The organism is Bradyrhizobium sp. SZCCHNR1053, from assembly GCF_032381235.1.
Classification (GTDB): domain Bacteria; phylum Pseudomonadota; class Alphaproteobacteria; order Rhizobiales; family Xanthobacteraceae; genus Bradyrhizobium.
In genome coordinates, this window is the sequence record NZ_JAUHJM010000002.1 from 284,212 (window position 1) to 341,882 (window position 57,671).

Sequence of the window (57,671 nt, forward strand, 5' to 3'; positions counted from 1 at the left end):
GCAGGCGCTGAGGGGCGAGCGCGTCACGATCTATGATCGCAACGGCGAGGGCTGGGCCTGGGGCCAGCTCGCAGCCGACGGCTATGTCGGCTGGCTGCCGGAGTCGGCGCTGGCGGCGCCTGCGGCAGCATCGACGCACAAGATCAGTGTGCTGCGCAGTTTCGCGTTCCCCGGTCCGTCGATCAAGCTGCCGCCGGTCGAGACGCTGCTCATGGGATCGACCATCGCCGTGACGCGCGAGGAGGCCAGCTTCGTGGTGACGGCGGAGGGCTGGTTCGTCCCGCAACAGCACGTCACGTCGCTGGATGCGATCGAGCACGACTATGTTGCCGTCGCGGAGCGCTTCGTCGGTACGCCCTATTTGTGGGGCGGCAAGAGCAGCCTCGGCATCGACTGCTCCGGCCTGGTGCAGGTCGCGCTGAATGCTGCAGGCATGGAGTGCCCGCGCGACAGCGACATGCAGCTCGCAGCGCTCGGGCGCGTGCTCGATGACCAAGAACGTGCGCAGCTTCGTCGCGGCGATCTCATCTTCTGGAAGGGCCACGTTGCGATCGTGCGCGATGCCGACACGATCGTCCACGCCAACGCCTTCCATATGGCTACGCGGATCGAGCCGACGCGCGGCGCAATCGCGCGCATCCGGGCCGGCGGCAGCGACGTGCTCGCGATCAAGCGGCTCGATTGAAATCGTAGGGTGGGCAAAGGCGCGATCGGCGACGCGCCAGCGTCGCGGATCGTGACGTGCCCACCGTCATAGATACGAGCGCGTGGTTCGAACGGTGGGCACGGCGCCACGCAACAGATGCGCTTGGCGCAGCCAGCTCGCCATGCGCCTCTGCCCACCCTACGAACGACAAATATCGCGACTCGTTCGCTGCCCGTGGCGCATCGCGCACATGAGCACAGAGAGAGACAATCTCTCTCCTCCGTCATTGCGAGCGTAGCGAAGCGACCCTGGATCTCTCAGCGGCGGCAGCCTGGATTGCTTCGCCGCGCTCGCAATGACGACGTGCCATGATCAGGCAGCGAGCATCGGAGTATGCAGCGGCTCTCATCAGGCCGTGCATCAAGCCATCATCAAGCTTCACGTCTCAAACAGCATGAGGACGAGCATCCGCATTCTCGCGGCCTCATGGGCCCGAGCTTTGCGCAATCATCCGCCCTCGAAAACATGAGAGGGCGCAGGGAAGGCCGGGTGCCGACCGCACCCGTGGTTGCGTGCAACAAGCACGCGGTAGTCACCACAGGTACGGGCCGAACATCCGGCCTTCCCTGCGCGATGTTTTGCGACTTACTTCGTGATCTCCCCAGGGACCGGCTTTCTTGCCCCTGTCGGCCGCAGGCCTCATCGGCTCCCGCGACCTTGACGCCAGCATCGGGGCGCCAGGACCACACGACTTCGCCGTCCGCATGACACCGTTCGTCGGTGCGCGAATGCGCACTGCAACATCATCGCGGCCATCGCATCCCGCACCCGACGTCCGTGACGACGCGTACGTCCCTCTCGTGGGGCAGGACGGGGCGGAGTATGCACGATTTCCGAAAAAAAGAAAGATGAATATTTTTCGCGAGAGGACTGGACAGGCGTAAGCGGACCGCGCCCGTCGGCCAAATCACCCGCAATCGCGTGGGTTCTCGCCGCAGCCCAAGAGATCTGAGATTCTGACTGCCGGCGCTTTTGGTAATTCGCCCGATCTCGAGAGTATAGCGACAGATTCGTGCCCGGCAGACGATTGCCGCTTTTGTGAAGGGTTCGGATGCCGGCCGCATGATTGACGGCGCGGCATATTCGGGCGGCCGGCGTCCGAAAGCCTCCAAGGGAGGAAACCGCGCATGGGTGGGCAGGACTGGTGCGGAGGCGCATTCCACCTTGGCCGGTCGATGAGCGGCGGGCACGACGAACAGCTTTGCAGAATGGCGGTTGTGCGGTCATGAGGTGTCGATCCTGATGGCGCTGGTTGGCGCAGTCGGTTGATGGCGCGGCTGCCGTCGCCTCTGTTGATCTAGCGCAAGGCTGGAATTGAGAAGAACGGCCACATTGAAAAGAACGGCCACGTTGATGCGACAGAGGGGCGGATCATGGGGCGCGCAGGACGCTGGCGGGTTCAAGGAGCGGCCATCGTCGCCGCGATGATTCTGCTGGCGTCGCCGGCGCGGGCGGGCTGCAGTCCAGAAGACATCGCGGATGCCTTTATCGGGACGCTGTCCGCCGCATATGTGTGCAAGTCGGTCTATGAGAATGACGCAAGCCGCTACGCAGCGATTGCACTGACCGCAGCACTCAGCGGCGTCGCCTTGTCAGGGTCGGACACGGGGAAAGGGCAAGCCCTGGTCAATCAATTCTGCGCAGAGGCGCAGGGCAACGCCGACCAAGTCGTCAGCAAGCTGAACACGATCTTTGGCAACGCGATCGCAGAAAATGTTCTCGGCGATCTTTCCAAGGAGCTCGCAGCCGTTGGCGCGGCCGCAGACGTCGTGAAATGCGCCTGCAAGAGCGAGCAGAGCACCGTTGGATTGGGTTCCGAAGTCGGCTCATGTCTTCAGGAGGCGCTGTGCTGGGGGCAGGAAAAGCTTGGCATGCAGTCCTGCGGCGATTGCGAGGTCCTTCCGCCTGTTCAAGCCACATGCGCCGCGATCAACGCGACGTGCGAAAAAGTACATTACATGGAGTGGTGGAGGTACCCGGAATGTCAAGGCATCGGCGGTCCCGGCTCGATCTTCAGCCCTTCCGGCAAAGGCGTCTATCAGGATCAATACGATCGATATGGCGTGGGCATGGTGGAAACCGGCGACGGGACGCTGGTGGTCACGGATCCCGGCGCCTATGCCTGCCACACAGGGAGCAGTTACTGCACCTGTCCGAAACCGATGGTGCCGCACTGGCAACAGGTCCCCAACCCCGGATCCGGCGATAGCAAGTACGTGTTCTCGTGCGATTGCCCGAAGGACACCCATCCCGGCGCGTTGAAGTCGGACGGGCTCTCCGAGTGCCTGTGCGACGACACCAACCAGGTGGCGGTTTTCGGCTTTGCGCCCTACGGCATGTGTCCGCCCGCGGCCTGCCCGGCCGGACAGACAAGACTCGGCGGCGACAAGAACAGTCCCTGTGTCACGCCCTGCTCCGACAAGAGCCAGGGAATGGCCTTTGACGGGAGCTGCTGCAATCCCGCGCAGATGACCAATTGTGGAGAATGTTGCCCGCCGGACACCGTGCCCAACGTCAAGACCGGCTCCTGCGAGCCGCGGCCCAAGCAGCCGAAATGAGGCGGACCGACATGATCGAGCTTGGCCGACAGACGTCCTTGACAGCCGCCGTCCGTGCGATGCGGCGCCTCGCCTGGCTGCTGATCCTGCCTCTCGCACTCGGGGGGCCCGCGTCGGCGCAAACGCCGCCCGGCGTTTACACCCCCGGCGATGCTGCAGTCACCGGATTCTCCGGGGCTATTCGCCCGTTCGAGATCGAGCCCGGTCAGGATCCCGACGTTCGGACCATCATCGATCCTGGAGGGCCGTCGCTGCGCATCGTCGATCTAAGACGCATGGGCGGTCCGCCCCAGGCGCAATTGGTCGGTGCGCCGAAGCCGTTCACCGTCAGCGCGAAGTCGATCGGGCAGGTGTTTGGCGTCGCTCTGGACGACAGTTCCCCCGCCAACATTTACGTCGCGGCGACATCCGCCTATGGTCTCTCGATCGTCGCGCCGGGACCTGAAGGTCGACCGCAACATGTCAGGCTCGGGACTAGCGGCGCGACCTTCATGCCGGCACAATGGGGTCCGGGCGGCGGCCCGGGATCGATCTGGAAGATCAATGGCGCCACCGGCGCGGTGACGCTGTTCGCGAATGTCACCACGGGCGACAAGGCCAATTCGGGCGCGGCGCTCGGGGGATTGGCCTATGATCCGGCGACCAAGTCTCTGTTCGTCGCCGACCGTGAGACCGGGCTGATCCATCGCTTCGGCCAGAACGGCGTCGACCTCGGTGTCTATGATCACGGCGTCGCCGGCAACGCAGCCGCGGGACTTCCGACGACGCCGGCGCCGGCCGGGCCAGGCGTCGATATTACGAATCCTCAATTCGACAGCGCGCAGCCCGAGACCTGGGGCTACGCGGCACCGGATCGGCGAGTGTTCGGCCTCGCCATTCGCGACCGCCGGCTCTACTACGCGGTCGCCGAGGGCTTGCGGGTGTGGTCGGTCGGGCTCAACGCGAACGGCTCGTTCGGTGCGGACGCCAGAATCGAAGTCGTCGCGCCGTCCGCCGCCGGTCCCACCGAGATCTCCAGGATTACGTTCGACGATGAGGGACGGATGTTTTTGGCCGAGCGGCCGGCGCCGACCGGGGCGCAGGATTTCGAGGCCTTGTCCGCGCCGTCGATCGGCCGCGTGCTGCGCTATACGCTGATCGGTGTCACTGAGATCAAGCAGCCGATCTGGCAGCCCTTGCCGGACGAATATGCGGTGGGATTCCCCGAACGTTTCCGCAATGGCAATGGCGGCGTCGCGATCGGCTACAGCTACGACATGGGCGGTACCATGAATCCGGCCTCCTGCGGCGGCTTCGTCTGGACCACCGGCGAACAATTGCGCCACGCCACCGATCCCAAGCTCGTGGCTCAACTCGGCCAGAACGACGCGCTTGCGATCGACGGACTGCAGGGGAATCCGATCTGGCGCATCCGCCGCGGCGATGAGCCACCGCTGCTCAGTTACTTCATCGACTATGCCGACGCGCCGCCCGATCTATCAGCTCGCGGGCACATGGGAGATATCGCCATCTTGCGCGCGTGTACAAGGGAAGCCGCACAGATACGGCTTGCGCCGCGTCCAGCCGGCGCGCCGCCTCCCGCCGGCATGCCGAAGCCGCCGGGTCTGCAGACCTGCAAGACCCATGTCTGCGGTTCGGACGGATCGGTTTGTCCGCCCAATCAGATCTGGATCATCAAGACCAAGAGCTGCGCGTCGAGCTGCGCCCCGCCCAATGTTCTGGTCAATGGCCAATGCTGCTCGCCCAAAGACCTGCAGCCGAGGGGCATCTGTTCGAACAACAATCCGTCGACTGATATCGCCAAGCCGATGTGCGGCGTCAACCAGACGGCGATCGGCCCGAACAATGAATGCTGCGAGAACAGCCAGATCTATTCCGGCCCGATTGGCCAACAACTTTGCTGCGGGACGACCGTGGTGAACGGCGTGTGCGATCCGTTGAAGCCGAAAATTCCGGACTGGAAATGCCCCAGCTGCTGTGCGCCCGGCTATGTGAAGATCGCCGGCAAGTGCTGTCTCAAGAGCCAGGCGACGTCGAAGGGACAGTGCTGCCCGGCCGGCCAGATTGCGAGCCCCGACGGCACGCTATGCATACCGCTGCACTGGCTGCCGAGACTTTCACAGTGTTGCGCCTCGGGCTTCTTGCCGACTGCGAATGGCAAATGCTGCGCGCCCGCGAATCTGACGACGAGCGGCGAGTGCTGCGCGGCCCCGGTCGACCCAAAGGATCGAAGCCAGTGCTCCAAGAAGATCGAGAAGAAGTCCACCACGGTCGTCCCCGTGATTCCGAAGCTGCCGACGACGTGCCAACCTGGTGAGCGGCGCAATGCCGACGGCGTGTGCGTGGCACGCAAGCCGGGGGTGACGCGGGACCGGCGGGCGCCGGATGTCGGTCGCCCGATCGTCTGCCCCCCCGGTTGGATTCCGGGGCCGCTTGGCGCGCGCTGCCGGCCGACCGGCCGATTTGCGCCGCGCATGCCGGGGTTCAGACCGGTCCCCCCGCCCGGCATGATGATGCCGCGACGATGAAGGAAGCAGCGATGCTGCGAGGACACGAATTCGCAAATCATTACTACACGCCAACTGCGGAAGTCGGCAGCCATATGGAGGATGACCGATGACCAATTTGATCCGTAGCGTTGCCACGGCGGCTGCCGTCTTCACGCTGTCTTTGCTTTGCGTGCAGCCCGGCCGAGCGGAGAGTTCGCGCAGCGACATCGAGGCGATCGTCAAGGACTATATAGCGACCCATCCCGAAGAAATCGAGCAGGTCGTGAAGGACTACCTCGCCAAGCACCCCGAGGCCGTGCAACAGGCCATCTCCGACCTGATCAAGAAGCGGCAAGCCGCGACGCCGGCGGCGGCGCCCGGTTCCGACAAGACTGCACTGGTGAAGCAAAATGCGCCGGCCTTGTTCGCGTCAGCGCACCAGGTCACGCTCGGCAACCCGCTGGGTGATGTCACCCTGGTCGAGTTCTTCGATTACAGCTGCGGCTACTGCAAGCGTGCGCTCGGCGATATACTCGAATTGTTGAAGAGCGACCCCAAGCTCAAGATCGTGCTCAAGGAATTTCCGATCCTCGGCCCCGGTTCGCTGGAGGCGGCGCGCGTCGCGGTAGCGGTACGCATGCAAGACCCGACGGGCGCGAAATACCTCGACTTTCATCAGCGACTTCTCCAAAGCAGCGGACCCGCCGACAAGGCGCGCGCGTTGGCCATCGCGCAGACGATCGGTCTCGACGTTGCTCAGCTTGAAAAGGACATGGACAGCGTGGAGGTGCGCCAAAGCCTCGATGAGAGCGGCAATCTTGCGCAGAAATTGGGATTGAACGGGACGCCGAGCTATGTCATCGGCGGCAATGTCATCGTCGGCGCGGTCGGACTTGCCACGCTGAAGGCCAGAATTCAGCAGGCTCGCCAGTAGTACGCTCCGATAGCGAAGATATGCATCGACGCCCGAGGTCTCGATTTGTGCAGCGCGCGAGTCCGCTGCTGTGAAGGGCTTCGGATGCCGGCCGCATGATTGACGGCGCGGCACATTCGGGCGGCCGGCGTCCGAAAGCCTCCAAAGGAGGAAACCGCGCATGGTGGGCTGGACTGGTGCGGCAGGCTCTATGGGGACTTGAGCGCTGCAGGCGAGCCGGCTGATTGAGCTCGAAATGGTGCAGCGAGCTTCGCGACAATGGCGCGGCGGGTGAATGAGCGGTGGATGGCGTGGCAAGCGATCAATTGTCGGCGGATTGACGACGACAGATGGACGTTTGGGCGCATTCCACCGGGCCGGTCGATGAGCGGCGGGCACGACGAGCAGCTTTGCAGAATGGCGGTTGTGCGGTCATGAGGTGTCGATCCTGATGGCGCTGATTGGCGCAGTCGGTTGATGGCGCGGCGTTGCGCCTCGCGTGAAGTCGGTCTGCCTCGCGCTCCAGCAATCGGAGCGCTACGGCACCCCGCTCGGGCAATCGCTGACGACGCGTACGTCCCTCTCGTGGGGCAGGACGGGGCGGAGCATGCACGGTTTCCGAAAATAAGAAACAGAAATATTTTTTCAGGAGGGGCTGGACGGGCTTTCGCAGACACGGCCCGTCGGGAAATCATTTTCCATGCCACGGGGGCGAACGATAGGGTCCTCGTGGCCCGCAAACGCGCTGAGCTACACTGACGGAATCACGATGTGTTTGTGTCCTGCGCAAATCGCTCGACGAGGTCGGACCAAAACGGAATGTGCTTGACTTGCGGAGGCCAGGGTTTGCTGCTCCAGCCCGTGAACTCTCGTTCGAAATAGTCGTTCAGATTGGCACCATAGTAGATGGCGTCGACGCCGTAGATCGAAAAGACCGGGTTACCTGACTCATGCGGCTGCTCAGGCAAATATCGGTGAGCAATCAACGGAATTAGTTTTGGCGCCCGGGACACGATTTCCCGAAGCGCCTCTTCCCGGGCGCGTGCGGTCAAAGGTAGCCTTCCCCATTCCGACCACCACAATTGTCCGTTCTCGACAGAGTGACGAAGACTTTCAAACGGCCATTCAAGCGCTCGTCTTATCGCACGATCGTCCGTCCAGTCGTGTCCATTCGTCGGCCGCCTTCGTCTCAGAAGCGCCATCAAATCGGGAGGAAAGACCAACCCAAATCGACGTTGCGCCCTGTCGAGCTCGGATTGCGTATATCCCTTGGTCCAACGAACCGTGTCCCTGCCGGACATTCCTATTGCTTCCGTTTGCTTCGGCCTCTCTCGATCGCAGGATCGCGCCGATGCAGGTTGGAGACGCGCGAATGTATCAAATTCGTCTTGGCCCATTCCGGACCCATTGATCGGCTCCACGGTACGACCGATGACCTGAACTGACCAGAGGTGATCCCCCAGCAGCTTTGTCGACGTTCGCAAGTGCGTTTCCTAAGGCCGCTCGCTCTTTCCCGATGCGCTCAACTCGACGATGGCCTGCTGCACCAAACGACGCCATTTCGAGGGCAGCCTCGGATAGAGCCGGTGCACGGTCTCTCCGCTCTTGAGCGGGACGTGCCAGTAGGGGCCAAGGTTGCCTGCCGGCGACGGACCCATATCGACCCAGGCGCGATTCCAATCGAGATCAGCCCATTGTTCTTCGGTGACGCGATAGCCGTCACGCAGCCAATCCTTATGCGTGGTTCCAGAAATCCATTCTGGACGTCCTGGAGCATCAGTCACGGCACGCTCTCCGGATTCGCGCCATCAGTTGCAGCAGAGTGGCTGCCGACAAGCGACATCTAGCTCGTCGCCGTCCCATTCCCCGCCGTCTCGTTCCTGAACGCCGCCGCGAACAGCGCGAGGGTGTAGTCGGTCTTCGGCGCCTTGAACAGCTCGACCGCCGGCCCCTCCTCCACGACCTTGCCGTTGCGCATCACGATCAGATGGGAGGCGAGGGCGGCGACCACGCGCAGATCGTGCGAGATGAACATGTAGGTCAGCTCGCGCTTGCGCTGCAGATCGCGCAAGAGATCGACCATCTGCGACTGAAACAGCATGTCGAGCGCCGAGGTCGGCTCGTCCAGCACGACGAAGCTCGGCTCGAGCACGACCGCGCGGGCCACCGAGATGCGCTGGCGCTGGCCGCCGGAGAATTCGTGCGGATAGCGGAAGCGCGTCTCCGGATCGAGCCCGACCTCCTTGAGCGCCTTGACGACCTTGGCCTCGCGCTCCTCATCCGTCAGTTTCGGCTGATGCACGCTCAGTCCCTCGGCGATGATGTCGCCGACCGACATGCGCGGGCTCAAGGCGCCGAACGGATCCTGAAACACGATCTGCATGTCGCGGCGGAACGGGCGGACCTCCTTGAAGGACAGCCCCTGCAGCTCCTTGCCGAGGAAGACGATGAGGCCGTCGGAGGAAATCAGCCGCAGCAGCGCCAACCCGAGCGTGGTCTTGCCCGAGCCGGATTCCCCGACGACGCCGAGCGTCTCGCCCTTGCGCACGGCAAGGCTGACGCCGTCCACGGCCTTGATGTGACCGACGGTCGAGCGAAAAAAGCCGCGCTTGATCGGAAACCAGACCTTGAGATCCTTGGCCTGCATGACCACCGGCGAATCGGGTCGCGGCGGCGCCGGGTCCGGCTTCGGCTCGGCGGCGAGCAGCGCCTTGGTGTAGGGATGAGCCGGCGCGGTGAACACCTGCTCGACCGGGCCCTGCTCGACGATCTTGCCGCCGTTCATGACGCAGACCCGATCGGCGATGCGGCGGACGATGCCGAGATCGTGGGTGATGAACAGAAGGCTCATGCCGAGGCGTGCCCGGATATCGGCGAGCAGCGCCAGGATCTGCGCCTGCACGGTGACGTCGAGCGCGGTGGTCGGCTCGTCGGCGATCAGCAGAGCCGGCTCGTTGGCGAGCGCCATCGCGATCATCACGCGCTGGCGCTGGCCGCCGGAGAGCTGATGCGGATAGCTGCCGAGCCGCGTCTCCGGCTCGGGAATGCCGACCTGGGTCAAGAGCTCGAGCGTGCGCGTCCGCGCCGCACTGTTCGAGATCGGCCGATGCAGTTGCAGGATCTCGCCGATCTGCCGCTCGATCGTGTGCAGCGGATTGAGCGAGGTCATCGGCTCCTGGAAGATGATGGAGATGTCGCTGCCGCGGATCTCGCGCATCTCGCGTTCGGACAACGGCAGGAGATCGCGGCCCTTGAAGTGGATGCTGCCCGACGGATGCGAGGCGACCGGATAGGGCAGCAGCTTCAGCACCGACAGCGCGCTGACCGACTTGCCCGAGCCGGACTCGCCGACCAGGGCGACGCACTCGCCGCGCCTGATCTCGAACGAGACATGGTCGACGGCGGTCGACAGGCGGCCCTGCTGATGAAAGGCCACCGAGAGATCGCTGACCGAGAGCAGCGGCTGGCTGATCGCATCCATGTCGGTCACCTGAACGTCTTGCGCGGGTCGAACGCGTCGCGCACGGCCTCGCCGATGAAGATCAGCAGCGACAGCATGATCGCGACGGAGAAGAAGCCGGTGAGACCGAGCCACGGCGCCTGCACGTTGGACTTGGCCTGCGACAGCATCTCGCCCAGCGACGGCGATCCCGGCGGCAGGCCGAAGCCGAGGAAGTCGAGCGCGGTCAAGGTCATCACCGAGCTCGACACGATGAAGGGCAGGAACGTCATGGTCGCGACCATCGCGTTCGGCAGGAGATGGCGGACCATGATCACGGCATTGGAGACGCCGAGCGCGCGCGCCGCCTGGATGTACTCGAAATTGCGGCCGCGCAGGAATTCAGCCCGCACCAGGCCGACCAGCGAGACCCATGAGAACAGCAGCATGATCCCGAGCAGCGTGAAGAAGCCGGGCACCAGCACCGCGGACAGGATCAGGAGCAGATAGAGATAGGGAATGGCGTTCCAGATCTCGATGAAGCGCTGGAACAGAAGATCGACCCAGCCGCCGAAATAGCCCTGCACGCCGCCGGCGGCGATGCCGATGATCGAGGAGAAGAACGTCAGCGACAGGCCGAACAACACCGAGATGCGGAAGCCGTAGATCAGCCGTGCGACGACGTCGCGGCCCTGGTCGTCGGTGCCGAGCCAGTTGTATTCGAGATCCCGGCAGCTCTTCAGCCCTTTCTTCTCGACCACGGGTTTGCACTGTGCCTCCGTCAGCATCCAGGTCGGCGGCGATGGCGCCGGCGTCGGCAGATCGAGATTGTGCGTGGCGTAGGAGTAGCGGACCAGCGGCCAGACCACCGTGCCGCCCTTGTCCGCAATCAGCTTCTGCAAATACGGATCACGATAGTCCGCGGCGGTCTCGAAGTCGCCGCCGAATGCCGTTTCCGGATAGGTGACGAACGCCGGGAAATAAAGGTGGCCGTCGAACTTGATCAGGAACGGCCGGTCGTTGGCGATCAGCTCGGCGAACAGCGAGACGATGAACAGAAACAGAAACAGCCACAGCGACCAGTAGCCGCGGCGGTTGGCCTTGAAGTTCTGCCAGCGGCGCTGATTCAGCGGCGACGGCCGGAAACGATGCCGCGTCGGCGGCGCGGCCTCGCCGAGCGGAGCCTGCGCCGTGGTCTCGACCGGAGGGGGGGCCGTGATCGTCATCAGACCTCCCGCGCCTCGAAGTCGATCCGCGGATCGATCCACATGTAGGTCAGGTCCGAGACCAGGTTGATCGCGAGGCCGAGCAGCGAAAAGATGAAGAGATTGCCGAACACGACAGGATAATCACGATTGAGAATGCTCTCGAACGAGAGCAGGCCGAGCCCATCCAGCGAGAAGATCGTCTCGATCAGCAGCGAGCCGGAAAAGAACGCGTGGATGAAGGTGCCGGGAAAGCCGGCGATCACAATCAGCATGGCGTTACGGAAGACGTGGCCGTACAGGACCTGGTTCTCGCTGCAGCCCTTGGCGCGCGCAGTCATGACATATTGCTTGCGGATCTCGTCGAGGAAGGAGTTCTTGGTCAGCAGCGTCATGGTCGCGAAGGCGCCGAGCGCCATCGACACCAGCGGCAAAGTGAGATGCCAGAAATAGTCGATGATCTTCCAGTACCACGGGAAGTCCGACCAGCCATCCGAGGTCAGCCCGCGCAGCGGGAAGATGTTGAGGAACGAGCCGCCGGCGAACAGGATGATCAGAAGGATCGCGAACAGGAAGCCCGGAATGGCGTAGCCGACGATGATCACGGCGGAGGTCCAGACGTCGAAGCGCGAGCCGTCCTGGACCGCCTTGCGAATCCCCAGGGGAATCGAGATCAAATAGGTCAGCAAGGTCATCCAGAGGCCGAGCGACATCGACACCGGCAGCTTCTCCTTGATGAGCTGCAGCACGCTGGTGTCGCGGAAATAGCTCTTGCCGAAATCGAAGCGCGCGAAGTTCCAGACCATCAGCGCGAACCGCTCCGGCGCCGGCTTGTCGAAGCCGAACTGCTTTTCGAGCTGCTTGATGAAGGCGGGATCGAGCCCCTGCGCGCCGCGATATTTCGAGTTCAGCTCGCCGCCGGATCCGACCTGTCCCGGCGGACGCGCGCCGAAATCCGAACCGCTGCCGCCTGAAATGCGCGAGGTGCCGCCGGTGTCGGCGCCGGTCAATTGCGCGATGACGCGCTCCACCGGACCGCCCGGCGCGAACTGCACCACGACGAAGGAGATGAAGAGGATCCCGAGCAGGGTCGGGAGCATCAGCAAGATGCGACGGGCAATATAGGCGGCCATGAACTACTTCGCCTGCTCCAGCTTTGCGGCCTTGGCGGCATCGTACCACCAGATGTCGGGGGCGCCGACGCCCGAGGCGTATTTCGGCGGCTTCGGCGGGTGATTGAACTGATCCCAATAGGCGATCGGGTGGGTCTGGCGATACCATTGCGGTATCCAGTAGTGGCCGGCGCGGAACACGCGGTCGAGCGCCCGGCAGGCCAAGGTCAGCTCGATGCGGCTCTCGGCGGCAATCGCCTTCTCCACCAGCGCGTCGATCGCGGGATTGCTGATCCCGGCGAAATTGTAGGAGCCCTTGGTCTTGGCGGTGTCCGACGTGAAGTAAGCCCTGAGGCCGTCTCCGGGGGTCGGCGACATCGTCAGCCGCTGCACCGTGATGTCGAAATCGAAATCCTCGACGCGCGCCCGGTACTGGACCGCATCGACGACACGCAGATGGTCGGCATCGATGCCAAGAACCTGCAGGTTCTTGATGAGGGTGCCGTGATGCGGCTTGAACGAGACCTCGTCGATCAGGAATTCGATCGTGAACGGCTCGCCGTTGGGCAGCAGCCGCTTGCCGTCCTTTACCCGCAGGCCGGCCTGATCCAGCAATTGCGACGCCTTGCGCAGCAGCGCGCGATCCTGGCCCGAGCCGTCCGAGACCGGCGGCACAAACGGCTCGCCGAACACGTCGTCGGGCACCTGGCCGCGGAACGGCTCCAGGAGCTTCAGCTCCTCCGCCGACGGCGGCCCAACCGCGACGATCTCGGAGTTCTGGAACGGCGACACCGTGCGCGCATAGGCGCCGTACATGATGGTCTTGTTGGTCCACTCGAAATCGAACGCGTAGGTCAGCGCCTGGCGGACGCGCGGGTCCTTGAACTTGTCGCGGCGAGTGTTGATGAACCAGCCCTGCCCGCCCGCCGGCGTCTCGTCCGGCAGCAGCTCGCGCTTGACGCGGCCGTCCTTGATGGCCGGGAAGTCGTAGCGGGTCGCCCAGATGCGCGCGGTGAACTCCTCGCGGAACAGATAGCTCTTGGCCGTAAAACCCTCGAAGGCGACGTCGCGGTCGCGATAGAACTCGTAGCGCACGATGTCGAAATTGTAGAAGCCGCGGCTGACCGGCAGATCGGCAGCCCACCAGTCCTTGACCCGCTCGTACTCGACGTAGCGGTTGATCTCGTATTTGCCGACCTTGTACGGCCCCGAGCCGAGCGGCACGTCGAGCGGGCCCTCGTCGAAGGCGCGGTTGGCGTACCAGGCTTTGGAGAAGATCGGCAGGGTCACGACATAGAGCGGCACGTCGCGGGCGCGCTTCTCGACGAAGCTCACCACGACGGTCGCATCGTCGAGCGCCTCCGCCTTCACGAAGTCGCGCAGCTGCACGACGATCAGCGGGTGGCCCTTCTCCTTCAAGGTATTCAGCGAGAAGGCGACGTCGTGCGCCGTGATCTTGGACCCGTCGTGAAAGCGCGCCTCGGGACGCAGCGTGAAGCGATAGGTCAGCTTGTCCGCTGATATCGCGACGGACTTCGCGACCAGCCCGTACACCGCGTCCGGCTCGTCGCTGGCGCGCACCATCAGGGTCGCGAACGTCATGTCCATGCCCTGTGCGCCCTCACCTTTCAGGACGTAGGCATTGAACGAGTTGAAGGTCTGATAGGACTGGTTATAGGTGCGCACCGACGGGATCAGCGAGAACAGCCCGCCCTTCGGCGCCTCCGGATTGACGTAGTCGAAGTGGTGGAAGTCGGCGGGGTATTTCAGGTCTCCGAACGCCGACGTGCCGTGCGAGTCTGCGCCAAACTCCGAGGCCATGGCCGGCTTCAGGAGGGAGACGCTGAGCGCGCCGAGCCCAAGCCCGAGCACGCCACGGCGCGACAGATGCGGGAGCGTGCTCAAGAGCGCTTCACCTTGGCAGCCTTGTCGGCGTCGTACCACCACAGATTCGGCCAGCCGGACCGCGCATATTTCGGGAACGGCGTGAAATGGCTGAAGCGGTCCCAGCGCGCGCTACGCGCAAATGGATAGGTGAACTGGGGAACGACGTAGAAATTCCAAAGCAGCACCCGGTCGAGCGCATGCGTTGCCGCTTCGAGAGAGGCGCGATCCTTGGCGTAGATGATCTTCTCGATCAGCGCGTCGACAGCGGGGTTCTTGATGCCAATCGTGTTCTTCGAGCCGGACTCGTCGGCGGCCTTGGAGCCCCAGAAATCGCGCTGCTCGTTGCCGGGCGACAGCGACTGCCCCCAGACATCGATGATCATGTCGTAGTCGAAGGTGCGCACCCGGTTCTCATACTGGACGTTGTCGACCTGGCGTACCGTCACCGCGACGCCGAGGCGCTCCAGCGACGGCTTGTAGAACAGCACGATGCGCTCGGACGACGGGTCCTGGACCAGCAGCTCGACCGTGACCGGCTTGCCGGCGGGATCGACGAGCTTGCGGTCCTTGATCTCGAAGCCTGCGTCCTTCAGCAGCTTGGTGGCCTCGCGCAGATTGGCGCGAACGTTCTCGGGATTGCCGCCCACCGGGGCTTGGTAGACCGTGGTGAACACTTCCGGCGGCACCTTGTCGCGCAGGCCCTCGAGGATCTGCAGCTCCTGGCCCTGCGGCAGCCCGGAGCAGGCCAGATCCGTGCCTTCGAAGTAGCTGTTGATGCGCTTGTACTGGCCGTAGAACAGCTGCTTGTTCATCTCCTCGAAATCGAAGGCGTAGTTGAAGGCGCGCCGCAGCCGCGCATCCTGGAATTGCGGACGCCGCAGGTTGAAGGCGAAGCCCTGCATGCGGCCGGAGTCGCTGATCGGGAATTCGTCCTTGACCACGCGCTTGTCGTTGATGGCCGGGAAGTCGTAGGCCGTGGCCCACTGCTTGGCCGAGTTCTCGTTGATCCAGTCGGCCTGGTCGGCCTTGAAGGCTTCGAGGGCGACGATGTTGTCGCGGAAGTATTCGAACTGCAGCTCGTCGAAATTGTTCTGGCCGATCTGGACCGGCAGGTTGGCGCCCCAATAGTCCTTGACGCGCTCCATCTTGATCGAGCGTCCGGGCACGAACTCCTTGATGCGATACGGGCTCGACCCGAGCGGCGGCTCCAGGGTGGTCGCGGTGACGTCGCGCTTGCGGCCCTGCGCGTCGGTGCCTTCCCACCAGTGCTTCGGCAGCACCAGCAGCTCGCCGACGATGTGCGGCAGCTCGCGATTGCCCGGACCATCGAAGGTGAACTTGACCTCGAGATCGCCGGTCTTCTCGGCCTTCACCACATGACGATAGTAGGATGAGTAGTGCGGGCTGTTCTTCTTCAGGGCCTCGAGCGAGAAGATGACGTCCTCGGGCGTCACCGGCTTGCCGTCGTTCCAGCGCGCTTCCTTGCGCAGGCGGTAGATGACCCAGGAGTAGTCGTCCGGATAGGCCGCCGACTCGGCGAGCAGGCCGTATTCGGTCGACACCTCGTCCTGCGACCGCGTCATCAAGGTCTCGTAGACCAGCCCCGCCGCGGACGCGATGTTGCCCTTCACATACATCACGACGATGTTGAAATTGTCGAAGGTCCCGAGCGAGATCATCCGCGCGACGCCGCCTTTCGGCGCATCCGGATTCACGTAGTCGAAGCGCTTGAAGTCCGCCGGATACTTGATCTCGCCGAACAGCGACAGGCCGTGGCGCCAGACCAGCTGCTCGCCGGCCTGCGCCCGGGCGGTGTCGAGAGGGGCAAGGCTGGCCGCCGTGCCGAGCGCCGGGGTCATCGCAGCGAGCACGCTGCTCTGCAGGAGCTGTCGTCGGGTAATCGTCAAATGAGACTTCCTCTGAATAAGACCGCTTGAAGCAGGTGGTAGCCGTGGCCGCTGCTGCTCCCAGATCCAACGTCTGATCGTAACCCAATTCGCAAGGGCAGGTTTCGCCGGCCTCAGCGAGGTGCTCCGGCCCGCGAACCCGTTCCATTCAGGGGACCAATATACGGCAAGGTTTCGACCAATAACCTTGCTTTTTCCTCATGATACCGGGTTGTGAACGAGGTGGATGCGACCAAAGGTCCCAAATGCGGCGAAATTCGCCCCGCAAAGCAAAACGGCCGGGCTTGGGGCCCGGCCGTCGAAAACTGGTGGGTCAGCAGCCGATCACTTGGCTGCGGTGGGCAGCGGCGCCGGGCTGTCGGCCAGCGAGTTCAGATAGGCCAGCACGTCGGCCCGCTCTGAGTCCTTCTGGATGCCGGCGAAGCCCATCGCGGTGCCCGGGATGTAGCCCTTCGGATTGGCGATGAACTTGTTGAGGTCGTCGATCGTCCAGGTGCCGCCCTTGGCCTTCATCGCCGCCGAGAAGTTGAAGCCGCGGCCTTCGCCGATCTTGTCGCCGACGATGCCGTAGAGGTTGGGGCCGACGCCGTTCTTCTCGCCCTTCGCGAAGGTGTGGCAGGCCGCGCACTTCTTGGCGGCGGCGGCGCCCTTCTCGACCGAGGCGGTCTGCAGCAGCTTCTCGATCGGCTCGGCCGCGGCCGGCGCAGCGCCACCCTTGGCGGCGCCCTCGGCCTCCTTCACGGCGATCTCAAAACCCGGCTTCTCCGGCATTTTCGGCGCGAAGATCGCGCCAGCGGAGAAGCTCGTGACCAGCACGACCAGACAGGCGGCCAGCACGGCGCCGATGATTTTGTTCAGTTCGAAGGAGTCCATTTTGGAATCAGGCTCCGAGGGCGGATTTCATTGTTCTGTCGGAGGCCGCGAGGCCGCGACCGCGAATCGCCCCAGGACTCGAGATAAGGACTCGTCAAGGCATCGAGCGGAATCGAGCCGTCGCGCCTCCCCCTGCGGCAGAAGTGAGATATCGGTTTGCCCGTGCTCTGGCAACCCGTATAAGCGGGCGGCTTTCGCTGTCCCCATCCAGTCCGGCCCGCGCTGTTGCGACCGGCTCCGACCTGCCGTTCCCGGATGACCAAATCCCGAATTCTCGTGCTGATCCCCGCCCGCATGGCGTCGACCCGCCTGCCGGGCAAGCCGCTGCTCGACATCGCCGGCCAGCCGATGATCGTGCAGGTGCTCCGGCGCGCGCAGGAGGCCGCGATCGGCCGTGTGGCCGTCGCCACCGACACGCCCGAGATTGCTGCGGCCGTCACGGCCGCGGGCGGCGAGGTGGTCATGACCAAGCCGGATCATCCCTCCGGGTCAGACCGCATCTACGAGGCCATGTGCAAGCTCGACCCGGCCCGCGAGGCGGAGATCGTGGTCAATCTGCAGGGCGACTTCCCGACCATCGACCCGCAGAACATCAGCGACGTGCTGCCCCCGCTCGAGGATCCCGCCGTCGACATCGCGACCCTTGCCGCGCAGATCCACACCGAGGAGGAGAGCCTCAATCCGAACGTCGTCAAGGCGGTCGGCTCGCCCCTCGGCAGGCGGCGCATGCGCGCGCTGTACTTCACCCGGGCCACGGCGCCGCATGGCGACGGACCGCGCTACCATCATATCGGCCTCTACGCCTACCGCCGGGCGGCGCTGGAGCGCTTCGTCAGCCTGCCGCCGTCGCCGCTGGAGCAGCAGGAGAAGCTGGAACAGCTGCGGGCGCTGGAAGCCGGCATGCGCATCGACGTGATGGTCGTCGACGCCGTGCCCCGCGGCGTCGACACCCCGGCCGATCTCGAAACCGCACGCCGGCTGCTGTCCAAGTCTTAAGCTGCTGCTACAAGGCCCCACATGAGCAAGATCTTGAAAATCGCATTCCAGGGCGAGCCGGGAGCCAATTCCCACATCGCCATCTCCGAGGCCTATCCGACCGCCGAGGCCATGCCCTGCGCAACCTTCGAGGACGCGCTGAGCGCGATCTCCTCCGGCGAGGCCGATCTCGGCATGATCCCGATCGAGAATTCGGTCGCCGGCCGCGTCGCCGACATCCACCATCTGCTGCCGGCCTCGGGCCTCTACATCATCGGCGAGTGGTTCCTGCCGGTCCGCCACCAGTTGATGGCGCTGAAGGGCACCAAGCTCGCCGACATCAAGACCGTCGAAAGCCACGTCCACGCGCTCGGCCAGTGTCGCCGCATCATCCGCCAGCTCGGCGTCCGGCCGATCGTGGCCGGCGACACCGCGGGCAGCGCGCGGGACGTCTCCCAGCGCGGCGACAGGAGCGTGGCGGCGATCGCCTCGCGTCTCGCGGCCGAGATCTACGGCCTCGACATCCTCGCCGAGGACATCGAGGACGAGGCCCACAACACCACGCGCTTCGTGGTGCTGGCGCGCCAGGAGCAGTGGGCCGAGCAGAATTCCGGGCCGCTGGTCACGAGCTTCGTGTTCCGCGTGCGCAACCTGCCGGCTGCGCTCTACAAGGCGCTCGGCGGCTTCGCCACCAACGGCGTCAACATGACCAAGCTCGAAAGCTACATGGTCGACGGCAACTTCTTCGCCACGCAATTCTATGCCGATGTCGACGGCCACCCGAACGACAAGGGCCTCGCTTTCGCACTGGAGGAGCTGAAGTTCTTCTCCCGCGAGCTGCGCATCGTCGGCGTCTATCCGGCGCACCCGTTCCGCGCGACATTCAGCGAGCGGATGGAGTGATCGGACCGTCATCTCGCGGCTCCAGATAGGCCGCCAGCTCGGCCGGCGTTCCCATCGGGAACGCCTGCTTCAGATGGTCGAGAAAGGCGGAGACGCGCGCGCTCAACAGCCGCCGCGACGGATACAGCGCCCACAGCGCAACCGCTGGCGCCTCGAGATCCGCCCACTGCACGAGCCGGCCTGCAGCGAGGTCGTGGCTGGCGAGCGAGAGCGGCAGGCATGCGGCGCCGACCCCGGCACGGACCGCATCGCGCACCATGATCAGCGATGACAGCCGCAGGATCGGATCGATTGCGATGCGCGATCGTCCCTTTGCAGCCGTGACGTCCCACGCTGCGATCTGCTCGGTGCTGCGAACGACAGCAGGAACGCGCGCGCCGTCCGCCGGCCTCGTCAGGGCTGGGCTGGCCACGACCACCATCTGGTCGCGCAGGAAGATGCGCCCGACCAGCCTGTCATCGGGATCGGGATTGACCCGGATCACCAGATCATAGCCCTCCTCGACCATGTCGACGGCCCGGTCGTCGGTCGTCACGTCGAGCCGGACCTCGGGATATCGAAGCGCGAACGACGCGGCGAGCCTGCCCATCGCGGTTTGCGAGAACAGCAGCGGCGCGCTGATCCGCAGGCGGCCGCGCGGCGTGTCGCCGCCCGAGGAGATCGCAGCCACGGTCTCGTCGAGCTCGGTGAGCAGCGCGCCCGCCCGCTCGAACAGCGCCCGCCCCTCCTCGGTCAGCTTCAGCGCGCGCCCGCCGCGCTCGATCAGCCTGATGTCGAGGCTCGCCTCCAGCTCGGCGACCCGGCGCGACAGCGTCGCCTTGGGGCGACCGCTGGCGCGGGCGGCGCGGCCAAAGCCGCCGTGACGGGCGACCAGTGTGAAATCGGCGAGCGCCAGCAGATCCATCTGTTCCGCCAATGAGACGACCTGTCCATTTATAGCGTCTATTGGCTCGCATATGGATCGCTATTTTCGGAGTGTCTCAACAACCAACCCGGAGTGATCCCATGACCATCCTCGTCACCGGCGCCACTGGAACCGTCGGCCGTCACGTCGTCGACCAGCTCGTCAAGCGCGGCGCCGACGTCCGTGCCCTCGTCCGCGATCCTGCCAAGGCGAGGTTTCCGGCGGGCGTCGCGGTCGCGCAGGGCGACCTGCTCGACATCGATTCGCTGCGCTCTGCCTTTTCGGGCGTCTCGACCTTGTTCCTGCTGAACGCCGTCGCGCCCGATGAATTCACCCAGGCACTGATCGCACTCAACGTCGCCCGCGAGGCCGGCATCGCGCGGATCGTCTATCTCTCGGTGATCCACAGCGACGTCTACGTCAACGTGCCGCACTTCGCCGGCAAGTTCGCCGTCGAGCGGATGATCGAGCAGATGGGCCTGAACGCCACCATCCTCCGCCCGGCCTACTTCATGTCCAACGATCTCACGATCAAGGATGTCGTGCTCGGCTACGGCATCTACCCGATGCCGATCGGAGCCAAGGGCCTTGCCATGATCGACGTCAGCGACATCGGCGAGATCGCAGCGATCGAGCTGATCCGCCGCGAGCAGTCAGCCGTGCCGCTGCCGCTCGATCGCATCAACCTGGTCGGTCCGGACACGCTGACCGGCGCTGATGCCGCTGCGATCTGGTCTGACGTGCTGGGCCGCACGATCGCCTATGGCGGCGACAACGCCAGGCAGTTCGAGACCAACCTCCGGCAGATCATGCCGAGCTGGATGGCGTTCGACATGCGGCTGATGGCCGAGCGCTTCCTCACCGACGGCATGGTGCCTGAGGCCGGCGACGTCGCGCGCCTGACGGCGCTGCTGGGTCGTCCCCTGCGCTCCTATCGCGACTTCGTCGCTGACATCGCGACCGCCGCCTGACGGCAACAAGCCCTGATCATCCACCAAAGCCAAACTGTGGGGCGCCTCCGCGGACGCGTCCCATGCCAAGTCTCAGGAGGTCATCATGACTCATTCCACACGCGATAGCGCCAATGGCGCGAAGCCGAACATCCTGGTTCTCGGCGCGACCGGCGGCACCGGCCGGCTGATCGTGCGCGAGGCGCTGGCGCGCGGCGACAATGTCACCGCGCTGGTGCGCTCGCCGGAGAAGGCCGGCGATCTGCAAGGCGCGCATCTGATCGTCGGTGACGCCCGCGACGAAGCGACGTTGCGGAAGGCGCTGAAGGGTCAGGACGCCGTCATCAGTGCCTTGGGCACGCCGGCCGGTCCATTCCGGGAGGTGACGCTGCTCTCGACCGTGACGCGCTCGCTGCTCGACGCAATGCGGGCTGAGCGCGTCTCGCGGCTGGTTGCCATCACCGGAATTGGCGCCGGCGACAGCGCCGGGCACGGCGGCTTTCTGTTCGACCGGCTGATCTTTCCGCTGCTGCTGCGCAAGGTCTACGCCGATAAGAATCGGCAGGAGGCGATCATCGGCAATAGCGGGCTCGACTGGGTGGTCGTTCGTCCCTCGGTGCTGAACGACAAGCCGGGCGGACACACAGTGCGCGCGCTGACGGATCTCACCGACTTTCATGGCGGCACGATCGCGCGGGCCGACGTCGCGCGCTTCGTCCTGGATCAGGTGAGCGACGACAGCTTCCTGCATCGCTCGCCCCTGATCACGTGGTGAGACCAGCGACGCGCGGCGTCGATGCTCACGCCGCCGCCTTCCGCTCCAGGCCGAAGGCGTCGGCAAGCAGGCTGTAGGAGCGCTTGCGGGCGTCGTGGTCGAAGGTCGCCGTGATCACCATCAGCTCGTCGGCCTGGCTTGCCGCGATCATCGGATCGAGCTTGGCTCGCACCGTCGCCGGGCTACCCACGAACAGCCGCGACCGGTTGCGTGCGATCGAGGCGCGGTCCGCGTCTGTATACATGGTGGCCGCCGCCTCCTCGGGGCTCGGCAGCGGCAGGAACTGGCCGCGGTCGCGCCGCAGGCGGTTGAGGTCCATCGACGACGCCAGCCGCTCAGCCTCGGCGTCGGTCTCGGCCGTCACCACCGCGACCGCCAGGATCGCATGCGGCTGCGAGCGCCAGCGCGACGGCGTAAAATGCGCGCGGTAGGTTCGCATCGCGTCGACGGCATCGTGGCTGGCGAAATGATGCGCGAAGCCAAACCCCATGCCGAGTTGCGCCGACAGCTCGCTGGAATAGTCGCTGGAGCCGAGCAGCCAGATTGGCGGCAGCGGCGCATCGTCGGGCATGGCGATGACGTTGTTGTAGGGATGACCGGCAGGGAACTCGCGGGTCTCCCACAGCATCAGCTCATGCAGCCGCTCCAGGAAGTCGTCGCCCTCGCGGCGGTCGAGCCGGCTCCGCAGCGCATAGGCCGTGGTGCCGTCGGTGCCGGGCGCGCGTCCCAGACCGAGATCGATCCGGCCGGGAAACAGCGCCTCCAGCATCTTGAAGCGCTCGGCGACCACCAGCGGCGCGTGGTTGGGCAGCATCACGCCGCCGGAGCCGACGCGGATGTGCTGCGTCACCGCCGCGATCTGCCCGATCATGATGTCGGGCGACGGGCTCGCCACCGACGGCAGGCTGTGATGCTCGGCCAGCCAATAGCGGACGTAGCCGAGCTGATCGACATGGCGGGCCAGATCGATGCTGTTGCGCAACGCCACCGACGGCCTGGTGGCCGTGGTGGTGACGGAGAGGTCGAGGACGGAAAGCGGGATCATTGGCCCAACCTAATGCCTGCGCGTCGCGCCACAATGGGCTGACCGCGACCGTGACCTGCCGCGAATGCAGAGATCGACCGCAACGAAGTTGGGACATTCCGCCTGTATACAGGATGATATCTGGCATCTCCCACTGGATATTTCAGCGAGAGCCGTCCGGGACACACAGACACCCTTTGATATAACTCATGTTTCTTCGCCCACAATCAAGCCAGGCTCAGCGACAAAAACAGCAATATTCGCGGCCCGGTGGGCCAAATCCCATTTACGGTGGGCTGTCACTTGCGACGCACTTCCCTTATCTTGGCACATCACGAGGGGGACGCCCCTCTTGAGTTGAAATTTACGCCCCATTCGGAACCTGCGTTGCCATGACCGACCTCGCCACCGCCATCGCCGACGGCCACACCGCGATTCCCAGGCCGAAGATCTCGTTCGAGTTCTTTCCGCCGAAGACCGAGGAGATGGACCGGACGCTGTGGGCCTCGATCGAGCGCCTCGCGCCGCTGGAGCCGAGCTTCGTCTCGGTGACCTATGGTGCCGGCGGCTCGACCCGCGAGCGCACCCACGCCACCATCGCGCGCATCCTGAAAGAGACCGCGCTGCTGCCGGCGGCCCATCTCACCTGTGTCGGCGCCTCGCGCCGGGAGATCGACGAGGTCGTCGACCGCTATCATGAGGTCGGCGTCCGCCACATCGTAGCACTTCGCGGCGATCCGCCCGGCGGCATCGGCACGCCCTACTCCACCCGTGCCGACGGCTACCAGACCTCGCCCGAACTTATCGCCGGCATCAAGAAGCGCCACCCCGACATCGAGATCTCGGTCTCGGCTTATCCGGAGAAGCACCCCGAGAGCCGCGACTTCGACGCCGACATCGACATGCTCAAGGCCAAGGTCGACGCCGGCGCCACCCGCGCCATCACCCAGGTGTTCTTCGACAACGACCTCTACTTCCGCTACCTCGACCGTGTCCGCGCCCGCGGCATCGACATTCCGATCGTGCCAGGGATCATGCCGATGCACAATTTCAAGCAGGCGCGCGGCTTCGTCACCCGCGCCGGCACCACGGTGCCGCACTGGCTGGCCGAAAAATTCGACGGTCTCGACGACGATCCAGAGACCCGCAAGCTGGTCGCGGCGACCGTCGCCGCGGGCCAGGTGCAAAAGCTCGCCAAGCATGGCGTCGACACCTTCCATTTCTACACCATGAACCGCGCCGACCTCGTGTTCGCGATCAGCCATCTGCTCGGCATCCGTCCGAAGTCCGCCAACAAGGCTGCTGCCTGATGCCCGCCCCCGTATCCCCAGCGCGTACCGCCTTCCTTGCCGCTGCAGCCAAGCGCATCCTGATTCTCGACGGCGCCATGGGCACGATGATCCAGGCGCTGCAGCTCGACGAGGCCGCGTTCCGCAGCGAGCGGTTCAAGGACTTCCATCGCGACCTCCGCGGCAACAACGATCTCTTGATCCTCACCCAGCCCGAAGCGATCGAGGACATCCACGCGCAATATCTGCGCGCCGGGGCCGACATCGTCGCCACCAACACCTTCTCGGCGACATCGATCGCGCAGGCCGACTACGACCTGTCCGACATCATCTACGAGCTCAACCGCGAGGGCGCCCGGCTCGCCCGCAATGCGGCCACGCGTGTTGCGGCCGAGGACGGCAAACAGCGCTTCGTCGCCGGCGCGATGGGCCCGACCAACCGCACCGCCTCGATCTCGCCTGACGTGTCCAATCCCGGCTACCGCGCCGTGACCTTCGACGATCTCAGGCTTGCCTATGGCGAGCAGGCGCGCGGTCTCCTTGACGGCGGCGCCGACATCCTGCTGCTCGAAACCATCTTCGACACGCTCAACGCCAAGGCGGCGCTCTATGCCATCGCTGAGCTCGCCGAGGAGCGCGGCATCGACGTGCCCGTCATGATCTCCGGCACCATCACCGACAAGTCCGGCCGGCTGCTGTCCGGCCAGATGCCAGAGGCGTTCTGGAATTCGGTGCGTCACGCCAAGCCGCTGACGATCGGCTTCAACTGCGCGCTCGGCGCCGAGGATCTGCGCGCCCATGTCGCCGACATCGGCCGCGTCGCGGATACCTTGGTCTGCGCCTATCCCAATGCCGGCCTGCCCAACGAGTTCGGCCAGTATGACGAGACGCCGGCCTACATGGCGCGGCTGATCGGCGAGTTCGCGAGCGCCGGCCTCGTCAACATCGTCGGCGGCTGCTGCGGCACCACGCCGGACCATATCGCCGCGATCGCCGCCGCGGTCGCCCCGCACAAGCCGCGCGCGGTGCCGGAGATCGCGCCCCGGCTGCGGCTGTCGGGCCTGGAGCCGTTCGAGCTGACGCCCGCCATTCCGTTCGTCAATGTCGGCGAGCGCACCAACGTCACGGGCTCGGCGAAATTCCGTAAGCTGATCACCGCCGGCGATTACACCGCGGCGCTGCAGGTCGCGCGCGACCAGGTCGAGAACGGCGCCCAGGTCATCGACGTCAACATGGACGAGGGCCTGCTGGATTCGGAAGCCGCGATGCGGACCTTCCTCAACCTCGTCGCCGCCGAGCCGGACATCGCCCGCGTTCCCGTGATGGTCGATTCCTCGAAATTCCACGTCATCGAGGCTGGCCTGAAATGCGTGCAGGGCAAGCCGGTGGTGAACTCGATCTCGCTCAAGGAAGGCGAGGAGAAGTTCATTCACGAAGCGAAGATCGCGCGCCGGCATGGTGCCGCTGTCGTCGTGATGGCGTTCGACGAGACCGGCCAGGCCGACACCTACAAGCGCAAGACCGAGATCTGCGCCCGCGCCTACAAGATCCTGGTCGAGCAGATCGGCTTTCCGCCCGAGGACATCATCTTCGATCCCAACATCTTCGCCATCGCGACCGGACTTGAGGAACACAACAATTACGGCGTCGACTTCATCGAAGCGACACGTTGGATCCGGCAGAACCTGCCGCATGCCCACGTTTCCGGCGGCGTCTCGAATCTGTCGTTCTCGTTCCGCGGCAATGAGCCGGTGCGCGAGGCGATGCACTCGGTGTTCCTGTATCACGCCATCAAGGCGGGCATGGACATGGGCATCGTCAATGCCGGCCAGATGATCGTCTATGACGACATCGATCCCGAGCTGCGCCAGGTGTGCGAGGACGTGGTGCTGAACCGCGACCCCGGCGCGTCCGAGCGGCTGCTGGCGCTGGCCGAGAAATTCCGTGGCCAGGGCAAGCAGACCAAGGAGGCCGATCTCGCCTGGCGCGAATGGCCGGTCGGCAAGCGGCTGAGCCACGCGCTGGTGCATGGGATCACCGAGTTCATCGAGCAGGACACGGAAGAGGCGCGCGCCGCTTCGACGCGGCCGCTCGACGTCATCGAAGGCCCGCTGATGGCCGGCATGAACGTGGTCGGCGACCTCTTCGGCGACGGCAAGATGTTCCTGCCGCAGGTCGTGAAGTCCGCGCGCGTGATGAAGCAGGCGGTCGCCTATCTGATGCCGTTCATGGAGGCCGAGAAGGCCGCCAACAAGGGCCGCGCCAACGAGCGCTCCAACGCCGGCAAGATCGTGCTCGCCACCGTCAAGGGCGACGTCCACGACATCGGCAAGAACATCGTCGGCATCGTGCTCCAGTGCAACAATTTCGAGGTCATCGACCTCGGCGTCATGGTGCCCGCGGCCAAGATCATCGAGACGGCGAAGGCCGAGAACGCCGACATCGTCGGGCTATCCGGCCTGATCACGCCGTCGCTCGACGAGATGGCCTATCTCGCTGCCGAGATGGAGCGCCAGGGCCTGAACGTGCCGCTCCTGATCGGCGGCGCCACCACGAGCCGCGTCCATACCGCAGTCAAGATCGATCCGAACTACCAGAATGGCCCGGTCGTTCACGTCAACGACGCCAGCCGCGCCGTCGGCGTCGCCTCCTCGCTGCTGTCGCCGGAGCGCAAGGATACCTACGCCACGGAGATTCGCAGCGAGTATCAGAAGATCGCCGCTGCGCATCTGCGCGGCCAGGCCGACAAGAAGCGGCTGAAGCTCGCGGACGCCCGCGCCAACGCGCCGAAGATCGACTTCGCCAAGGCGAAGCCGGTGAAGCCGACCTTCCTCGGCGTCAAGACCTTCGTTGATTACGACCTCGCCGAGCTCGTGCCCTATATCGACTGGACGCCGTTCTTCCAGACCTGGGAGCTCGCGGGCCGCTTCCCGGCGATTCTCGACGACGCCAAGGTCGGCGAAGCCGCACGGGCGCTCTATGACGACGCGCTGAAGATGCTGAAGCGCATCGTCGCCGAGAAGTGGTTCACGGCGCGCGCCGCGATCGGCTTCTGGCCGGCGAATGCGGTCGGCGACGACATCGTGCTCTATGCCGACGACAGCCGCACCACGGCGGTCGCGACCCTGCACACCCTGCGCCAGCAGCTCGAGAAGCGCGAGGGTCGCTTCAACACCGCACTCTCCGACTTCATCGCGCCTGTGGGTTCCGGCGTGCCGGACTATGTCGGCGGCTTCGTCGTCACGACAGGCCTCGGCGAGGATGCCGTCGCCGACCGCTTCAAGAACGCCAATGACGACTACTCCTCGATCCTGGTGAAGGCGCTGGCCGACCGGCTCGCCGAGGCGTTCGCCGAGCGCCTGCATGCCCGCGTCCGCCGCGAGTTCTGGGCCTACGCCCCGGACGAGGCGCTCTCGCCGGACGATCTGATCCTGGAGAAGTATCACGGCATCCGTCCCGCGCCCGGCTATCCGGCGCAGCCCGACCACACCGAGAAGGCGACCTTGTTCGAGCTGCTCGACGCCGAGAAGAATGCCGGTGTGCGGCTGACCGAAAGCTTTGCGATGTGGCCGGGCTCGTCGGTGTCGGGCCTCTATTTCGCCTCGCCGGAGAGCTTCTATTTCGGCGTCGGCAAGATCGAGCGCGACCAGGTCGAGGACTACGCCGCGCGCAAGGGCATGACGGTGGCCGAGGTCGAGCGCTGGCTGGCGCCGATCCTGAACTACATTCCGGCAAGGAGTGGACAGCAGGCGGACGCGGCAGCGCGCGCCGTCGCTTCGCCCGCTCCGGCCAACGACGCCGCACCCGCCGAGCTCGCGAGCCATCCGGTGGGCTGCACCTGTGCCGTTCATCTCGCCTGGCGCAGGAAGGCGGTCGGCGCGAAGTAGCCGGTGCGCAGTCTCCCACCCCAAACTGTCGTCCCGGCCTCGCGCCGGGACCCATACCGCGTGATGCATCTGTCGGCCGCCGTGGTCGATACCGAGCGCAACGACACCTCCCTGTGGTTATGGATCCCGGCGTTCGCCGGGACGACACCAGTTATGGCGGACCGCCGTCGCCTCCCATATGCGTTCGCAGGGGCAGCACCGCATGTGACCCGTCCCCGTGTCCCCCGCGCCACGGCCGCCGCGAATGACAAAGCGCCACGGCCGCCGCGAATGACAAAGCGCCACAGCCGGCGCCATGCGATGCAGCGTGGACTTATCCCCGCTAACCGGCTGAAATGCCGCCGGGGCCTCCGGGTGGTTTTTCGTTCATGTCGTTGCAGTTCAGGCTTGCGTCCCGAAACCTGTTCCATGACAGGCTTCGTTTCATTGCCACCATCATCGGCATCATCTTCTCGATCGTGCTGGTGACCGTGCAGATGGGCCTCTATGTCGGCTTCCGCCGGATGGTCACGACCATGATCGACCATTCCCCGGCCGAGCTGTGGATCATGCCGGTCGGCACCAAATGCTTCGAGGATCCCTCGCTGCTCGACGAGCGGCAGCGGTTCCGGGCGCTGGCGGTTCCTGGAGTGGCGGAGGCGACGCCGCTGGTGATCGGCTATGCGCAATGGCGGCTGCCGCAGGGCACCACGACGCCGGTCTTCGTGGTCGGCTCGGAACTGCGCGGGCTCGGGCTGCATCCCTGGAACGTGGTGGAGGGACGGCTGGACGACCTGTCCGTGCCGGGCGCGGTCGCTATCGACCAGACCTATTTCGAGCGGCTCGGCATCGGCGGCGCCGGCCAGGCTGCAGAGCTCCGCGACCAGAAGGTGCAGGTGATGGCTGTCACCAAAGGCATCCGCTCGTTCACGACAACGCCTTACGTGTTCACCGACGTCGACCGCGCCCGCGCCTATACCGGCATCGCCTCGAACAAGGCGTCCTATCTGGTGGTCAAGCTGGCGGCCGAGGCCGACCTCTGGACCGTGCAGCGGGCGCTGCGCGACAGCCTGTCCAATGTCGAGGTGCTGACCGCAGCCGAGTTCGCGAGCCGCAGCCGCTCGTTCTGGCTGTTCGGCACCGGCGCCGGTGCCGCGCTGTTCGCCGGTGCCCTGCTCGGCCTCATCGTCGGCACCGTGATCGTGGCGCAGACGCTCTATTCCAGCACCAAGGATCACATCAACGAGTTCGCGACCCTGCGCGCGATCGGCTCGTCCAGCCGCTACATCTACACCGTCATCATCTGGCAGGCGCTGCTCAGCGCCATCGTCGGCTTCGCCGGCGCTGCGGCGATCGGCAAGATCGTGGCGGCGGCGACCGCGGAATCGGCGCTGCCGGTCATCATGACACCGACGCTGACGGTCGCGCTGTTCGTGCTGACGGTGACGATGTGCGTCGGCTCGGCGATCGCGGCGATCCTCAAGGTCATGCGCATCGACCCGACCCTGGTATTCTCGCGATGACCGACACCGTGCTCGAGGCCACCGATCTCGTGCATCACCTCGGCCAGGGGGCCGGCAGGGTGCAGGCACTGAAGGGCGTGAGCCTGTCGCTGAAGGGCGGCGAGCTGGCGCTGCTGATGGGCCCTTCGGGCAGCGGCAAGACGACGCTGCTGTCGATCCTGGGTTGCCTGATGACGCCGGATGGCGGTGCCGTGCGGGTTGCCAACCAGCCGGTCGCGGGGCTCGATCCCGAGGCGCTGGCGAAGCTGCGCCGCGAGCGCATCGGCTTCATCTTCCAATCCTATCATCTGTTTCCGACGCTGAACGCCGAGGACAATGTGCGGCTCGCGCTCGATGTGCGCAGCGAACGCGCGGGGTCTGCGAAGAAGGCGGCGCGCGAGGTGCTCGACAGGGTCGGCCTCGGTCCGAAGAAGCGGTCGTTCCCGCGCGAGCTCTCGGGCGGCGAGCAGCAGCGCGTCGCGATCGCCCGCGCCATCGTCGGCAAGGCGCAGGTCATTCTCGCCGACGAGCCGACCGGCGCGCTCGATACGGCCAATGGCCATGCGATCATGACCCTGCTCGCGGACATCGCCAAGGATCCCTCACGCGCGGTGCTGGTGGTCACGCACGATCCGCGCATCCTGCCGTTCGCCAATCGCGTCATTCACATCGAGGACGGCCGCATCGTCCGCGAGGAGAGCGGCGGCGAGTCCATGAAGAAAGTCTCGCACGCATGATATCGGGAATTCCAGAACGCGCTCACCTGCTCGGGCTCGTCGCAGCGGCCGCACTTGCTATCATCGTCACGCCGACCTCGATTCCGCCGACAGCGCGCGCCGCCAATGCCCAGGAGGAACGCTGGCTGGCCGTCGCGCCCGGCCGGGTCGAGCCGGCATCCGGCCTGATCAAGCTCGGCGCGCCCGTGGTCGGGCCGATCCAGGAGGTGCTGGTCAAGCCGAATGAGACCGTGTTCACCGGCCAGGCCCTGGTGCGGCTCGGCGACGCCGAAGCCCGCGCGCAGCTCGCCAGCGCCGAGGCGCAGGTCGCGATGCGCAAGCGCGTGCGCAACAAGGAGTCGACGCCGTCTGGCGCGGGTCCGCGGCGCCGGGCCGAAGACGGCGTCGCCGACGCGCAGGTGGCCGTGTTCGACGCGCGTGCTGCGCTCGACAAGGCGGTGGCCGAGCGGCGCGCCGGGCACGGCGCCGATGCCGATGTCGACACCGCACGCACGCAACTGACAGCCGCGCAGGCGAAGCTGGAGCAGCAGGCCGACGAGCTGCGCAAGGTCACCGCTGATGCGCCACTGCCGATCAGCGCCGAGGGCCAGCTCAACGTCGCCCGCAGCGAACTGCAGGGCGCCCGCGCCACGTTGGAAAAGCTCACCATCCGCGCGCCGCTCGACGGCACGGTGCTGCAGGTCAATGCGCGCACCGGCGAGATCGCCTCGCCGCAGGCGACCCAGCCGATGGTGCTGCTCGGCGACACGTCGTCGCTGCGCGTGCGCGCCGAGCTCGACCAGCGCGACCTCGACAAGATCAAGGTCGGTCAGCAGGCCGTGGTCCGCTCCGACGCCTTCCGCGGCCGCGACGTCGCCGGCAAGGTCGCCGCCATCGCCCCCCTGGTCGAGAGCAGCCGCGCTGCTGCGCTCAGCCAACGCAACATGACCGATGTCGATGTCGTCGAGGTGCTGGTCGATCTGGCCGAGCCGGGCCCGTTCGCGGTGGGCATGAAGGTGGACGTGTATTTCCGGCCGTGAGGGGCGCGCCGTGCGGCCCACGCCTCGCGCGCTGCTGCCCACCCTCCCCTGGAGGAGGAGGGTCGCTCGCACGCGCAGCGGGCGTGCGGGGTGGGGTGAAGCCACGAGCACTGCTGCTGATGGAGAGATCACCCCACCGCGCCTCACGTTTCGCTTCGCTCATCGTGAGGCGACCCTCCCCCTCCAGGGGAGGGTGAGCACCGAGCAAGCGGCACGGTCTGACGTCTCGATGGACTCCATCAATCCCCGCTCGGCGGGGCCAGCGGCTGGACGATCTCCTGGAATGGCGGCAGCGCCTCGCACCTTGCGGCATGCGCGGCCAGCGCCGGATAGCGCGTGGCGTCGAACAGATGCGGATGCGCCTCGCGTGTGAAGCGCAGCACGCAGGCGACGGCAATGTCGGCATGGCCGATTCGCTCGCCATACCAGTAGTCTGTCGTGATTGCGGCGCGCTCCGCCTCTAGCATCGCCAGCACGCCCGAGATCTGCGTCTCGCAACGCGCGACCCACAGGGCCAGGCGGTCCTTGCGCAGCACGCGCTCATAGATCAGGCTGACGGCCTTGTCGCCCAAGCCAGTCGCGAGCGCGATCGTATGCAGCTGCCTGCGGCGCAGCGCGCCGCTCCGCGCCAGCATCGCGCGCTCGGGCCCGACGGTCTCGTCGAGATGGTCGAGGATCGCGACCGAATCGATCAGCGCCTCGCCGTCGTCGAGCACCAGCACCGGCACGCGCAGCAGCGGATTGTACGGCGCGATCTTGTCGGCATCGCCGAAGGTCGACCACGGCTTGTGCTCGAACGGCAGGCTGTAGAGCCTGAGCGCAATCGCGGTGCGACGGACGAAAGGCGAGTCGTATTGGCCGATCAGGAACATCGGTTATCCTCCTGTGCGGCGCATTGAAGCGCCGTTCGGCGCCGTTGTCAGCTCCCATGTTCAGGCGAGCAGCGGCACATGCGGTGCGACATCGCACGGCAGCGTGCCGTCGAGGCGCGGATCGGGGGCGATCTCGATCTGGCGGCGATAGGGCCGGAAGCCGGAGCGCTGGTAGAAGGCGAGCGCGCGCGGATGATCGAAGCTGCAGGTGTGGACCCAGAGCCGCGTCAGCGGCTGCGCCCAGGCGCGGCGCAGTGCGTGATTCATCAGCAGGCGGCCGGCGCTGGTGCCGATCAGCTTCGACGTGACGCCGAACAGCACCAGCTCGCAATCGTTCTTGGTGCGGAAGTCGAGCTCCAGCAGGCCCTCGTCGCCGCCATCATGGACGAGCGTGTAGATCTCGACTCCGTCAGCGCGAATCGTCTTGGCAAGCTCCGCATCGCTCATACGCGTGCGCTGCGACCACAGCCACTCCCAGCCGACGCGGGCATAGAGGTCGCGGTACCAAGCGAGATCGGGCTGCGCGACGCGGCGAATGCTCCAGTCGCCGATCGGATCGGGCGGCAGCACTGGCGGTGCCGGCATTTCCAACGAGGTCACCACGGCCGCGACCTTGCCGGGCGGGACGTCGAAATATCCGTCGGGAATGGTCACTCAAGACGACCTGATTGAAGAGTGATCGGCAACTTGCTTACCCCGGACGTAATTGGAACCGCACAGCGGTCCCGGCATGGTCGGCGCATTCAACATCAGGAGCCATGCCCATGCAACGACGAGACGTGCTGCTGACCGCGGCAGCAGCCAGCTTCGCGGCGACGGGAGCGAGCCTCGCCGCCGCACCGACCGCGGCGCGCCCGCGTATCCGCTGCAGCGACGGCGTGACGCTCTATCACGAGGAGTGGGGCAGCGGCCGACCGGTGCTGTTCGTACATGCCTGGGCGCTGACCAGCGCGATGTGGACCTACCAGATCTCCGATCTCAGCCAGCGCGGGCTGCGCTGCATTGCCTTCGACCGCCGCGGCCATGGACGCTCCGACGTGCCGGGCAGCGGCTACGAGCTCGACCGCCTGGCCGACGACATCGCCGAGGTCATCGCGCAGCTCGACCTTGATGACGTCGCGCTGGTCGGCATGTCCATGGGCTGCAACGAGATCCTCAACTACGTCGCGCGGCACGGCACGGGACGCATCACGCGCATCGCGATGCTCGGACCGACGACGCCGTTTCCGCTGCAGACCGCGGACAATGCGCTCGGCGCGCCCCACGGCTATTTCGAGCAGTGCTGGGCCGCGTGGCAGAGCGACTTTCCGAAATGGATCGAGGACAACAAGCTGCCGTTCTTCACGAAGGACGCCTCGCCGCAGATGATGGAATGGGTCGCGGCGATGATGCGCCAGATGCCCATTCCCGTCGCGGTCGCCACCAACCGCGCGCTGATCGCGACCGACCTGCGGCCGGTGCTTGCGAAGATCGACCGTCCCGTGCTGATCCTGCACGGCGACAAGGACGTCTCGGCGCCGCTCGACATGACGGGACGGCCGACCGCCAAGGGCATCAAGGACGCCGAGCTGAAGGTCTATCCCGGCGGCCCGCATGGGCTGTTCGTGACCCACATGAAGCAGGTCAATGCCGACCTTGCTGCGTTCCTGGCTTAGCTGCTGTGGGACGTGAGCGCCCTACTCGCCCTCGTCGCTCGCCAGCACGCCCTTCACGGCGCGCGCCCAGCCGGCGAGCTTGCGCTGCCGGGTCGCCGCACTCATCGCCGGCCGGAAGCGGTGCTCGAGCCGCCAATTGTCGGCGAACTTCTCCGGCTCCGGATAGACGCCCGCGTGGAGGCCGGCGAGATAGGCGGCGCCGAGCGCGGTGGTCTCCTGGATCATGGGACGGTCGACCGGCGCGTCGAGCAAATCTGCAAGGCGCTGCATGGTCCAATCGGAGGCGGTCATGCCGCCGTCGACGCGCAGCACGATGGTGGCGGCGGAGGCATCCGGCCAGTCGGCGCGCATCGCCGCCCACAGGTCGTAGGTCTGGTAGCAGACGCTTTCCAGCGTCGCATGCGCGAGTTCGGCCGGCCCGGTGTTGCGGGTGAGGCCGAACAACGCGCCGCGCACGCGCGGATTCCAATAGGGTGCGCCGAGGCCGACGAAGGCCGGCACCAGATAGACCGACTGCATCGCGTCGGACTTGTCGGCGAGCGGGCCGGTTTCGGCGGCATGCTTGATGATGCCGAGGCCGTCGCGCAGCCATTGCACGGCCGAGCCGGCGACGAAGATCGAGCCTTCGAGCGCATAGGTCCTGACGCCGTCGAGCTGATAGGCGATGGTCGTCAGCAGCTTGTTGTTCGATTTCACCGGCGTGGCGCCGGTGTTGAGCAGCGCGAAGCAGCCGGTGCCGTAGGTCGACTTCATCATGCCCGGCGTGAAGCAGGCTTGTCCAATGGTCGCGGCCTGCTGGTCGCCGGCAATGCCCGCGACCTTGATCGGACCGCCGAACAGGTCGGGCGTGGTGGTGCCGAAATCGGCGGAGGAGTCCTTCACCTCGGGCAGCATCGAGCGCGGCACGCGCAGCAGCTTCAACAGCGTCTCGTCCCACTGCCCGGTGTGGATGTTGAACAGCAGCGTGCGCGAGGCGTTGGTGGCGTCGGTGGCGTGGACCTTGCCGCCGGTCAGGCGCCACAGCAGGTAGCAGTCGACGGTGCCGAACATCAGCTCGCCGCGGTCCGCCCGCTCGCGCGCGCCCGGCACGTGGTCGAGAATCCAGGCGACCTTGGTGCCGGAGAAATAGGGATCGATGATCAGGCCGGTTTTGGCGCTGACGTCCGGTTCATGGCCGTCCGCCTTGAGCCGCGCGCAGATGTCGGCGGTGCGGCGGTCCTGCCAGACGATGGCGCGGTGCACCGCCTGGCCGGTGGCGCGGTCCCACACCACGGTGGTCTCGCGCTGGTTGGTGATGCCGATCGCGGCGATGTCCTTTGCGGCCAGGCCCGCCTTCGTCAGCGCGTCGCGGCAGGTCATCACGGTCGAGGTCCAGATGTCCTCCGGCTCGTGCTCGACCCAGCCCGACGCCGGGAAATGCTGCGGGAATTCCTGCTGCGTCACCGCGGCGATCGAGATGTCGGAGCGGAACACCATCGCGCGCGAGGACGTGGTGCCCTGATCGATGGCCAGCACGAAGGACATGGAGTTTCTTCCCGGGAGGTTGACGACGTTGGGCCGACAAGCAAGCGGATCAGGCGGGCGAGGTCAAGGTGGAGCGGCACGTGCCCTGTCCACCCTCCCCTGGAGGGGGAGGGTCGATCGACCGCGCAGCGGGCGAGCGGGGTGGGGTGAGGCCACGGATGCTGGTGCTTGTGGAGAGATCACCCCACCCCGCCTCACGTCTCGCTTCGCTCGTCGTGAGGCGACCCTCCCCCTCCAGGGGAGGGTGAGGAAATCGATCGCTGCTGCTCGGTTGGGTAGGAGCCCGCTACACCGCAGCCGTGGTCACACCGCCATCCACGACGATGGTCTGGCCGGTCATGAAGGTCGACGCATCCGAAGCGAGGTAGGCGACCGCGCCGGCGATCTCGTGCGGCTCGCCGATGCGTCGGAGCGGCGTGGTGGCGCAGCGCTGCTTCAGGCGGGCTTCGTCCTCCCACAGCGCGCGGGCGAAGTCGGTCTTGATCAGGCCGGGCGCGACGCAATTGATGCGGACGCCCTGCGGGCCCCATTCGCCGGCGAGACTGCGGCACAGCGCAAAGTCGGCAGCCTTGGAGATGCCGTAGGCGCCGATCACGGTCGAGCCGCGCAGGCCGCCGATCGAGGAGACGATGATGACCGAGCCCTTGCCGCGCGCGGCCATCGGCGGGATCGCCTTGGCGCAGAGCCAGAGGTTGCTCTTCACGTTGGAGGCCATGATCTTGTCGAAGGCCTCGTCGGTGATGTCGAGCAGCGGACCGTAATACGGGTTCACCGCCGCGTTGCAGACGAGGATGTCGACCTGGCCGTAATGCGTCACCGCGCCGTCGATCAGCGCGTCGACTTCGGCGCGGCGCGAGATGTTGCAGGGGATGACATGGGCGTCGCCGCCGGCTTTGCGAATGCCGGACGCGACCTCCTCGCAGGCGTCCGCCTTGCGGCTGGAAATCACCACCTTGGCGCCGAGTTGCGCGAGCAGCTCCGCCGAGGCGCGGCCGATGCCGCGGCTGGAGCCGGTGACGACGGCGACCTGCCCGGAGAGGTCGAAGGGATTGGGGGTCATATCTGCTTCCTCCGCGTCATTGCGAGGAGCGAAGCGACGAAGCAATCCAGAGTCGCGCGTGACGCCCTGGACGCTTCGCTCCGCTCGCAATGACGGCTCGACGATCAAATTGCTCCGGAGCCCGTCGACGCCGGCAACGTAGCTCTCTCAAATCCGTCATGCGCCGGCCTTGACCCGCCTGCGGGGCCGAAGCCCCTTCGGCGCGGCGAAGGCCCGCGCATCCATCTCAGAGAGCGATGGGTTGCCGGGTCAAGCCCGGCAACGACGCATTCGCTTAGATCAACCCGCCGGCCTCGCTGACGCGGCGCATGTGGTAGTCGGTGTCGCCGAACGTCGTCTCGATCATCGACAGCCGCTTGAAATAGTGGCCGATCTTGGCCTCCATGGTCATGCCGATGCCGCCGTGGAGCTGGATCGACTGCTGGCCGACGAACTTGGCCGATTTGCCGATCTGGACCTTGGCTGCGGCAATCGATGTGGCGCGCTCCTTGGCGTCGTCGAACTCGGCGGCCATGGTGGCGAACATCGACATCGAGCGGGCCTGCTCCAGCGCCACGAACATGTCGGAGGCGCGATGCTGCAGCGACTGGAACGAGCCGATCGCGACGCCGAACTGCTTGCGCGTCTTGATGTACTCGACCGTGGTCTTGAGCGACTCGTCCATCAGGCCGACCGCCTCGGCGCACAGCGCGATGCGGGCTTCGTCGACGACGCGCTCGATCAGCGGCAGGGCGTTCGCGGGATCGCCGATCACGCTGTCAGCGCCGATCTCGACGCCGGTGAAGGTGATGTCGGCCGCGTGCAGGCCGTCCTGGGTCGGATAGCCCTTGCGGGTGACACCCTTGGCGTCGGCCGGCACGATGAACACGCCGATGCCGGACTTGTCGCGCTGGCCGCCCGAGGTGCGCGCGGTCACGATCAGGGTGTCGGCGTTCTGGCCGTTGAGCACGACGAACTTTTCGCCGTCGATGACATAGCCGTCGCCCTTCTTCTTCGCCGAGGCGGCGACATCGAACAGGTCGTAGCGCGACTGCTTCTCGAGCTGGGCGAAGGCGAACGTCTTGCTGCCGTCGATGATTCCCGGCAGATGCGCCGCCTTCTGCGCGGCCGAGCCGCCATGACGCAGGAAGCCGCCAGCGAGCACCACGGTCGCCAGATACGGCTCGAGCACCAGCGCGCGGCCCATCGCCTCCATCACGATCATGGTCTCGACGCCACCGGCGCCGAAGCCGCCGTCGTCCTCGGAGAACGGCAGACCGAGTAGGCCCTGCTCGGCGAGCTTGGACCACATCGCCTGGCTCCAGCCGCCCTTCTCCTTCATGTAAAGCTTGCGCTTGTCGAAATCATAGGCATCCGCCAGCAGGCCGTCGATGCTGTCCTTGAGGAGGCGTTGCTCCTCGGTGAGATCAAAATCCATTGGTTGACTCTCCAGTATCCCCATTCTCCGTCATGCCCGCGCTTGTCGCGGGCATCCACGTCGTGCCGTTGTGCGGGCGGCGTGGATGGCCGGGTCAAGCCCGGCCATGACAGCGTGCGTCGTCGAGGCGCTGCGGCTCACATGTCAGAGCCCCAGCACCGCCTTGGCGATGATGTTGCGCTGGATCTCGTTGGAGCCGCCGTAGATCGAGACCTTGCGGTTGTTGAAGTAGCTCGGCGCGATCTGGGCGGTCCAATCCATGGTCTCGTTGCTGTCGTCGTCGCCGTGAATGTCGTACGGCGCGGCAAACGGGCCGATCACCTCCATCAACAGCTCGGTCGTGGTCTGCTGGATCTCGGAGCCCTTGATCTTCAGCACCGAGGAGGCCGGATTGGGCTTGCCCTTGCCGTGCTTGCCTTCGTCGGCGACGACGCGCAGCTGCGTCAGTTCCAGCGCCTTCAGCTCGACCTCGCAGGCCGTGAGCTTCTCGCGGAACGACGGATCCTCCAGCACCGGACGACCGCCGGATTCGATCTTGCCGGCGAGCTCCTTGATGCGGCGGATGCGTTCCTTGGAGACGCCGACGCGGGCAATCCCCGTGCGCTCGTTGCCGAGCAGGAACTTGGCGTAGTCCCAGCCCTTGTTCTCCTCGCCGATCAAGTTCTCGATGGGCACCTCGACGTCGTCGAAGAACACCTCGTTGACCTCGTGGCCGCCGTCGATGGTCTGGATCGGACGCACCGTCACGCCCTTCGACTTCATGCTGAAGACGATGAAGGAGATGCCCATCTGCTTCTTCGCCGCCGGATCGGTGCGGCACAGGCAGAAGATCATGTCGGCGTGCTGCGCAAGCGTGGTCCAGGTCTTCTGGCCGTTGATGATCCACTTGTCGCCGCGGCGCTCCGCCTTGGTCTTCAGCGAGGCGAGGTCGGAGCCCGAGCCCGGCTCGGAGAAGCCCTGGCACCACCAGTCGTCGACATTGGCGATGCGCGGCAGATACTTCCTCTTCTGCTCCTCGTTGCCGAAGGTGTAGATGACGGGGCCGACCATGCTGACGCCGAAGGCGAGCGGCTGCGGCGCCGGATAGGCCTGCAGCTCCTCGTTGAAGATGTAGTGCTGCACAGAGGTCCAGCCGGTGCCGCCATATTCCTCCGGCCAGTGCGAGACACCCCAGCCCTTCTTGTTGAGGATGCGCCACCAGGTCACCATCTCGTCCTTCGACAGATGGCGGCCTTCGATCATCTTCCGCCGCGTCTCCGGCGGCACATTGTCCCTGAAGAACTGCCGCACTTCCTCGCGGAACGCCTGCTCTTCCTTCGTGAATGCAAGATCCATCGGATCCTCCCTTTAGGTATTCAAATCGACCTGCGGTCAGTTCGTCTTGCTCCGCTGTCGTCCCTGCGAACGCAGGGACCCATATCCACCGGCGGACGTTGGAGGCAAAGGCGTCTGCCAGAATGCCTCAAGCGATATCACGCGGTATGGGTCCCGGGTCTGCACTTGCGAGCGCTCGCGCGCTCGCAAGCTTGCCCGGGACGACACCTGTTAAAATCCCGCGCGAGATTCGCGCGGGACGACAATCAAGCTACTGCAGCACCTCGAACAGGCCGGCGGCGCCCATGCCGCCGCCGACGCACATGGTGACGACGGCGTATTTGGCCTTGCGGCGGCGGCCTTCGATCAGCGCATGGCCCGTGAGCCGCGCGCCCGACATGCCGTAGGGATGGCCGACCGCGATGGCGCCGCCATTGACGTTGATCTTGTCGGGGTCGATGCCGAGCTTGTCGCGGCAGTACAGCACCTGCACCGCGAACGCCTCGTTGAGCTCCCACAGGCCGATGTCGTCGACCGTGAGGCCGTGGCGCTTCAACAGGCGCGGCACCGCGAACACCGGGCCGATGCCCATCTCGTCGGGCTCGCAGCCATGCGCAACGAAGCCGCGGAAGATGCCGAGCGGCTGCAGGCCGCGCTTGGCCGCGTTGGCGTCGCTCATGATCACGCAGGCCGAAGCGCCGTCCGAGAGCTGGCTGGCATTGCCGGCGGTGATCGAGAAGCCGTCGCCGCGCACGGCCTTGAGGCCGGCGAGACCTTCGGCGGTCGTTTCCGGACGCGGACCTTCGTCCTGCGAGAAGGTCACGTCCTTGAACGAGATGTTGCCGGTGGCCTTGTCGGTCACCGCCATCTTGGTGGTGATCGGCGCCAGTTCGTCGTTGAACTTGCCGCCCTGCTGCGCGGCCGCGGTGCGGCGCTGGCTCTCCAGCGCATATTCGTCCTGCCGCTCGCGCGAGATGCCGTAGCGCTTGGCGACGATCTCGGCGGTGTCGATCATCGGCATGTAGACGTCGCCCTTGATCTCGAGCAGCGCCGGATCGGTCGCCTGGAAGGCGTTCATCTTGTCGTTCTGGACCAGCGAGATCGACTCGCCGCCGCCGCCGACGGCGATCTCGACGCCGTCGAAGATCACCGAGCGCGCCGCGAGCGCGATCGCCTGCAGGCCGGAGGCGCATTGGCGGTCGATCGTGGTGCCGCCGACCGACACCGGCAGGCCGGCGCGCAGCAGCGCCTTGCGCGCGATGTTGCCGCCGGTCGAGCCCTGCTGCAGGGCCGCGCCCATCACGACATCCTCGACCTCGGCCGGATCGACCTTGGCGCGCTTGACGGCCTCGCCGATGGCGTGGCCGAGCAAGGTGGCGCCGCCAGTGGCGTTGAGCGCGCCGCGATAGGCCTTGCCGATTGGCGTGCGGGCGGTGGAAACGATGACGGCATCGGTCATGGGCGGACCTCCTGTTGTTGTTACGGATGTTTGCTGTGAGACGTGGGTGATTGCTGCTGGCGCAGTTCGTGACGCGACAGCTTGCCGACCGGCGTGCGCGGCAGCTCGTCGACAAACTCGACCGCCGCCGGCAGCTCGTGCTTGCCGAGTTTGCCGGTGAGGAAGGCGCGGAGATCCTCGACCGGGAACGGTGCTGCGCCGTCGCGCAGCTTGATGAAGGCCTTGGCCGCCTCGCCGCGATAGGCGTCGGGAATGCCGATCACGATGACCTCCTGCACCGCCGGATGGGTGTAGATCGCCTGCTCGATCATCTGCGGATAGACGTTGAAGCCGCCGGAGATGATCATGTCCTTCTTGCGGTCGACCAGGAAGTAGAAACCGTCGGCGTCGACATAGCCGATGTCGCCGGTCAGGAAATGATCGCCGACGAACGACTGCGCCGTTTCCTCCGGCCGGTTCCAATAGCCCTTGGTGACGTTTGGCCCCTTGATCCGGATCTCGCCGACCTCGTTCACGCCAAGCACCTTTGAGGGATCCTCGAGCGACACGACGTCCATCTCGATGCCGGGCAGCGTGATCCCGATCGAGCCCGGCTTGTCCGGGCCGCCCTTGGGGTGGGCGGTGCCGGGCGAGCAGGTCTCGGTCATGCCCCAGCCGCTCTTCAGCTTCATGCCGACGCGGCGCTCGAGGATACGCGCGACCTCGATCGGAAGCGGCGCGCCGCCGGAGCCAACGCTGGTCAGCGACGACAGATCGCGCGTGTCGAGGTCGGGCAGGTTGGCGATCGCGATCCACATCGTCGGCACGCCCGGGAAATAGGTCGCGCGCTTGACCTCGATGTCGCGCATCACGGCTTCGAGATCGAAGCGCTGGTGCAGCGAGATCAGGCTGCCGAGGCGCAGCGAGGTCAGCAGCACCACCGTCAGCGCATAGATGTGGAACAGCGGCAAGACGCAGATGACGCGGTCGGAGCCGTTGCCGTTCGCGCGCGTCGCGCGCCCCCAGATTGCGGCGATCGACACCGCCGAGGTGAGATTGCCATGCGTCAGCATCGCGCCCTTGGGCAGGCCGGTCGTGCCGCCGGTATATTGCAGCAGGGCGATGTCGTCGGGCGAGATGGCCGGCCATTTCGCGGGCACCACCGCGCCATCGACGAAGGCGCGGTGCGTGACGACCGCAGGGTTGTCCGGCAGCGGCGTTTGCGGCGTGCCGACCTTGCCCCAATGGTCGTCCTCGCAGACGATCAGGCGATCGAGCAGGCCCTTCTCCAGGAACTTCAACGCCGTCGGCAGCAGCGCGCTGAGGCTCGACGTCACCAGGATGCGCGCGCCGGAATCGCTGAGCTTGTGCGACAGCGCGATCTCGCCATCGAGCGGCGACAGGTGCACCACGCGGGCACCGGCCTTGAGCGCGCCGAAGAAGTTGATCGGATGATCTGGCGTGTTGCCGAGGAACAGCGCGATCGAGGCGTCCTTGCCAAAGCCCGCACGCAGGAAGGCCGCGGCGGCCTGGTTGGCAAGCGCTTCGAGCTGCTTGAATGTGACCGGCCGATCGCGGAATTCGAGCGCATCGCGCTCGCCGAACTCGCTCACCGCCTGCGCCAGCAGGTCCGGCAAGGTGCCGCGCGCGATCGGCGCGTCCCAGCGGACGCCTTGTGGATAGTATTGTTCGCCGGGATGGGTCATGAGGACTCTGTATTTCTTGCCGTAAGGCGGCCCCGCTCTCTCCGTTCCCTCCCCCCTTGTGGGGGAGGGCCAGGGAGGGGGGTGGCCCCAGGCGAGACTGCCGTTGTGGACCCCCACCCCCGACCCCTCCCCGCAAGGGGGAGGGGGGCGCAGTTGAGCGCGGAGCTAGAGCGAAGGCTCAAGCGGCCTTCCCCTGCGCCAGCGACGCAAACGTCTTGCCTTCGTCGGCGAGCTTCTTCAAAAGCGGCGCCGGCTCCAGCGACGGGTCATTGGTCTCCTTGGCATAGAACGCCAGCCGCTCGGCGATGTGCTTCAGACCGACGCTGTCGGCCCAGTACATCGGCCCGCCGCGATAGATCGGCCAGCCATAGCCATAGAGCCAGACGACATCGATATCCGACGGCCGCGCGGCGATGCCCTCGGCGAGGATCTTCGCGCCCTCGTTGATCATCGGATACATCATGCGCTCGAGGATCTCCTCGTCGCTGACCGCGCGCCGCTTGAGGCCGAGCTTGGCCAGCGTCTCGTCGATCAGCTTCTCGACATCGGGATCCGGCAGCGGCGCACGCGAGCCGGCCTCGTATTTGTAATAGCCCTTGCCGGTCTTCTGGCCGAAGCGGCCGGCCTCGCACAGCGCGTCCGCGATCTCGCTCTTGATGCCGCGGTCCTTGCGCGAGCGCCAGCCGATGTCGAGGCCGGCGAGGTCGCCCATCGCGAACGGGCCCATCGGCATGCCGAACTTGGTGACGACGGCGTCGACCTGCTGCGGCAGCGCGCCTTCGAACAACAGCTTCTCGGCCTGCTTGCCGCGCTGCGCCAGCATGCGGTTGCCGACGAAGCCGTCGCAGACGCCGACCACGGCCGGCACCTTGGCGATCTTGCGCGCGATCGATACTGCCGTGACAAGCGCGTCCGGCGCGGTCTTCTCCGCGCGCACGATCTCGCACAGCTTCATCACGTTGGCGGGTGAGAAGAAGTGCATGCCGAGCACGTCCTGCGGGCGGCTGGTCTCTGCGGCGATGGCGTCGATGTTCAGATAGGACGTGTTCGAGGCGAGCACGGCGCCGGGCTTGGCGTATTGATCGAGCTTGCCGAACACTTCCTTCTTGACGGCCATGGTCTCGAACACCGCCTCGATCACGAGATCGGCATCCTTGACGTTCTCGAGTCCGACCTTGCCATCGATCAGCGCCATGCGCTTGGCCGGCGCATCGGCCGGGATGCCGCCCCGCGCGGCGGTCGCCTCCCAGTTCTTCTGCATGATGCCCATGCCGCGCTTGAGCTGCTCCTCGGCGGTCTCGATCAGCGTGACCGGGATGCCGGCATTGGCGAACGACATCGCGATGCCGCCGCCCATGGTGCCGGCCCCGATGATGGCGACGCGCTCGACCTTGCGGCCCTTGGTCCCCTCGGGCACGCCGGCGATCTTGGCAGCCTCGCGCTCGGCGAAGAAGGCGTAGCGCTGCGCCTTGGACTGATCGCTGGTGAGGAGCTTGAGGAAGCCTTCGCGCTCCTTCTTCAGGCCCTCGTCGAACGGCAGGTCGATCGCGTAGCCGACCGCGTCGGCGGCCGCGAACGGCGCCTCGAGGCCGCGCGACTTCTTGGTGATCGCCGCCACCGCACTGGTGAAGATCGAGCGATCGGCCTTGGCGGCCGCCAGCTTGGAATCGTCGTCACGCAACTTGCGCAGCGGACGGTTCTCCGCCACCACCTTGCGCGCGAAGGCCTCGCCGCCCGATGCCGGCCCCTCGACGATCTCCTCGATCAGGCCCGCCTTCAGCGCCTCCGCTGCGCCGATCGGATCGCCGCCGACGATCATCTTGACCGCGAGCTCGGGGCCTACGGCGCGCGGCAGGCGCTGGGTGCCGCCCGCGCCCGGCAGCAGGCCGAGCTTCACCTCGGGCAGGCCGAGCTTCGCCTCCTTGGTGGCGACACGATAATGACAGGCGAGCGCCACTTCGAGACCACCGCCCAGGGCCGTTCCATGAATGGCGGCAATCACCGGCTTGGGGCTGTTCTCGATCGTGCTCAAGACGTCGTTGAGCGCCGGCGGCTTCGGGGGTTTGCCGAATTCGGTGATATCGGCGCCGGCGATGAACGTGCGCCCGCCGCAGGTGAGCACGATCGCCTTGATCGCGGGATCGGCGATCGCCGCCTTGACGTTGTCCAGGATGCCGCCGCGCACTGCGGCACTCAGCGCATTGACGGGCGGACTGTCGATGGTGACGATGCCGATGATGTCATGACGATCAAGCTTTGCCACTTCGCTCACGCGTAAGCTCCTTGGGATGTCGTTTCTTTGCGGCCGGTTAACGTGCCGGCCAATTCTTGGCTTTTCATTTGCGCAGAGTATCAGCCTTGCTTGCGTCTACCCGCTGCTGAACGTCAATTCCGCAGTGCGAAATCTAATTCCACATCTTGACATCCAGGGTTATTTTGAAGCACGAGCGTTGTCAACGAGGCTCATCAATCAACAGCCGATGACATGAAACGCCCAGGGAAGAAACCAGCGACCGATCGGAGCTTCGTCGTCGCGCTGGCGCGCGGCCTGGACGTGCTGCGGGCATTCCGGCCGAATGACGGCCTGCTGGGCAATCAGGAAATCGCCGCGCGCACCAACCTGCCGAAGGCCACGGTCTCGCGCCTGACTTACACGCTCACCAAGCTCGGCTATCTCACCCCGGTGCCGCGCTTCGAGAAATACCAGTTGGCGCCATCGGCGCTGGCGCTGGGCTATGCCGCGCTCGCCAACCTCGGCATCCGCCATCTTTCCGAGCCATTCCGCGAGCAGCTGATGCGCGAGACCGGCGGCGCGGTCGCGATCGGCGGCCGCGACCGGCTCAGCATGATCTATTTCGGCCAGAGCCGTCACGGCGTCGTCAACGTTCAACTCGACGTCGGATCGCGCATTCCGATTGCAACTACAGCAATGGGCCGCGCCTACATCTGGGCGCTGCCGGACGAGGACCGCGCCGCGTTGATGCGGGAGATGCGCGAGCATTATGGCAGCCGTTGGCCGAAGATCCGCGACGGCATCGAACGCGCCGGCGAGACCGTCGCGAAATATGGCTTCACCATCTCCGCCGGCGAATGGCAGGACGACGTTCATGCGGTCGGCGTCGCGTTGCGGCTGAACGACGGAACCGGTCCCTACGCCGTAAATTGCGGAGCACCGGCATTCCGCTTCACGGAAGAGCGTTTGCTGACCGACATTGGACCTCGTCTCGTCGCGATGGTAAGGAACATCGAAGCGGCGCTCGGCGGCCTCGCGCTGTCAACTAATCAAGCAAGCAGCCCATCAAACAAAGAACTCAATAAAAAGCCGAAGCCAGGAGGAAAAGTTGCCCGTGTTGCCGAGGGTATCAGATAGCCTGCATCATCGCGGTCGGCTGGCGCCGCGTCCTGACCTGAACGATTTCGGGAGGGGCGAGACGAGATGACGCAGGCACAACTCGCCCAGACCAACGATCCGCTGCTCGCCGTCCGCGACGTCAGCGTCGTGTTCGGCGGCATCGTGGCGCTGAACGGCGTCTCGTTCGACATGCGCCAGGGCCAGATCCTCGGCCTCATCGGCCCGAACGGCGCCGGCAAGACCACCCTGTTCAACTGCCTCAGCCGCCTCTATCAGCCGAGCTCCGGCGACATCCTGATGGAAGGCCGCAGCATCCTGAAGCGGCCGCCGCACCGCATCGCCGAGATCGGCATCGGCCGCACCTTCCAGAACGTCGCGCTGTTTCCCAATCTCTCCGTGCTCGACAACGTCCGCGTCGGCACCCACGCGCGCACCTCCAGCGACATCATCTCGGATTCGCTGCGTCTGGCCTGGGTCCGGCGCAGCGAAAATTCCGTCAACACCAAGGTTCACGAGATTCTCGCCTATCTCGACCTCGAGGAGGTCGCGCACAAGACCGTGTCCGGGCTGCCGTTCGGCACCCAGAAGCGCGTCGAGCTGGCGCGCGCGCTCGCCGCCGACCCGAAGATCCTGCTGCTCGACGAGCCCGCCGGCGGCCTCAATCACGAGGAGGTCCATGTGCTGGGCGATCTGATCCGGCGCATCCGCGACGACCGCAAGGTGACCGTGCTGCTGGTCGAGCATCACATGGGACTGGTGATGTCGATCGCCGACCACGTCGTGGCGCTGAATTTCGGCCGCAAGCTCGCCGAGGGCACGCCCGCCCAGGTGCAGGCCGATCCCGACGTCATCAAGGCCTATCTCGGGAGCAAGGATCAATGACGCCGCTGCTCAACGTCAAGGACCTGCGCGCCTATTACGGCCAGGTCCAGGCCCTGCACGGCCTCTCCTTCTCCCTCAACGAAGGCTCGCTGACGACCCTGCTCGGCGCCAATGGCGCAGGCAAGACCACCACCCTGCGCGCGATCTGCAACATGGTGCGCTCGACCGGCGCGATCGAGTTCGAGGGCAAGCCGCTCAACAACAAGTCGACCGAGAGCATCGTGCGCTTCGGCATTGCCCATGTGCCGCAGGGCCGCGGCACCTTCACCAACATGACGGTGGAAGAAAACCTGCAGCTCGGCGCCATCACCCGCAGCGACAAGGCCGGCATCGTTGCCGACATCGAGCGGATGTATTCCTACTTCCCGAAGCTGAAGGAGCGCCACACCCAGCAGGCCGGCACCCTGTCCGGCGGCGAGCAGCAGATGCTGGCGGTGGCGCGGGCGTTGATGCTGCGTCCCAGGTTGATGCTGCTCGACGAGCCGTCGTTCGGCCTCGCGCCGCTGGTGGTCCGCGACCTCTTCGGCATCCTCGGCAAGATCAACCGCGAGGAAAAGGTATCGATCCTCGTCGTCGAGCAGAACGCGCAGCTCGCGCTGGAGCTCGCCGACCAGGCCTATGTGATCGAGACCGGCCGCATCGTCATGTCGGGTGTCGCCTCGGACATCGCGAACGACGAGAACGTCCGCAAATCCTATCTGGGCTACTAACGGAGGCGGGACAATGGAGCTGTTCACCAACCAGGTCCTGGCCGGCATTGCGACGGGTGCGATCTACGCCTGCATGGCGCTCGCGGTCGTGATGATCTACCAGGCGATCGACCACCTCAACTTCGCGCAAGGCGAGATGGCGATGTTTTCGACCTTCATCTCCTGGCAGCTAATGCAATGGGGCCTGCCCTACTGGGTTGCCTTCGTGGTGACGCTGGCCTTCTCCTTTGCCGGCGGCATCGCGATCGAGCGCGTGCTGTTCAAGCCGCTCACCAAGGCGCCGATCCTGACCCAGGTCGCGGGCTTCATCGCGCTGTACTCGATCATCAACTCCTTTGCCGGACTGACCTGGGACTTCACCATCAAGCAGTATCCGACACCGTTCGGATCGTCGCCGTTCCTGGGCAGCCAGCTGATCTCGACGCATCAGGCCGGCATGATCGGCATCACCTTGCTGCTGCTGATCGGCCTGTACTTCTTCTTCCAGTACACCAGGGTCGGGCTTGCGATGCGCGCGGCGGCGGCGGTGCCCGAGTCGGCGCGACTGGTCGGCATCAACACGTCCTGGATGATCGCGCTCGGCTGGGGCATGGCGGCGGCGATCGGCTCGATCGCCGGCATGCTGATCGCGCCGGTGGTCTTCCTCGAGCCCAACATGATGGGCGGCGTCCTGATCTACGGGTTCGCCGCGGCCGTGCTCGGCGGCCTCACCAGCCCGTTCGGCGCGGTGCTCGGCGGCTTCCTGGTCGGCATCTTCGAGAATCTCGCCGGAACCTACATCCCGCATGTCGGCAACGAGATGAAGCTGCCGATCGCGCTGGCCCTCATCATCTCCGTCCTGGTCATCAAGCCCGCCGGCCTGTTCGGCCGCAGCATCGTGAAGCGAGTCTGATCATGAGCGCAATCGAGGACATCACATCCCAGGCGCCCGCGGTCGAGGCCGTTCCGAAGCGGGCCATGACCTTGAGCTCCGGTACGACCTTCGTGATCGTGCTGCTGCTCCTGGTGGTGCCGCTGTTCGTCAAGAACTTCATCATCTTCCAGATGACGATGCTGCTGATCTACGGACTGGCCGTGCTGGCGCTGAACATCCTGACCGGCGGCTCCGGCCAGTTCTCGCTCGGCAACAGCGCGTTCTATGCCGTCGGCGCCTATACTTCGGCGATCCTGATGGAGCAGTACAACGTCAACTACGCGCTGACCCTGCCGGTCGCCGGCGTCATCTGCTTCGGCTTCGGCTTTCTGTTCGGCCAGCCGGCGTTGCGACTGTCAGGTGTCTATCTCGCGCTCGCCACATTCGCGCTCGCCACGGCGATGCCGCAGATCCTCAAGCTCGGCTTCTTCGAGCAATGGACCGGCGGCGTGCAGGGCCTGGTGGTGACCAAGCCGGATGCGCCGTTCGGCTTGCCTATGTCCCAGGACATGTGGCTGTACTACTTCACCCTGGCGATCACGATCGCGATCTACGTGTTCTCGGTCAACCTGCTGCGCTCGCGCTCCGGCCGCGCCTTCATGGCGATCCGCGACAACGAGATCGCAGCCTCCGCCATGGGTATCGACGTCGCGACTTACAAGACGCTGGCGTTCGGCGTCAGCGCCGGCATCACCGGCGTCGCCGGCGGTCTCGGCGCCATCGCGGTGCAGTTCGTGGCGCCCGACAGCTACACCATTACGCTCGCGATTTCGCTATTCCTCGGCATGGTCGTCGGCGGCGTTGGCTGGCTGCCCGGCTCGTTCGTCGGCGCCGCCTTCATCATCTTCGTCCCCAATATCGCCGAAAGCATTTCGAAGGGCCTGTCCGGCGCGGTGTTCGGCGTGCTGCTGTTCCTCGTCATCTTCCTCGTGCCGCACGGCTCGCGGCAAGTGGCGATGGTGGCGCAGCAGCTGCTCGGCAAACTCAGAAAGAACTAAGGAGGAACTCTTGCAGCTCGTTCAGCAACTACGAATCGCCGCGCTCGCGACGGCGGTCATCGCCCTCACCTCGGGCGGAGCACTCGCCCAGAAGAAATACGACACCGGCGCCTCCGACACCGAGATCAAGATCGGCAACATCATGCCCTATAGCGGCCCCGCGTCCGCCTACGGCGTGATCGGAAAGACCGAGGAGGCGTATTTCAAGAAGATCAACGCCGAGGGCGGCATCAACGGCCGCAAGATCAACTTCGTCAGCTATGACGACGCCTATTCGCCGCCCAAGGCGGTCGAGCAGGTGCGCAAGCTGGTCGAGAGCGACGAGGTGTTGTTCGTCTTCAATCCGCTCGGCACGCCGTCGAACTCGGCGATCCAAAAATATCTCAACGGCAAGAAGATCCCGCAGCTGTTCGTCGCCACCGGCGCCACCAAGTGGAACGACCCGAAGAACTTCCCGTGGACCATGGGCTGGCAGCCGAGCTACCAGAGCGAGGGCCGCATCTACGCGAAGTACCTGCTCAAGGACAAGCCCGGCGCCAAGATCGGGGTGCTGTTCCAGAACGACGATTTCGGCAAGGACTATCTCAAGGGCCTCAAGGACGGCCTGGGCGACAAGGCCGCGTCCATGATCGTCATGGAAGAGAGCTACGAGACCTCAGAGCCCTCGATCGACGGCCACATCGTCAAGCTCAAGGCCTCGGGCGCCGACGTGTTCTTTAGCGTCACGACGCCCAAATTCGCTGCACAGGCGATCAAGAAGCTCGCCGAGATCGACTGGCATCCGACCCATCTCGTCGTCAACGTGTCGGCCTCCGTCGGCAGCGTGATCAAGCCGGCCGGCTTCGAGAACTCGCAAGGGATTCTTTCGGCCGCCTATGCCAAGGATGCTGCGGATCCGCAGTGGAACGATGATCCCGGCATGAAGAAGTTCTTCGACTTCCTCGCGCAGCATTATCCCGACGCCAACAAGCTCGACAGCTCGACGGTCTATGGCTACGGCGCCGCGCAGACGCTGGTGAAGGTGCTGCAGATGTGCGGTGACGACCTCACCCGCGCCAATGTGATGAAGCAGGCCGCGAGCCTGAAGGACTTCGCGCCCGACACGCTGCTGCCGGGCGTCAAGATCAACACCTCGGCCACCGACTTCGCGCCGATCGAGCAATTGCAGATGATGCGGTTCAAAGGCGAGAAGTGGGAGCTGTTCGGCGAGGCGATCAGCGGCGCCATCGAGTAATCGCGCATCGCCGCAGAAAGCGGTGCCGATCTCCACTGGCCCTCCGCGCTATCGGCGCGGAGGGCTTTTTCATATCTGGATCGGCATCGAGCCATTTATCTCAGGCTGTTCTTGCAGAGCACTCACTCTCGGAGATTGCGCCGATCTCTCGCAGTTGCACATGACATGGACCGCCCAGGCACCGCGAAAACACGGACCGTGCCGTGATGTCGCAACCACCCCGGTGCAGCTCTGCTATAGTTCCGGGCGTAACAAGAGCCTCCATCAAGGCGGCCGCGACACGTCAACCAAACCAACACGGGAGAAACGCACCATGATGATCCCGCGAAGGGCCGCCCTCGCCTCGGCCGCCGCCATCGTCCTCGCCTCGAGCTCCGCAATCGCCGCCGACAAGAAGTACGACACCGGCGCCTCCGACACCGAGATCAAGATCGGCAACATCATGCCCTATAGCGGGCCGGCCTCGGCCTACGGCATCATCGGCAAGACGGAAGCGGCCTACTTCAAGAAGATCAACGCCGAGGGAGGCATCAACGGTCGCAAGATCAACTTCATCTCCTATGACGACGCCTATTCGCCGCCGAAGACGGTCGAACAGGCACGCAAGCTGGTCGAGAGCGATGAGGTGCTGTTCATCTTCAATTCGCTGGGCACGCCGCCGAACTCGGCAATCCACAAATACATGAACTCGAAGAAGGTCCCGCAGCTGTTCGTCGCCACCGGCGCCACCAAGTGGAACGACCCGAAGGATTTCCCCTGGACCATGGGCTGGCAGCCCAACTACCAGAGCGAATCCCGAATCTACGCAAAATATCTGCTGAAGGAAAAGCCGGACGCCAAGATCGCTGTGCTGTATCAGAACGATGATTACGGCAAGGACTATCTGAAAGGGCTGAAGGACGGGCTTGGCGCCAAGGCCGCCTCAATGATCGTCATGGAGGAGAGCTACGAGACCGCCGAACCCTCGATCGACAATCACATTGTCAAACTCAAGTCCACGGGCGCCGACGTATTCGTGAACATCACCACGCCGAAATTTGCGGCGCAGGCAATCAAGAAGGTCAAGGAGATCGACTGGAAGACGCTGCATATCCTCAACAACGTCTCCGCCTCCGTCGGCAGCGTCCTGAAGCCGGCTGGCTATGAGAATTCGCAGGACATCATCTCGGCGGCCTATCTGAAGGACGTCTCCGATCCGCAATGGAAGGACGATGCCGGGATGAAGCAATTCCTCGACTTCATGTCCAAGGATTTTCCCGATGGCGACAAGCTCGACGGCGGAACGGTCGTCGGCTACAGCGTCGCGCAGACGCTGGTCCAAGTGCTGAAGCAGTGCGGCGACAACCTCACCCGCGAGAACGTCATGAAGCAGGCCGCATCCCTGCGCAACTTCCGCACCGAGATGCTGCTGCCTGGCATCACGATCAACACCTCGGCGACCGACTTCGCACCCGTCAGCCAGTTGCAGCTGATGCGCTTCAAGGGCGAGAAGTGGGAGCTGTTCGGCGACGTGATCTCCGCCGACGTCGGCGGCTAACGACGGAACGCAGTTGAAACCGTCTCCTGCGGCCTCCCGCCGCAGGCGGCGCTCTCTCCAAGCATCTTTGCTGTCTTTGCCAAGAATTTCTTAAGCTAGGAGTTGAAAGAGAGGCGGTCATGCAGCGGCGGCGGTTACGCCGAGCGCGCGGCTGCGCTATGGGGACTCGTCCGGAGTGAAACGAGTCGCCCGCCTTGCGGGCGGATCCAACAACAAGGCCAAGCTCCAAGGCCGAGAAGGAGTCCCCACGTGACCACTGCCCTCACCCGCCGCACCGTCTCCAGCATGCTCGGTCTCGCCCTGGCCGGCGCAGTTGCCGGCAGCGCCCATGCCGACAAGAAATACGACACCGGCGCCAGCGACACCGAGATCAAGATCGGCAATATCGTGCCCTATAGCGGCCCGGCGTCGGCCTATGGCTCGGTCGGCAAGGCGATGACGGCCGTGTTCAAGAAGGTCAATGACGACGGCGGCATCAACGGCCGCAAGATCAACTTCATCTCCTATGACGACGCCTATTCGCCGCCGAAGACGGTCGAGCAGGCGCGCAAGCTGGTCGAGAGCGACGAGGTGCTGTTCCTGTTCGGCGTGCTCGGAACCGCGCCCAATACGGCGATCCAGAAATATCTCAACTCCAAGAAGGTGCCGCAGCTGTTCGTCGCGACCGGCGCCACCAAGTGGAATGAGCCCAAGACATTTCCATGGACCATGGGCTGGCTGCCGAGCTACCAGTCCGAGGCGCGCATCTACGCGAAGTATCTCACCGCGCAGCAGTCCGCCGGCAAGATCGCCGTGCTCTACCAGAACGACGACATGGGCAAGGACTACCTGAAGGGCCTCAAGGACGGGCTCGGTGATGCGTCGCGCCTGGTGCTGGAAGAGAGCTACGAGATCGCCGAACCCACGGTTGAATCGCACATCGTCAAGATGAAGTCGGCCAACCCCGACATCGTCGTGCTGTTCACCACGCCGAAGTCCGGAGCGCAGGCGATCAAGAAGCTCGGCGAGATGAACTGGAAGCCGCTGACCATCATTTCGAACGTCAGTGCCTCCACCGCGGCCGTGATGCGGCCGGCCGGCGTCGAGAACTCGCAAGGGGTGATCTCGGCGGCCTATGCCAAGGACGCGTCCGATCCGCAATGGGCCAACGACCCGGGCCTCGGCGCGTTCAGGGAGCTGCTCGCCAAATATCTGCCGGAGATCAACCCCGTGGATTCGTCGGCGCTGACCGGCTACAACATCGCCACCACGATGGTCGAGGTGCTGAAGCGATGCGGCGACGAATTGACTCGCGCAAATGTCATGAAGCAGGCGGCAAGCCTGAAGCAGTTTGCGCAAGGCGGGCTGCTGCCCGGCATCACGCTGACCACGGGTCCCGACGATTTCCAGCCGATCGAGCAGCTGCAGCTGATGCAGTTCAAGGGCGAGCGGTGGCAGCTGTTCGGCGAGGTGATGAGCGGCGAGCTCAAATAGGCTCTGCACGTCAGACGGGCGGCGCCGCATGACCAGCCGCCGTCCGCTGTTGCGCGCCGTTTTCGATGCCGCGGTCGCCGCGGCCCATCCCGAAATGGTGCTTCCGGCGCATCTGCCGGCGGCACCCCGGGGGCGGATCATCTGCCTCGCCGCAGGCAAGGGCGCCGCGGCCATGGCGGTGGCCGCCGAACGGCATTACCTGGACACGCTCGGGTTCGATCCGGCGAAGCTGACCGGCATTGCAACCACGCGGCACGGACACGGCGTACCGACCCGCCGCGTCCGGGTGATCGAAGCCGGCCACCCAATGCCGGACGAGGCCGGGCTGAAAGCCGCAGACGACACATTGCGGCTGGCGGCGACGGCCGAAGCCGACGACCTGATGCTGGTGCTGATCTCCGGCGGTGGCTCCGCCAACTGGATTGCTCCGGCCCATGGCGTGAGCTTCGCGCAAAAGCAGCAGCTGACCCGTGCGCTGCTGCGCTCGGGTGCGCCGATCGGCGAGATGAACACGGTGCGAAAGCATCTGTCGCGCATCAAGGGCGGACGCCTGGCGCGGGCCGGGCAGAAGGCCGAGATCGTGACGCTGGCGATCTCCGACGTGCCGCATGACGATCCCTCGGCCATCGCATCGGGGCCGACGGTGCCGGATCCGACCACGCTGGCCGATGCCCGCGCGATCGTTGCGAAGTACAAGCTCGAGGTCGACCCGGCCATCGCCCGGGCGCTCGATGATCCTGCCAACGAGAGCTGCAAGCCCGGCGATGCCGCCTTTGCCCGCGCCTCGTTCGAGCTGATCGCGCGCCCCGACAGCTCGCTCAAAGCCGCCGTGGCCAGTGTCAAGGCCGCCGGCTACGACGTGCTCGATCTCGGCGCCGACCTCGAGGGTGAGGCGCGCGAGGTCGCGGCCGATCACGCCAAGCTGGCGCGGGAGGCCCGCGCGCTCGGCCGCCGCATGGCGATCATCTCCGGTGGCGAGCTCACCGTGACGGTGCGCGGCCAGGGCCGCGGCGGCCCGAACCAGGAATATGCGCTCGCGCTCGCCGACCTGCTCAAGGACATGGAGGGCGTCGCGGCGCTCGCCGGCGACACCGACGGCGCCGATGGCGGCGGCGGCAGCGCCTCCGATCCGGCCGGTGCGCTTGTTGATGCCGAGGTCATCGCCGCGATGCGGGCGCAGGGGCTGGATCCGCAGGCCTATCTCGCCAACAACGACGCCACCGCGTTCTTCGCCGCGACCGGGGGCCTGCTGCAGACGGGACCGACGCTCACGAACGTCAACGACGTCAGGGTCATCCTGGTCGATTGAGGCGCGACTGCGTCCTTCAGAACTCCTCCGCGATCTTGGTCAGCATCGCCAGCAGCGCCTCGCGCCCATCCGGGCCGAGCAGCTCGTTGAGCCGCGCCTCGTGCTTCGACACCACCAGCTTCTTGGCGCGGGCCAGCACGGCGCGACCCTTCTCGGTCAGCATCAGGATGTGCGAGCGCCGGTCGTTCGCCGAACGCACCCGCGCACACAGGTCGCGGCTCTCGAGGCTGTCCAGCAAGGACACGAAGTTGGGCCGCAGGATGCCCAGGGTGTTGGCGATCTCGGTCTGGTTCCGGCCCGGATTGGCGTCGAGCAGCAGCAGCACCGAAAACTGGGCCGGCGTCAATTGCAGCGGCGCGACGCAGCGCAGGAAGTCCTCGAACACCTTCAACTGCGCCCGTTTCAGCACATAGCCAAGCAGATCCGACAGCTCGCCGAGCTGGACCGCTTGCGTCTCCTCGACGGCTACGGCAGCTTCCTTCCGGCCTTCCCTCTTGCCGACGGGCTTGGCGCTATCGGCCATCACGATCCGCCGAATTCATCACAGTGGCTTCCATCCCTGGTCCCGAATGCCGCAGCCGGAACAGCGGCCTTGAGATTATAGTCGATAATTGTTATCCACTATATCAAACACGGGCAGCCGAATTCAACTGCCCAAGACCGGTGGATGGCGCAGGGCGCCGGCCGCGCCCGGTCACCACAGAGGGGGAGCGTCCTGTCTTGAACACAACGATCTTGCTGTTCCTGTTGCAGGACGGCATTACCAATGGCGCGATCTACGCGCTGCTCGGGCTGGCGCTCGTGCTGGTGTTTGCCGTCACCCGGGTGATCCTGATCCCGCAGGGCGAATTCGTCACCTACGGCGCCCTCACCTATGCCTCGCTCGCGGCCGGCCGCACGCCGGGGACCGCGAAGCTTGCCGTCGTGATCGGCCTGGTGGCCTTTGCCTTCGACCTCTATGCGATGCGCAAGACGCTGCACATGCCGAAGATCCTTCGCACCTTCGGCCTCAACGTCGTCTTCCCGGTGGTCGTCATGCTCGCGACGATGTGGGCCGCCGATCAGCACATGCCGGCCGGCGTCAGCCTCGTACTGTCGCTGCTGATCGTCGCCAGCATCGGCCTGTCGTTGTATCGGATCGTGTTCCAGCCGCTCGCCCACACCTCGGTGCTGGTGCTGCTGATCGCCTCGGTCGGCGTGCATCTGGCGCTGCAGGGCCTTGGCCTGCTGTTCTTCGGCGCCGAGGGCCAGCGCGGCCCGACGCTGCTCACGGCCAGCGCCACGCTCGGCTCGCTGCGCTTCACCGGCCAGGGCATGGCGGTCTATGGCATCACCGTCGCCTTCATCGTCGGCCTCTGGCTGTTCTTCGGCCTGACCCTTTACGGCAAGGCGCTGCGCGCCACGGCCGTCAACCGGCTCGGCGCCCGCCTCGTCGGCATCCGCACCACGCTCTCGGGCCAGATCGCGTTCCTGCTGGCCTCCACCATCGGCGCGCTCTCGGGCATCCTGATCGTCCCGATCACGACGCTCTATTACGACACCGGCTTCCTGATCGGCCTCAAGGGCTTCATCGCCGCGATCATCGGCGGCCTGATCAGCTATCCCTTGACCGCGGTCGCCGCGCTCGTCGTCGGCATCGTCGAGGCGTTCTCCTCGTTCTACGCCTCCAACTTCAAGGAGGTGATCGTCTTCACGCTGCTGATCCCGGTCCTGCTGCTGCGTTCGCTCGCCGCGCCCGCGGTCGAAGAAGAGAAGGATTGAGCCGTGCGCGAGCGTTGGCCTCTCATCGTCTTTGCCGTCATTGTGGCGGCGATCCCGTTCATCCCGGGCATGCCGCCGTTCTGGATCGTGCTGCTCGACAATATCGGCCTCTCCGCGCTGGTCGCGATGGGGCTGGTGCTGCTGACCGGCGTCGGCGGTCTGACCTCGTTCGGCCAGGCCGCCTTTGTCGGCTTCGGCGCCTACACGACTGCGGTGCTGTCCGCCAATTACGGCGTATCGCCGTGGCTGACCCTGCCGCTGTCGCTGCTGGTGTCCGGCCTCGCCGCCGTTCTGCTCGGCCTCGTCACCGTCAGGCTGTCCGGCCACTATCTGCCGCTCGGCACGCTCGCCTGGGGCCTCGGCCTGTTCTATCTGTTCAGCAAGCTCGCGTTCCTGGGCCGCAATGACGGCATTTCCGGCATCCCGCCACTGTCGATCGGCAGCCTCAAGATGCTCGATCCCGGCACGATCTATTTCGCGATCTGGGCTGCCGTGCTGATCTCCGCGCTGCTGACGATGAACCTGCTGGACTCCCGCACCGGCCGTGCCATCCGCGCGCTGCGTCGGGGCCACATCGCAGCGGAAGCGTTCGGTGTCTACGCGCCCCGCGCCAAGCTCCTGGTGTTCATCTACGCGGCCGTCCTGGCCGGCCTCTCCGGCTGGCTCTATGCGCACTTCACCCGCGCGGTGAACCCGACGCCGTTCGGCGCCCAGGCCGGCATCGAATATCTGTTCGTGGCCGTCGTCGGCGGCGCCGGCTATGTCTGGGGCGGCGTGCTCGGCGCGGCGATCGTCGTGATCCTGAAGGAGGTGCTGCAGAGCTACCTCCCGCTGCTGCTGCATGGCGAGGGCCAGCTCGAGACCATCGTGTTCGGCATCCTCCTCGTCACGCTTCTCCAGCTTGCGCCGACCGGCCTGTGGCCGTGGCTGACGGCGCGGCTGCCGTTCAAGCCTGTTGCCAAGCAGCCGGACACGTCGGTCAAGCTGCCGGCGCGGGAGCGATCCGCGACAACTCCAAACGTACTGCTCCAGGTCGACAACGCGCGAAAACAGTTCGGCGGCGTGGTCGCGGTCAACAACGTCTCGTTCGACGTCCAGGCCCGCGAAATCGTGGCGCTGATCGGTCCCAACGGCGCCGGCAAGAGCACGACCTTCAACCTGATCACCGGCGTGCTGCCGCCGACCTCCGGCAACATCGCGGTGCTCGGCAAGGCCGTCGGCAACGCCCCGCCGCAGGACGTCGTCAAGCTCGGCATTTCCCGCACCTTCCAGCACGTCAAGCTGGTGCCGGACATGACGGTGCTGGAGAACGTCGCGATCGGCGCGCATCTGCGCGGCCACTCCGGCGCGCTCTCCGGCATGTTCCGGCTCGACCGCGGCGACGAAGCCAAGCTGCTCGCCGAGGCCGCGCGCCAGATCGAGCGCGTCGGGCTCGGCGACCAGATGCACCAGCTCGCCGGCTCGTTGTCGCTGGGCCAGCAGC

The 57,671-nt window shown here is 65.6% G+C and carries 45 protein-coding genes (2 of these 45 only partly in view); 25 read left to right on the forward strand and 20 right to left on the reverse strand.

Annotation, left to right across the window (positions count from 1 at the left end; genetic code table 11):
• The 4 genes from QX051_RS06280 to QX051_RS06295 all read left to right on the forward strand — a co-directional run.
• Positions 1 to 685 carry the 3' portion of a C40 family peptidase gene (locus QX051_RS06280; protein ID WP_315775483.1) on the forward strand. Its footprint begins 161 nt before the window's first position, so the window shows 685 of its 846 coding nt (coding positions 162-846); its start codon lies off the left edge, out of view; the stop codon is at positions 683 to 685.
• Positions 686 to 2,079: 1,394 nt separating this feature from the next.
• Entirely contained in the window at positions 2,080 to 3,264 is a 1,185-nt protein-coding gene (locus QX051_RS06285; RefSeq protein ID WP_315775484.1) for a hypothetical protein, read from the forward strand.
• Positions 3,265 to 3,275: 11 nt separating this feature from the next.
• Positions 3,276 to 5,792 carry a hypothetical protein gene (locus QX051_RS06290; protein ID WP_315775485.1) on the forward strand — a complete coding sequence of 839 codons (2,517 nt, stop codon included), beginning with the start codon at positions 3,276 to 3,278 and terminating at the stop codon, positions 5,790 to 5,792.
• An 88-nt stretch (positions 5,793 to 5,880) separates the two neighbouring features.
• Positions 5,881 to 6,687: a DsbA family protein gene (locus QX051_RS06295; RefSeq protein ID WP_315734642.1), complete on the forward strand. Its 807-nt coding sequence runs from the start codon at positions 5,881 to 5,883 to the stop codon at positions 6,685 to 6,687.
• A 743-nt stretch (positions 6,688 to 7,430) separates the two neighbouring features.
• Here the strand turns inward: QX051_RS06295 and QX051_RS06300 are convergent.
• From QX051_RS06300 to QX051_RS06335, 8 genes are all read right to left on the reverse strand, one after another.
• The gene (locus tag QX051_RS06300; protein ID WP_315775486.1) at positions 7,431 to 7,718 is read right to left on the reverse strand and encodes a hypothetical protein; all 288 of its coding nucleotides are present in this window, start codon (positions 7,716 to 7,718) and stop codon (positions 7,431 to 7,433) included.
• Between the two features lie 441 nt (positions 7,719 to 8,159).
• Positions 8,160 to 8,450, reverse strand: coding sequence for a hypothetical protein (locus QX051_RS06305; protein WP_315775487.1), 291 nt, complete (start codon positions 8,448 to 8,450; stop codon positions 8,160 to 8,162).
• A gap of 59 nt (positions 8,451 to 8,509) precedes the next feature.
• Entirely contained in the window at positions 8,510 to 10,147 is a 1,638-nt protein-coding gene (locus tag QX051_RS06310) for an ABC transporter ATP-binding protein (RefSeq protein ID WP_315775845.1), read from the reverse strand.
• A gap of 5 nt (positions 10,148 to 10,152) precedes the next feature.
• Positions 10,153 to 11,331: an ABC transporter permease gene (locus QX051_RS06315; RefSeq protein ID WP_315775488.1), complete on the reverse strand. Its 1,179-nt coding sequence runs from the start codon at positions 11,329 to 11,331 to the stop codon at positions 10,153 to 10,155.
• Complete coding sequence (locus tag QX051_RS06320) at positions 11,331 to 12,443, reverse strand: microcin C ABC transporter permease YejB (RefSeq protein ID WP_315734646.1); 1,113 nt, start codon at positions 12,441 to 12,443, stop codon at positions 11,331 to 11,333. The genes QX051_RS06315 and QX051_RS06320 overlap by 1 nt, the downstream gene beginning before the upstream one ends.
• A gap of 3 nt (positions 12,444 to 12,446) precedes the next feature.
• Positions 12,447 to 14,327: an extracellular solute-binding protein gene (locus QX051_RS06325; RefSeq protein ID WP_315775489.1), complete on the reverse strand. Its 1,881-nt coding sequence runs from the start codon at positions 14,325 to 14,327 to the stop codon at positions 12,447 to 12,449.
• A complete protein-coding gene (locus QX051_RS06330) occupies positions 14,324 to 16,168 on the reverse strand; it encodes an extracellular solute-binding protein (RefSeq protein WP_315775846.1) in 1,845 nt (614 codons plus the stop codon). Before QX051_RS06330 ends, QX051_RS06325 begins: the two co-directional genes overlap by 4 nt.
• Before the next feature lie 372 nt (positions 16,169 to 16,540).
• The gene (locus tag QX051_RS06335) at positions 16,541 to 17,089 is read right to left on the reverse strand and encodes a c-type cytochrome (protein ID WP_315734650.1); all 549 of its coding nucleotides are present in this window, start codon (positions 17,087 to 17,089) and stop codon (positions 16,541 to 16,543) included.
• A 255-nt stretch (positions 17,090 to 17,344) separates the two neighbouring features.
• On the opposite strand from QX051_RS06335, the gene QX051_RS06340 reads away from it, so the two are divergent.
• Positions 17,345 to 18,085 carry a 3-deoxy-manno-octulosonate cytidylyltransferase gene (locus tag QX051_RS06340; RefSeq protein ID WP_315775490.1) on the forward strand — a complete coding sequence of 247 codons (741 nt, stop codon included), beginning with the start codon at positions 17,345 to 17,347 and terminating at the stop codon, positions 18,083 to 18,085.
• Between the two features lie 21 nt (positions 18,086 to 18,106).
• Positions 18,107 to 18,967, forward strand: a complete 861-nt coding sequence (locus QX051_RS06345) for a prephenate dehydratase (protein ID WP_315734654.1) — start codon at positions 18,107 to 18,109, stop codon at positions 18,965 to 18,967.
• Here QX051_RS06345 and QX051_RS06350 read toward each other — a convergent pair.
• Positions 18,948 to 19,871 carry a LysR family transcriptional regulator gene (locus QX051_RS06350; RefSeq protein ID WP_315775491.1) on the reverse strand — a complete coding sequence of 308 codons (924 nt, stop codon included), beginning with the start codon at positions 19,869 to 19,871 and terminating at the stop codon, positions 18,948 to 18,950. The two genes, QX051_RS06345 and QX051_RS06350, sit on opposite strands and share 20 nt — an antisense overlap.
• A 101-nt stretch (positions 19,872 to 19,972) precedes the next feature.
• Here QX051_RS06350 and QX051_RS06355 point away from each other — a divergent pair, with 101 nt between their 5' ends.
• Both QX051_RS06355 and QX051_RS06360 read left to right on the forward strand, forming a co-directional pair.
• Positions 19,973 to 20,842 carry an NmrA/HSCARG family protein gene (locus QX051_RS06355; protein WP_315775492.1) on the forward strand — a complete coding sequence of 290 codons (870 nt, stop codon included), beginning with the start codon at positions 19,973 to 19,975 and terminating at the stop codon, positions 20,840 to 20,842.
• Positions 20,843 to 20,927: 85 nt separating this feature from the next.
• A complete protein-coding gene (locus tag QX051_RS06360) occupies positions 20,928 to 21,596 on the forward strand; it encodes an SDR family oxidoreductase (protein ID WP_315734660.1) in 669 nt (222 codons plus the stop codon).
• A 25-nt stretch (positions 21,597 to 21,621) separates the two neighbouring features.
• Here QX051_RS06360 and QX051_RS06365 read toward each other — a convergent pair whose 3' ends face one another.
• Positions 21,622 to 22,641, reverse strand: a complete 1,020-nt coding sequence (locus tag QX051_RS06365; RefSeq protein WP_315734662.1) for an LLM class flavin-dependent oxidoreductase — start codon at positions 22,639 to 22,641, stop codon at positions 21,622 to 21,624.
• Between the two features lie 371 nt (positions 22,642 to 23,012).
• On the opposite strand from QX051_RS06365, the gene metF reads away from it, so the two are divergent.
• From metF to QX051_RS06390, 5 genes are all read left to right on the forward strand, one after another.
• Positions 23,013 to 23,930, forward strand: coding sequence for a methylenetetrahydrofolate reductase [NAD(P)H] (gene metF / locus QX051_RS06370; RefSeq protein WP_315772623.1), 918 nt, complete (start codon positions 23,013 to 23,015; stop codon positions 23,928 to 23,930).
• Positions 23,930 to 27,796, forward strand: coding sequence for a methionine synthase (metH, locus tag QX051_RS06375; RefSeq protein WP_315775494.1), 3,867 nt, complete (start codon positions 23,930 to 23,932; stop codon positions 27,794 to 27,796). The genes metF and metH overlap by 1 nt, the downstream gene beginning before the upstream one ends.
• A gap of 368 nt (positions 27,797 to 28,164) precedes the next feature.
• Positions 28,165 to 29,298 (forward strand): ABC transporter permease, encoded by a 1,134-nt coding sequence (locus QX051_RS06380; RefSeq protein ID WP_315775496.1) that lies wholly within the window; start codon positions 28,165 to 28,167, stop codon positions 29,296 to 29,298.
• Complete coding sequence (locus QX051_RS06385; RefSeq protein ID WP_315734670.1) at positions 29,295 to 30,014, forward strand: ABC transporter ATP-binding protein; 720 nt, start codon at positions 29,295 to 29,297, stop codon at positions 30,012 to 30,014. Before QX051_RS06380 ends, QX051_RS06385 begins: the two co-directional genes overlap by 4 nt.
• Positions 30,011 to 31,033, forward strand: a complete 1,023-nt coding sequence (locus QX051_RS06390; protein ID WP_315775497.1) for an HlyD family secretion protein — start codon at positions 30,011 to 30,013, stop codon at positions 31,031 to 31,033. Before QX051_RS06385 ends, QX051_RS06390 begins: the two co-directional genes overlap by 4 nt.
• 239 nt (positions 31,034 to 31,272) lie before the next feature.
• On the opposite strand, the gene QX051_RS06395 is transcribed toward QX051_RS06390, so the two are convergent.
• Together QX051_RS06395 and QX051_RS06400 are read right to left on the reverse strand one after the other, a co-directional pair.
• Positions 31,273 to 31,905 (reverse strand): glutathione S-transferase family protein, encoded by a 633-nt coding sequence (locus tag QX051_RS06395; protein ID WP_315734674.1) that lies wholly within the window; start codon positions 31,903 to 31,905, stop codon positions 31,273 to 31,275.
• Positions 31,906 to 31,965: 60 nt separating this feature from the next.
• A complete protein-coding gene (locus QX051_RS06400; protein ID WP_315775498.1) occupies positions 31,966 to 32,559 on the reverse strand; it encodes a GNAT family N-acetyltransferase in 594 nt (197 codons plus the stop codon).
• A 110-nt stretch (positions 32,560 to 32,669) separates the two neighbouring features.
• On the opposite strand from QX051_RS06400, the gene QX051_RS06405 reads away from it, so the two are divergent.
• On the forward strand, positions 32,670 to 33,560 hold the full coding sequence (locus tag QX051_RS06405; RefSeq protein ID WP_315775499.1) for an alpha/beta hydrolase: 891 nt from the start codon (positions 32,670 to 32,672) through the stop codon (positions 33,558 to 33,560).
• Between the two features lie 21 nt (positions 33,561 to 33,581).
• On the opposite strand, the gene glpK is transcribed toward QX051_RS06405, so the two are convergent.
• The 7 genes from glpK to QX051_RS06440 all read right to left on the reverse strand — a co-directional run bounded on the left by glpK (position 33,582) and on the right by QX051_RS06440 (position 44,291).
• Complete coding sequence (gene glpK, locus QX051_RS06410) at positions 33,582 to 35,084, reverse strand: glycerol kinase GlpK (RefSeq protein WP_315775500.1); 1,503 nt, start codon at positions 35,082 to 35,084, stop codon at positions 33,582 to 33,584.
• A gap of 286 nt (positions 35,085 to 35,370) precedes the next feature.
• Entirely contained in the window at positions 35,371 to 36,144 is a 774-nt protein-coding gene (locus QX051_RS06415; protein ID WP_315775501.1) for an SDR family oxidoreductase, read from the reverse strand.
• A 274-nt stretch (positions 36,145 to 36,418) separates the two neighbouring features.
• Complete coding sequence (gene pimD / locus QX051_RS06420; protein WP_315775502.1) at positions 36,419 to 37,561, reverse strand: pimeloyl-CoA dehydrogenase small subunit; 1,143 nt, start codon at positions 37,559 to 37,561, stop codon at positions 36,419 to 36,421.
• A 144-nt stretch (positions 37,562 to 37,705) separates the two neighbouring features.
• On the reverse strand, positions 37,706 to 38,896 hold the full coding sequence (gene pimC, locus QX051_RS06425; RefSeq protein WP_315775503.1) for a pimeloyl-CoA dehydrogenase large subunit: 1,191 nt from the start codon (positions 38,894 to 38,896) through the stop codon (positions 37,706 to 37,708).
• A gap of 250 nt (positions 38,897 to 39,146) precedes the next feature.
• A complete protein-coding gene (locus QX051_RS06430) occupies positions 39,147 to 40,334 on the reverse strand; it encodes an acetyl-CoA C-acyltransferase (protein ID WP_315734690.1) in 1,188 nt (395 codons plus the stop codon).
• 20 nt (positions 40,335 to 40,354) lie between these two features.
• Positions 40,355 to 42,019, reverse strand: a complete 1,665-nt coding sequence (gene pimA, locus QX051_RS06435; RefSeq protein ID WP_315775504.1) for a dicarboxylate--CoA ligase PimA — start codon at positions 42,017 to 42,019, stop codon at positions 40,355 to 40,357.
• 178 nt (positions 42,020 to 42,197) lie between these two features.
• Positions 42,198 to 44,291: a 3-hydroxyacyl-CoA dehydrogenase NAD-binding domain-containing protein gene (locus QX051_RS06440; RefSeq protein ID WP_315775505.1), complete on the reverse strand. Its 2,094-nt coding sequence runs from the start codon at positions 44,289 to 44,291 to the stop codon at positions 42,198 to 42,200.
• A 213-nt stretch (positions 44,292 to 44,504) separates the two neighbouring features.
• Here QX051_RS06440 and QX051_RS06445 point away from each other — a divergent pair, with 213 nt between their 5' ends.
• The 9 genes from QX051_RS06445 to QX051_RS06485 all read left to right on the forward strand — a co-directional run bounded on the left by QX051_RS06445 (position 44,505) and on the right by QX051_RS06485 (position 54,427).
• Complete coding sequence (locus QX051_RS06445; protein WP_315775506.1) at positions 44,505 to 45,389, forward strand: IclR family transcriptional regulator; 885 nt, start codon at positions 44,505 to 44,507, stop codon at positions 45,387 to 45,389.
• 66 nt (positions 45,390 to 45,455) lie between these two features.
• A complete protein-coding gene (locus tag QX051_RS06450) occupies positions 45,456 to 46,253 on the forward strand; it encodes an ABC transporter ATP-binding protein (RefSeq protein WP_315734696.1) in 798 nt (265 codons plus the stop codon).
• Complete coding sequence (locus QX051_RS06455) at positions 46,250 to 46,963, forward strand: ABC transporter ATP-binding protein (RefSeq protein ID WP_315753502.1); 714 nt, start codon at positions 46,250 to 46,252, stop codon at positions 46,961 to 46,963. The genes QX051_RS06450 and QX051_RS06455 overlap by 4 nt, the downstream gene beginning before the upstream one ends.
• 13 nt (positions 46,964 to 46,976) lie before the next feature.
• A complete protein-coding gene (locus QX051_RS06460) occupies positions 46,977 to 47,855 on the forward strand; it encodes a branched-chain amino acid ABC transporter permease (RefSeq protein WP_315753504.1) in 879 nt (292 codons plus the stop codon).
• Between the two features lie 2 nt (positions 47,856 to 47,857).
• Positions 47,858 to 48,874 carry a branched-chain amino acid ABC transporter permease gene (locus tag QX051_RS06465; protein ID WP_315753507.1) on the forward strand — a complete coding sequence of 339 codons (1,017 nt, stop codon included), beginning with the start codon at positions 47,858 to 47,860 and terminating at the stop codon, positions 48,872 to 48,874.
• Positions 48,875 to 48,884: 10 nt separating this feature from the next.
• On the forward strand, positions 48,885 to 50,108 hold the full coding sequence (locus tag QX051_RS06470) for an ABC transporter substrate-binding protein (protein ID WP_315775507.1): 1,224 nt from the start codon (positions 48,885 to 48,887) through the stop codon (positions 50,106 to 50,108).
• A 313-nt stretch (positions 50,109 to 50,421) separates the two neighbouring features.
• A complete protein-coding gene (locus tag QX051_RS06475; RefSeq protein WP_315775508.1) occupies positions 50,422 to 51,645 on the forward strand; it encodes an ABC transporter substrate-binding protein in 1,224 nt (407 codons plus the stop codon).
• A gap of 249 nt (positions 51,646 to 51,894) precedes the next feature.
• The gene (locus QX051_RS06480) at positions 51,895 to 53,118 is read left to right on the forward strand and encodes an ABC transporter substrate-binding protein (protein WP_315775509.1); all 1,224 of its coding nucleotides are present in this window, start codon (positions 51,895 to 51,897) and stop codon (positions 53,116 to 53,118) included.
• Positions 53,119 to 53,146: 28 nt separating this feature from the next.
• On the forward strand, positions 53,147 to 54,427 hold the full coding sequence (locus tag QX051_RS06485) for a glycerate kinase (RefSeq protein WP_315775510.1): 1,281 nt from the start codon (positions 53,147 to 53,149) through the stop codon (positions 54,425 to 54,427).
• A gap of 16 nt (positions 54,428 to 54,443) precedes the next feature.
• Here QX051_RS06485 and QX051_RS06490 read toward each other — a convergent pair whose 3' ends face one another.
• Positions 54,444 to 54,950, reverse strand: coding sequence for a MarR family winged helix-turn-helix transcriptional regulator (locus QX051_RS06490; RefSeq protein ID WP_315734713.1), 507 nt, complete (start codon positions 54,948 to 54,950; stop codon positions 54,444 to 54,446).
• Between the two features lie 197 nt (positions 54,951 to 55,147).
• Between QX051_RS06490 and QX051_RS06495 the strand changes: the two genes are divergently transcribed.
• Positions 55,148 to 56,188: a branched-chain amino acid ABC transporter permease gene (locus tag QX051_RS06495; protein WP_315775512.1), complete on the forward strand. Its 1,041-nt coding sequence runs from the start codon at positions 55,148 to 55,150 to the stop codon at positions 56,186 to 56,188.
• A 3-nt stretch (positions 56,189 to 56,191) separates the two neighbouring features.
• Positions 56,192 to 57,671: the 5' portion of a branched-chain amino acid ABC transporter ATP-binding protein/permease gene (locus QX051_RS06500; protein WP_315775514.1), read on the forward strand. 290 nt of this gene lie beyond the right edge of the window; the window shows 1,480 of its 1,770 coding nt (coding positions 1-1,480); the start codon lies at positions 56,192 to 56,194; the stop codon falls past the right edge of the window.

Coding starts and splice junctions, on each gene's coding strand:
- QX051_RS06285 (WP_315775484.1), top strand. CDS start 2,080: ATGGGGCGCGCAGGACGCTGGCGGGTTCAAGGAGCGGCCATCGTCGCC.
- QX051_RS06290 (WP_315775485.1), top strand. CDS start 3,276: ATGATCGAGCTTGGCCGACAGACGTCCTTGACAGCCGCCGTCCGTGCG.
- QX051_RS06295 (WP_315734642.1), top strand. CDS start 5,881: ATGACCAATTTGATCCGTAGCGTTGCCACGGCGGCTGCCGTCTTCACG.
- QX051_RS06310 (WP_315775845.1), bottom strand. CDS start 10,147: ATGGATGCGATCAGCCAGCCGCTGCTCTCGGTCAGCGATCTCTCGGTG.
- QX051_RS06315 (WP_315775488.1), bottom strand. CDS start 11,331: ATGACGATCACGGCCCCCCCTCCGGTCGAGACCACGGCGCAGGCTCCG.
- QX051_RS06320 (WP_315734646.1), bottom strand. CDS start 12,443: ATGGCCGCCTATATTGCCCGTCGCATCTTGCTGATGCTCCCGACCCTG.
- QX051_RS06330 (WP_315775846.1), bottom strand. CDS start 16,168: ATGACCCCGGCGCTCGGCACGGCGGCCAGCCTTGCCCCTCTCGACACC.
- QX051_RS06335 (WP_315734650.1), bottom strand. CDS start 17,089: ATGGACTCCTTCGAACTGAACAAAATCATCGGCGCCGTGCTGGCCGCC.
- QX051_RS06340 (WP_315775490.1), top strand. CDS start 17,345: ATGACCAAATCCCGAATTCTCGTGCTGATCCCCGCCCGCATGGCGTCG.
- QX051_RS06345 (WP_315734654.1), top strand. CDS start 18,107: ATGAGCAAGATCTTGAAAATCGCATTCCAGGGCGAGCCGGGAGCCAAT.
- QX051_RS06350 (WP_315775491.1), bottom strand. CDS start 19,871: ATGGATCTGCTGGCGCTCGCCGATTTCACACTGGTCGCCCGTCACGGC.
- QX051_RS06355 (WP_315775492.1), top strand. CDS start 19,973: ATGACCATCCTCGTCACCGGCGCCACTGGAACCGTCGGCCGTCACGTC.
- QX051_RS06360 (WP_315734660.1), top strand. CDS start 20,928: ATGACTCATTCCACACGCGATAGCGCCAATGGCGCGAAGCCGAACATC.
- QX051_RS06365 (WP_315734662.1), bottom strand. CDS start 22,641: ATGATCCCGCTTTCCGTCCTCGACCTCTCCGTCACCACCACGGCCACC.
- metF (WP_315772623.1), top strand. CDS start 23,013: ATGACCGACCTCGCCACCGCCATCGCCGACGGCCACACCGCGATTCCC.
- metH (WP_315775494.1), top strand. CDS start 23,930: ATGCCCGCCCCCGTATCCCCAGCGCGTACCGCCTTCCTTGCCGCTGCA.
- QX051_RS06380 (WP_315775496.1), top strand. CDS start 28,165: ATGTCGTTGCAGTTCAGGCTTGCGTCCCGAAACCTGTTCCATGACAGG.
- QX051_RS06385 (WP_315734670.1), top strand. CDS start 29,295: ATGACCGACACCGTGCTCGAGGCCACCGATCTCGTGCATCACCTCGGC.
- QX051_RS06390 (WP_315775497.1), top strand. CDS start 30,011: ATGATATCGGGAATTCCAGAACGCGCTCACCTGCTCGGGCTCGTCGCA.
- QX051_RS06395 (WP_315734674.1), bottom strand. CDS start 31,905: ATGTTCCTGATCGGCCAATACGACTCGCCTTTCGTCCGTCGCACCGCG.
- QX051_RS06405 (WP_315775499.1), top strand. CDS start 32,670: ATGCAACGACGAGACGTGCTGCTGACCGCGGCAGCAGCCAGCTTCGCG.
- glpK (WP_315775500.1), bottom strand. CDS start 35,084: ATGTCCTTCGTGCTGGCCATCGATCAGGGCACCACGTCCTCGCGCGCG.
- QX051_RS06415 (WP_315775501.1), bottom strand. CDS start 36,144: ATGACCCCCAATCCCTTCGACCTCTCCGGGCAGGTCGCCGTCGTCACC.
- pimD (WP_315775502.1), bottom strand. CDS start 37,561: ATGGATTTTGATCTCACCGAGGAGCAACGCCTCCTCAAGGACAGCATC.
- pimC (WP_315775503.1), bottom strand. CDS start 38,896: ATGGATCTTGCATTCACGAAGGAAGAGCAGGCGTTCCGCGAGGAAGTG.
- QX051_RS06430 (WP_315734690.1), bottom strand. CDS start 40,334: ATGACCGATGCCGTCATCGTTTCCACCGCCCGCACGCCAATCGGCAAG.
- pimA (WP_315775504.1), bottom strand. CDS start 42,019: ATGACCCATCCCGGCGAACAATACTATCCACAAGGCGTCCGCTGGGAC.
- QX051_RS06445 (WP_315775506.1), top strand. CDS start 44,505: ATGAAACGCCCAGGGAAGAAACCAGCGACCGATCGGAGCTTCGTCGTC.
- QX051_RS06450 (WP_315734696.1), top strand. CDS start 45,456: ATGACGCAGGCACAACTCGCCCAGACCAACGATCCGCTGCTCGCCGTC.
- QX051_RS06455 (WP_315753502.1), top strand. CDS start 46,250: ATGACGCCGCTGCTCAACGTCAAGGACCTGCGCGCCTATTACGGCCAG.
- QX051_RS06460 (WP_315753504.1), top strand. CDS start 46,977: ATGGAGCTGTTCACCAACCAGGTCCTGGCCGGCATTGCGACGGGTGCG.
- QX051_RS06465 (WP_315753507.1), top strand. CDS start 47,858: ATGAGCGCAATCGAGGACATCACATCCCAGGCGCCCGCGGTCGAGGCC.
- QX051_RS06475 (WP_315775508.1), top strand. CDS start 50,422: ATGATGATCCCGCGAAGGGCCGCCCTCGCCTCGGCCGCCGCCATCGTC.
- QX051_RS06485 (WP_315775510.1), top strand. CDS start 53,147: ATGACCAGCCGCCGTCCGCTGTTGCGCGCCGTTTTCGATGCCGCGGTC.
- QX051_RS06490 (WP_315734713.1), bottom strand. CDS start 54,950: ATGGCCGATAGCGCCAAGCCCGTCGGCAAGAGGGAAGGCCGGAAGGAA.